Source organism: Virgisporangium aurantiacum, assembly GCF_016863635.1.
In the GTDB taxonomy this organism is placed as follows: domain Bacteria; phylum Actinomycetota; class Actinomycetes; order Mycobacteriales; family Micromonosporaceae; genus Virgisporangium; species Virgisporangium aurantiacum.
On sequence record NZ_BOPG01000058.1, the window covers coordinates 1 to 56,024 of the forward strand.

The following is a 56,024-nucleotide window of genomic DNA, read 5'->3' on the forward strand; positions in this document are numbered from 1 at the left end:
AGCTGGGCACCGACCCGAGCCCGGAACTGCAGGACGTGTACCGGTCCATCCTGGCCGGCGCCGCGCGCGTCCCCCCGCATCAGCCCGCGGCCGCGACACACGCGGCGGCCGCGGCCGGGCCGGCGCCGCCGCCCGTGCCCGCGCAACTGCCGCTCGACGTGCCCGGCTTCACCGGGCGTGCGGCGCAGCTGACCGCGCTCGACGACCTGGTCGACGCGGCGGCCGGCGCGGTGGTGGTGACCGCACTGAGCGGCACCGCCGGCGTCGGCAAGACGGCGCTCAGCGTGCACTGGGCGCACCGGGCCCGGCACCGGTTCCCGGACGGGCAGCTGTACGTCAACCTGCGCGGCTTCGGCCCGTCCGGGTTCGAGGTGGACCCCGCCGACGCGCTGGAGGGGTTCCTGGCCGCGCTCGGAGTTCCGGCCGAACGGATCCCCCGCGACCCGGCCGCGCGGGCCGCGGAGTTCCGCTCCCTGCTCGCCGACCGGCGCGTGCTGGTGCTCGTCGACAACGCCCGCGACGCCGACCAGGCGCGCCCGCTGCTGCCCGGCACGCCGGGCTCCCTCGCGATCGTGACCAGCCGCAACCAGCTCACCAGCCTGGTCGCGATCGAGGGGGCGCGGCCGGTGCACGTCGGCCTGCTCAGCCCCGACGAGGCGTGGGCGATGCTGGCCCGCCGGCTGGGCGCCGACCGCGTCGCCGCCGAGGCCGGTGCGGTCGAGCGGATCAGCACCGCCTGCGCCCGGCTGCCGATCGCGCTGGCGATCGTCGCCGCGCTGGCCGCCGGCCGGCCCGACCTGCCCCTGGACGGGCTCGCCGATCAGCTCGCCGGCGGCGCCGGGCTCGACGTCCTCGACGGCGGGGATCCCAGCAGCAACGTCCGCACGGTCTTCTCGTGGTCGCTGCGCGCGGTCGACCCGGCTGCCGCGCGGCTGCTCCGCCTGCTCGGTCTGCATCCCGGGCCGGCGACGACCGTCGCGGCCGCCGCCAGTCTCGCCGGCCTGGGGACGCGCGAAGCGGCCGGCCTCCTGGCCGATCTGGCCCGGGCGAACCTCGTGACGGAGCAGTCCCCCGGCCGGTTCGCCCTGCACGACCTCCTCCACGCCTACGCCGCCGACCTGGTCGGGCAGGTCCACGACGACGAGGAGCGGCGGGTCGCCAAGCACCGGCTCCTCGACCACTACCTGCACAGCGCCGCCCATGCCGCGCGGATGCTGCATCCCCACATGGCACCCATCGCGCTGGTGCCGCCACAACCGGGCACCGTTGTCGTTCCGCCGGCCGACGGGGCGGCCGCGCTCGCCTGGTTCGCCGCGGAGGATCCCGTGCTCCTCGAACTCATCCGCGACGCGGGCCGGGTCGTCTTCGACGCCCACGTGTGGCAGCTGGCCCGCAGCCGGGAACTGTTCGCGATCCGGCAGGGCAAGTGGACCGGCATGATCGCGGCCCAGCACCTGGCGCTCGACGCGGCCCGCCGGGCCGGCGACCGGGAGGCGGCGGCCCAGGTGCACTGCGGCCTCGCCCGCGCGCACATCTGGATCGGGGACCTCGACGAGGCGAACCGGAACCTGACGCTGGCGCTGGCGATCTTCGGCGACCTGGGTGACCTGCTCGGCCAGGCGCGCACCCAGCACGCCCTCACCGAACTCTTCGACCGGCGCGACGACCACCGGACCGCGATCGGCCACGCCTACCGGGCCCTGGCCCTGTACGAGGAGGCCGGCGACGTGCCGGGAACCGCCCGGGCGCTGAACGCGGTCGGCTGGTGCCACACCCGTCTCGACGAGCACGGGAAGGCCGTCGAACGGTGCGAGCGGGCGCTCGGCATCCTGCGGGACATCGGCGACGTCGACGGCGAGGCGGCGACCCGCGGCAGCCTCGGCCACGCCTACCAGCGGCTGGGCCGGTTCACCGAGGCGATCGGGCACTACCGCCGGGCGATCGAGCTGTGCCGGGACCTCGGCGAGCGGTTCTACGAGGCCGACACGCTCACCCACCTGGGCGACACCCACCGGGCGGCGGGCGACGACGCGGCGGCCGTCGCGGCGTGGCGGCAGGCGCTGGACGTGTTCACCGACCTGGAGCACCCGCGTGTCTCGGAGATCCGGGACCGGCTCGCGATCATATGCTGATTGCCACATTCGCAAACCGAATTGCCGGGCCGCAGCGTCGAGGAGCGTATGGAGAACCGCACCCTTGCCCGGGTGACGGGCGGGTTGCTCGCCGTCGTGCTGCTCGCCTCGATCGGACCGGCCGACCGGTCCCTCGACCGGGTGTTGGGGCGGCTCGGCGGCCAGCCGCCGGCCGTCGCGGTGCGGCCGACGGATCCGTTCGCCGATCCGCCGCGGAATCCGGGCCTGCCCGCCGAGATCATGTCGCGGGTGCCGGCGTTCGAGCCCCGGCCGCAGGCGGTGCCGGTCACGCTGCCGCAGGGCCCGAAGGCGGCCTGGTTCGACCGGATTCCGACCGACCAGCCCGTCGCGTTCATCACCATCGACGACGGCTGGACGAAGCTGCCCGAGGCGGTCGCCCTGGTGCGGGCCGCGCGCGTGCCGGTGACGCTGTTCCTCACGATGGACGCGATCCACGACAACCCCGCGTACTTCAACGCGTTTCGTGACGCGGGTGTCGCCATCGAGGCGCACACCGTGAGCCATCCGCACCTCCGCGGCAAGCCCTACGCGGCGCAGCAGCGCGAGGTGTGCGGCTCGGCCGACCGGTTGGGCGCGTTGTACGGCCGGCGTCCGACGCTGTTCCGCGCCCCGTTCGGCGAGCACGACGCGACGACGCTGAAGGTCATGCACGACTGCGGCCTGCACGCGGCCCTGTTCTGGAAGCAGACGGTGAACGAGGGGATCGTCCGCTACCAGCAGGGCTCCACGGTGCAGCGCGGCGACATCATCCTGATGCACTTCCGCCCGCGCTTCGTCGACGACTTCATCGCGGCGCTGCAGGCCATCAAGGCCGCCGGCCTGACGCCCGCGCTGCTGGAGGACTATCTCCCCGCGACCGCCTGAGTGCGACGGTTGTCGATACGATCGGTCGATGGATCGGATCACGGCCCGGCGGGCGCTCGTCATCGGAATCGTCGCCGGATTCCTGATCACCGGCGTCATCGCGCTGAGCGACCGGTGGTTGCCGCGGCCCGACTTCCTCCCCGACACGGGTTCGTCGTGGTACCGGTGGCAGCGTCCGGAGCGGTCCGCCGCCGTGATGTTCGGTGCGTGGACGCTCTACGCGCTGCACCAGGTGGGTTTCTGGGCCCTGATCTGGTACGGGCAGCGGCGCGTCGGCCGGTACACCGGCACGCTGCACCGGGTGAACGTGGCGGCGCTGGCGTGGAACGGGTTCTTCGTCGCCGTCCACTTCGTACAGACGCAGGCGGGGTACGACGGGCTGGCCCAGGACGTCTCGATCTGGACCTCGCAGTGGTCGGTGATCGTGCTGCTGGTGTGGGTGCTGCTGATGGAGGAGGACCGGCGCGGCCTGTTCTTCGGCCGCCCGGTACCCACCCCCGGCGGGCGGACCGCGCGCGACTGGGCCCGCCGGTACCACGGGTACTACTTCGCCTGGGCCGCCGTCTACACGTTCTGGTTCCACCCGATGGAGACGACGAGCGGCCACCTGATCGGCTTCCTCTACATGTTCCTGATCCTGTTGCAGGGCAGCCTGTTCCTGACCCGCGCGCACGTCGACCGCCGCTGGACCGTCGTGCTGGAGGTGCTGGTGCTGTTCCACGGTTTCCTGGTGGCGCTGAACAGCCCCAAGCAACTGTGGTTCCAGTTCGGCTGGGGCTTCGCGACCGTCTTCGTGGTGACGCAGATGCACGGCCTCGGCTGGCCCCGGTGGGCGCAGTGGGCCACCGGCATCGGGTACGTGGTGTCGGTGGCCGCGGTGGTCGCCTGGTACGGCACCGAGCGGCTGGCGCAACTGCCGCGGGTGCCGGTCGCCGAGTACGCGCTGGTGTTCGTGCTCGCGGGCCTGATCGCGGGCGGCCTCGCCGTCACCCGCCGCGTCAGAAAGCCCCAGCGTGACGACGTGCGCGTCTGATCAGACGCGGGTGGCGGTTCGGCGTTTGAGGACGGACTCGACGAGCGCGATCAGGACGTCGCGGGCCGAGGTGCGTTCGCGGGCGTCGCACAGGACGACCGGGACGTTGCCGTCGAGGTCGAGGGCGCGCCGCACCGCGTCGGGCTGGTGGAGCTGGCGCCCGTCGAAGCAGTTGACGGCGACCAGGAACGGCAGCCCGAGGTCCTCGAAGTAGTCGAGCGACGGGAAGCAGTCGGCCAGCCGCCTCGTGTCGGCGAGCACCACCGCCCCGAGCGCACCGACCGCGAGGTCCTCCCACAGGTACCAGAACCGCTTCTGGCCGGGCGTGCCGAACAGGTACAGCACCACCTGGTCGCTGATCGTGATGCGACCGAAGTCGAGCGCGACGGTGGTGGTGGTCTTCCCCTCCACGCCGGCCAGATCGTCGACGCCCACCCCGGCGTCGGTGAGGTGCTCCTCGGTGCGCAGCGGCATGATCTCGCTGACGGCGCCGACCAGGGTGGTCTTTCCGACGCCGAAACCGCCCGCCACCAGGATCTTCAGGGCGTGCGGAGCCCGCCGGGGCTCAGAGCGCGCGTAGGACATGGATCACCGCCTCGAGCGTCGCGGTGTCGGGCTGGTCGCCGGCGTCGGCCGGTTCGTGGACACTGATGAGCCCTTCCTCGATCAGATCACCGAGCATGATGCGCACGACGCTCAACGCCAGGTCGAGCCGCGACGCCACCTCCGCCACCGACGTCGGCACGGCGACCACGCCGAGGATGCGCCGGTGCTCGGGCGTCAGGTAGCGGGCCGCGTCCGGTTCGGTGCCGGTCGCGACCACGTAGGCGACGAGGTTGAGCCCGGCCGACGGCCGCACCCGGCCACCGGTCAGGGTGTAGGGCCGCACCACCGGGCCGGCGTCGCCGTCCAGCCAGTCGTGGGGATGCATGCGGTCAGATGCCATGGGCGCCCGCCCGGGGCGGCGTCGCGAGGTACGGGCCGACCCGCGTCACCAGCATCGCCATCTCGTAGGCGATGACGCCGATGTCGGCCTCGGCACCGGCGATGACGGCGAGGCAGGCGCCATGGCCGGCCGCCGTGACGAACATGAAGCCCGACTCCATCTCCACGATGGTCTGGCGCACCGCCTTCCCGCCCCCGAACCGGCGCGCCGAACCGCGCCCGAGGCTCTGGTACCCGGCCGCGATGGCCGCCAGGTGCTCGGCGTCCTCCCGCCCGAGCCCGGCCGACGCGCCGGTGAGCAGCCCGTCGGCCGACATGACCGCGGCGTGGCGGGTGGACGGAACCCGGCTGAGCAGGTCGTCGAGCAGCCAGTCGAGGGTCGCGCCGCGGCTGGTCGTGTCTGGCATCAGTTCTCCTGCTCGGGCTCGGCCGCGGTGCTGTCCATGGCGCCGGCGTCGCGCCGGCCCCGGGTGACGGCGCTCTGGAAGGCCGACATCATGGCGCGGGTCTGCTCCGGCGGCCGCATCGAGGGCGCTCCGTCGGTGTCGTCGGTGGGTGGCGGTTCGGGTGTGGCGGACCGTCGGACGCGCCGGGGTAGGCCGTCCTCGGTGAGGTCGATCGGCACCGTATCGAGCGCCGTCTCGGTGTGCGGCGCGGCGGGCGGCGCGGCATCGAGCGTCGTATATGCGGACGGGGACGGGGACGCATCGAGCGGCGTAACTTCACGGGACGGTGCGGACGGTGGCGGCTCGGACGGCACCACCGGAGGCTCTAGACGTGGAGCGGGCGCCGGCCCCGAAACGCGTCTCGAAGAAGCCGGAGCCGGAGCCGGTAGCGCCGGTGCGGCACCGACCACGACGGGCGCCGGCGCCTCCGCCGGCGCGGCCGTTTCGTCGACGACGAGGTCGGGGGGAACCAGGACCACGGCGGTGATCCCGCCGAACGGCGACGACCGCAGCGTCACCTGCGCGCCCAGCCGGGCGGCCAGCAGCGCCACCACGAACAGGCCGAGGCGGGCGCTGTTGGCGGGGTCGAAGTCCGGCGGGCGGCGGAGACGGGCGTTGGCCTCGGCGAGTTCCTCGTCGGTCATGCCGAGGCCGCGGTCCTCGATCTCCAGCGCGAAGCCGTTCGGGACGAGCTGCCCGACGACGTTGACCTTCGTGTGCGGCGGCGAGAACGAGGTGGCGTTCTCGATGAGCTCGGCCAGCAGGTGGAGGAGATCGGTGACGGCGCGGCCGGCGAGCGCGGCGTCGGGGACGGTGAGCACCTGGACGCGGGTGTAGTCCTCCACTTCGGACACCGCGCCGCGGACGACGTCGATCAGCGGGACGGGCTCGCGCCAGCCGCGGCCGGGTGCCGAACCGGCGAGGATCACCAGGTCTTCGGCGTGGCGGCGCATGCGGGTGGCGAGGTGGTCGACGCGGAACAGGTCCTCGAGCTCCTGCGGATCGGTGGTGCGGCGCTCCATCCGGTCGAGCACGGTGAGCTGCCGGTGCAGCAGGGTCTGGCTGCGGCGGGCGATGTTGAGGAAGACCTCGTTGAGGCCGGCGCGCACCCGCGCCTCCTGGATCGCCGACTCGACCGCGGTGCGTTGCGCCGCGCTGAACGCGTGCCCGACCTGGCCGATCTCGTCGTTGCCGAACTCGAGGTCGGGTGCTTCCGTTGCCACGTCGACCGTCTCGCCGCGGCGCAACCGCATGACGACGCCGGGCAGCCGGTCGTCGGCGAGGTCGAGCGCGGCGCGTCGCAGCCCGCGCAGCCGCCGGATCAGCGAGCTGCCCACCCGGATCGTGACGGCGATCGTGAGGACGACGGCGAGCAGACCGATCACAGCGGTGAGGCCGAACCGCCAGTACCACAACGTGGCGACCGTGCTCGTGCGGTCGTCGAAGGCCTCGTCGAGCGCGCGTTCGGCGGCGAGCAGCCGGCGGTCGGCGCTCTCGCGCACGGCGGTCCACTCGACGAGCGGCACTCCCGACTGCGACCCGGACGCGAGGCTGTTCTCCAGTGTTTCCAGGCCGATCAGCTCGGTCGCGGTGTCGAGTTCGACGTACCGGGCGCGCGTCGCGCCGTCGAGTTCGGCCGCCGCCTCGACGAGCAGGTGCCGCCGGATGCCCATGATGCGGGCGAACTCGGCCTGTTCGGCGGCGGCGAGCCGGCCCAGCGTGAGGACGGTGTCCTGCCGGGCGAGCTGCTCGCGCGACTGCGCGGTGAGCATGGCCGCGCGCAGCAGCCGGGTGGCCTCGGGGTCGTCGAGCTCCATCAGCGGCTGGTACACGCGGAACATCGCGTCGACCATCCCGTCGTAGCCGGCGAGTGCGGCGACCCGTTGCGGCTGGCCCGAGTCGACGGCGGACCGCGTCGCGCGGAGCCCGTCGAACGCGGTGGCGCTCTCCGCGATCCGTTGCGCGGCATGGTCGGAGAGCGAGCCGATCGCGGTGGCCTTGCGGCGGTAGGTGGTGACGGCCGCGTCGGTGCGGACCCGTTGCTCGATCAGGCCCGCGAGCGCGTCGGGCCGGCCGGCGATGGTCGCGGCCGTGAGGTGACGCTCGCGCTGCAGTTCGGTGACGACGACGCCGCCCGGGTCGAGGACGCCGCTGTGTGCCTCACCGGAGTTGAGCAGGTTCAGCGACGCGACGCCGCTGGCGGTGGTGCCGATGAGCCAGTAGATGACGAACATGATGGTGGGCGGCAGCACCAGTGCCAGAATCCGCGATCGGATCGACCAGTTCCGACGCCTCATGCCCGCCCTCTCGCCGTCAGCATCGACCAGCGTCTGTCCCCGGTCGACGCTGCTCCGGGCATGATAGGCGACCCGTCGGCGCGGCGGTGCCCGCCATCCGCATTTCGAGCGGAGTGTTGTATCGACGAGTATGCAAGTGCGCTGCGCGACGGATCTCCGCTGAAAGCCGGGAAACCGCTTTCTAGCGGGCTTCCGGTCATCAAGTTATCGATCAACAACTATTGACCGTGATACGAGAGCAACCGTACGCTGCTGCCAAGATACGGAAAGTGGTGGATTGCCTTTACCACGGGGGGTATCTCAGATGGACGTGTCCGACCCTGTCCTGATCGCGCTGAATTCACTCGCCGCCGGTGGGCTGATGGTCGCCGGCGCCACCAAACTCGTCGCACCGCAACCGGTTCGCCGCGCCCTGCGCGAGCTGGTAACCGGCCATGAGATTCCCGTCGCGGCCGTCAAGGCGTTCGCCGTGGCCGAGATCGTGGTGGCGTTCGCGGTGCTGCTGCCGTCGACGCGGGTTGTCGCGGGGTACGGGCTCGCCGCCCTCGGGTTAACGTTCACAATCGCCGGTGCGGCCGGTCGCCTGCGCCGCAGCACGGTCGCGTGCGGCTGCCTCGGCGGCGGCGACCGGGCGCTGGGCCTGCGCAACGTGCTGGCCGGCGTGGCGTTCCTGTGCGTCGCCGGGCTCAACGTCGCGACGGGTTCGTCCGATCCGGACGGATGGACCGCGGCCCCGCTCGCGGGCGCGGCGGCCACCCTGCTGCTCTGCGCGTTGACCCACCGCGCCCTCATGTGGCGGCTGCTGGGGCCTTCCCCATCCAGATAGACCGGCCGATTTTCGCCGAGTGTCGCTGCCGACAAAGGGAGTGCCTTGATGGACCTGTTCTTTGGATTTGTCCTGCTGTTGCTCGCCGCCGGCATGGTGGCGCTGTTCGCGATGGTCGGCGAGCTGGCCTCGCGCGTCGGCGACCCCGCGAACCCCGCCCCACCGTCCGCGGCGGTCGAACCGGTCGAGGACGCGCGCACCGGTCACTCGCCGGCCGCCTGGCCGGCCGGGCTGGAGCCGATCGGCGGGGCCGACACGGCGGTGCTCCTGGTGCTCAGCACGGTGTGCTCCAGCTGCCAGACCGTCGCGCGGCAGTTGGCCGAGCGGCCCGACATCGCCCTCGACCGGCCGTGGGGCGTCGTGGTGACGTGCGGCGACGTCGTCCGCGGCGAGGAATTCGTCGCGCAGTCCGGGCTCGGGCGGCTGCCCCATTTCGTGGACGTGAACGGCGACTGGGTCCGCGCCGAGTTCAACGTACAGACCAGCCCGGTGGCGGTGCTCGTCGCGCACTCCACCGTGGAGGCGACGCTGCTGTTCAACGACGTCGCCGCGCTTACCGCCGCCAGCGCCCGGTCGTTCGACGGGCACCGACACGAGGAGGTCGCACCGTGAAGAACAGAGAAGTGGGTCGAAGACGCCTGCTCGGTGGGCTCGGCGCCACCGGTCTGGCCGCCGCTGTCGCCGTGTTCGGACGCAGCGGCGCCGCGTCGGCCAAGTACAACGTGGCCTGCTGTCACCTCGAGTTCGCTCCGACGCGGTCGATCTCGTCGTGCCTCTCCGGGTCGCACTACGTGTGGCACTGCTGGCACGCGGGTTACGTGCGCTGCCAGTGCTGTGAGGTCAAGGACCCGTACGGCGCCACGATCGCCTCGGCGTACAGCTGCCAGTAGCGATGGAAACCTGGGTGATCCTGGCCGTGGGGCTGCTGGGTGCGGTCCTGCAGGCGTTCAGCCCTTGAGGCCTGTCGATGGCTGGGGTCGCCAGCCCGATGATGCGGCATTCGCGTGCTGACGGGACCCGCTTCCTCGCTGGCCTGCTTGCCGGTGGCGTCGCGGGCGCCGGTGTGCTCGCCCTGCCCGTCTACCTGCTCGGCCGGTTGCTGGGTCCGTTGCCCGACCGGGCCGCTCTTGCCGCCGTGGTGCTCGTGCTCGTGCTGCTCGGGGTCGCCGACCTCCGGCAGCGGACGCCACACGTCTGGCGTCAGGTTCCCCAGAACCTCTGGCACAAGCTGACCCCCGGTTGGCTCGGCGTGGTGTGGGGCTTCGACCTCGCGCTGCTGTTCACCACCCAGAAGACCACGTCGCTCATCTGGGCGTCGCTGGCCGGGCTGGTGCTCCTCCAACCGACCCTCGCGGCGGTGGCCCTGATCTCGATCTCCGTCACGTCGACGGTGCTCGTCATCGTGTCCACGATCCGCGCGGGAGCGACCGAACGGACCGAAGCGGGCTGGAGCGGAAAGGTCGTGTGGCGGATCCGGCAGGCATCGGGTCTGGTCATCCTCGCGACGGCGGTCGGCGCCGCGGTGTTCGGCCTGGCGGCATAGCAACGGCAACCAGTGCCCGGACCCGTGCCGGGCACCCGACATGAGGAGGGTCGCGAATGAGCGACGACAGAATCGAGAAGAAGGTGGGACAGGTGCGCCGGCGCCGCCTGCTCGGGGGTGTCGGAGCCTCCGGCATCGCCGCCGCGATCGCTGTGTTCGGCCGCAGCGGTCCGGCGGCGGCCGCGTACCAGTACGCCTGCTGCCACCTGCAGTTCCATCCGACCAAGTCGATTTCGTACTGCCTCGGCACGTACCACTACGTGTGGCACTGCTGGCACGCGGGCTACGTGCGCTGCCAGTGCTGCGAGGTCAAGAACTACGCCGGTGGTCCGAACGTCGCGTCGGCCTACAGCTGCCAGTAAGGCGTACCGACAAGGGACGGAGCGGAAATGGGTGTCGAGAACCAGGCCGGGTCCGGAACCGGCCGCCGCAGTCCCCGGCCCGACGGCATGGAGCCGCTGTTCGAACTCCATCCGGAGGGCGGGCAGGTGATGGTCACCCGGTTCGAGTGCGGCACCGTCGCCAAGCTCCTGTACATGATCCTGCTCCATCTCCGGATCAAGCGGGACGTGCACCGCGCCGGCGGCGGGCTCATCGGCAGTCGCGTCGTCATCGACTGGCGTCGTCGCGTCATGCTGAGCATCTCGCTGTGGCCGGACATCGACAGCGTCTACTCGATGGGCAGCGTGCCGCGGCACGTCACCGCGGCGCGGATACCCGGCCGGCTCGGCGTCCGGACGACGTGCGGGGTGTTCTGCTTCGCCGGCGACTGGCGCCGCGTCATGTTCGGCAGCCCGACGGAGCCGCGAACGCCGTTCCTCCCGGTAGACCAGTGAACCCACAAGGGAAGAGGAGGCCTCCATGGCCCAGACAGACCGCGGCATCGTGACCGTGCAGAAAGTGGTCGACGGCACCGCCGTCGTGGAGATCGGCTCCGGCGTCAAGCACGGACGGGCGGTCGGCGTTTTCGCCCGGCACACCGGTGTCGCGTTGAACAAACTCGAGGTCGGCGTGGCGCTGAAGACCGACGGGAACATCTCGTACAGCGAGGGGATCGTCGAGGTCTTCCCGGACGAGAAGGGGACGGTCTACATCCGTCCGCTGCCGGACGTCACCAGTTTGTGAACGATAACTCCCGTGGGCTCCGGCCCACGGGGGTTACCCCCCGATCGCGCGGATGACGGCCTCCCGGTCCAGCGGAAGGTCGCGGACCCGTACGCCGATCGCGTTCGCCAGCGCGTTGCCGATCGCGGCCGCCGTGGGCCCCTGCGCCGCCTCGCCCGCGCCCGTCGACGGCGTGTCCGGGTCGCCGACGAGTTCGACCACGATCTCGGGTGCCTCGGAGAACCGCAGGATCGGGTAGGTCTCCCAGTCGACGCTCGTCACGCGGCGCCGGTCGAACCGCACCCGCTCCTTGAGCGTCCAACTCGTCGCCTGCGTGGCACCGCCCTCGATCTGGTTGCGGACACCGTCCGGGTTCACCACCCGCCCGACGTCGACCGCGATCACCAGCCGCCGCACGCGCACGTCGTCCTCCGCCTCGACGTCGGCGACCACCGCGCAGTACGCCCCGCGCTCCTTGTACCGGGCGTATCCGAGGCCGCGCCCGGTGCCGTCGGGCAGCGGCGTGCCCCAGCCGGCGGCGTCCGCGGCCGCGCGCAGGACGCGACGCCCGCGCTCGTCGGCGAGCTGGGCGAGCCGGAAGTCGAGCGGGTCCCGCCCCGCGACGAGAGCCGCTTCGTCCACAAAGGACTCGATCGCGAACACGTTGAGATGCGCGCCGAGCGCGCGCAGCGCGGAACTGCGCACGCGCGGGGCGAGCAGGCGGTGGCCGGTGATCCGCCGCACGCCCACGTCGTAGCCGGGGATCGCGTTGCGCAGCGAGCCGGCGCCGCCGGCGACCGGTGGATCGGCGGGCGGCGGGTAGACAGCCGGTTCGGCGAGCATCGTCGCCGACAGCAGGCCGGGCACCCCGCCGGCGTAGCCGGGCCGCGCGGTGTGGCCCTGGCTGTAGAGGTCGTACGTCCACGAGGTCAGGCGGCCGTTCGGACCGAGCGTCGCCGTGACGTCGGCGGTCATCGCGGACCCGAACGGCGCCCACGACAGCTCGTCCTGCCGCGTCCACATCACCTGCACGGGAACGCCGGGCACCGCGCGGGCGAGCAGCACGGCGTCGAACGCGGCGTCGTCGGCGGCGTTGTGTCCGTAGCACCCGGCGCCCTCGACGTGTTGCACCGTCACGGTTTCCGGGTCGAGGTGCAGGGTGGTGGCGATCGCGTCGCGCAGCGGGGTGATGCCCTGGCTGTGCGTCCACACCTCGACGCCGCCGGCCGACCACCGGGCCACGCCGCAGCTCGGCGCCATCGACGCGTGCGCGAGGAACGGCCGGCTGTAGGTCGCGCTCAGCACCGTCCCCTCGTGCGGCCCGGCGCCGTCGTCGACGGCGACCACGGTCTCGTGCGGCCCGGCGCGGAGATAGCCGTCGAGGTCGTCATCGTCGGGAAGGGTGTCGCGTTCGTCCCAGGTCGCGGCCGCGCGGACCGTCTCGGCCGCGCGTACCGCGGCGGCCTCGTCGGGCGCGATCACACCGAGAAACGCGCCGTCGCGGACAAAAACGATGTGAGACGCGCGCAGCGCCGTCGCCTCGACCGCATTTAAACGGGCACCGGGCGACGGCGGGCGCACCACCCGTCCGTAATGCTGGCCGGGGAGGCGGAGGTCGTGGATGAACCGGGGCCGCCCGGCGACCTTGTCGGGCAGGTCCAGGCGGGGCACACTGGTGCCGGCGATCCGTTGCGCCGCAGTACTTTTCACCGCGATGCCGGGATCGGCCGCGATGTTCAGGTCCACCGCGTGGGCGAGCTCGGCGTAGGTGGTCGCACCGGTCGGCGCGGTGAACCGTCCACTGTCGACGGTGATCGCGGCCGGGTCGACGTTCAGCTTCTCCGCCGCCGCGCCGACGAACAGCGCCCGCACGTTCGCCGCGGCGAGCCGCAGCGCCGGCCCGGAGTCCACGATGGACATGCTGCCGGCGGTGTACCCCTCGTCGGGCCCGGTGGCGGTGTTGGCGGGAAGCATCCGGATCTGGGCGAGGGTGACGTCGAGCTCGTCGGCGGCGAGCTGGGCGAGCGCCGTGAGGATGCCCTGCCCCAGTTCGACCTTGCCGACCCGCACGCCGATCGTCCCGTCGGGGTGGACCGTGATCCAGCGGGCCAGCACGGGATTCTTCGCGAGGTCGCGGGGGAGCGCGGTCATCGCTTCTCCGCTGCCTTGTCCTCTGCCGCTTGCAGGACGGCCCGGATCATCCGTCGCTGCACGCCGCAGCGGCACAGGTTCCGGTCGAGCGCGGCGGCGACCGTCTGCTCGTCGGGGTGCGGGTCGCGCTCCAGCAGTGCCGCCGCGCTGACGACGATGCCGGAGACGCAGTACCCGCACTGCGCCGCCTGCGTGTCCAGGATGGCCCGTTGAACGGGGTGCGGCGCGTCGCCGTCACCGAGCCCTTCGACCGTGACCACCGACCGCCCGGCCGCCGACCAGACCGGCACGTCGCACGACGCGACGACGGCGCCGTCGATGCGCACGAAGCAGGCGCCGCACAGCCCGAGCCCGCACCCGAACCGGGCGCCGGTGAGCCCGAGATCGTTGCGCAACACGGTGAGGAGCGGAGTGTCGGGGTGCGCGTCGACCGACCGCTCGACGCCGTTGACCGTGAGCCGGAACGCCGCCCCCACCCCCTTCCGCCCGCCGAAGTTGATCTCACCCTATCGAATGACGGTACGTGGCGACTCCGTCGCCCTCCGGGCCGGGGGCACCCGTCAGTGCCGGGACAGCATGGCGTCGGCCGCGGGTGGGTAACGTGGCTGATCGTGCGCGACGCTGGGCCGGAACGGTGACCGTCGCGGTCGGGGTGCTGGCGCTCGCCGGGGTGCTCGGGTTCGCGGTGGCGCGCCCGTGGGGCCTGCCGGAGGCGGTCGCGGCGGTGCCGGCCGCCGCGGTGGTCGTCCTCTGTGGACTGGTGTCGTGGCGCGAGGCCCGTAGCGAGATTGCCACACTTGGGCCGACCGTCGGGTTCCTCGCGGCCGTGCTCGTGCTCGCCCACCTGGCCGACGGGCACCGCGTGTTCGACTACGCCGGCGCGCTCGTCGGCACGGCGAGCCGGGGATCGCCGGTCCGGTTGCTGCGCCTCGTGTTCGTGCTCGCCGCGGTCGTCACCGCTGCCCTGAGCCTCGACGCGACCGTGGTCCTGCTGACCCCGGTGGTGCTGGCGACCGCCATCCGCAACGGGATGCGCCCCGGGCCGCACGTGTACGCGAGCGGGCACCTGGCCAACTCGGCGTCGCTGCTGCTGCCCGTCTCGAACCTGACGAACCTGTTGGCGTTCCACGCGAGCGGGTTGAGCTTCCCGCGGTTCGCCGCCGTGATGGCGCCGCCGTGGCTCGCCGTGATCGCCGTCGAGTACGTGGTGCTGCGCCGGGTGTTCGCGGCCGACCTGGCCGCGTCGGCCCCCCGCCCGGCGTCCCGGGTCGACGCGCGTCCCGCGCCGCCGTACTTCGCGCTCGCGGTGCTGGCGGTGACGCTGTGCGGACTGGCCGTGGCCGAACCGGTCGGCGTGCCGCCCGCGGCGGTGGCGGCGGCCGGCGCGCTCGTGCTGGCCGCGCCCCGCCTGTGGCGCCCCGAGCCCGGGCGGGAGCTGGTCGGTCTGGTGCGGGCGGCGAACCTGCCGTTCTGCGCGTTCGTGTTCGCGCTGGGGATCGTGGTGCTCGGGGTCCGCACCGGGCCGGTCGGCGACCTGGTCGGCCGGCTCGTGCCGCACGGCACCGGCCTGCTCGCCATGCTCGCCGTGACGGTGCTCGCCGCCGTGCTCGCCAACCTGGTCAACAACCTGCCGGCCACGCTGATGCTGGTGCCGCTCGTGGCCCACTCACCCGGCCTGGTTCTGGCGACGCTGATCGGCGTGAACGTCGGCCCGAACCTCACGTACGTGGGGTCGCTGGCCACGCTGCTGTGGCGGCAGGTGCTGCACACCCGCGACCATCCACCGGGGACCCGGGACTTCCACCGCATCGGCGCGCTGACCGTGCCGGCCTGCCTGCTCGCCGGTGTCGGCGCGCTGTGGGTGGGATTGTGGCTGTTCGGGCGGTAAGAATGAGCCGGTGAGGATCGTCGTGTGGGTGGCCGACACCACCTGGCCGTCCTGTGTGGACACCGCGCGGATGCTGCCGGCCACCGAGATCGTGCTGGTGCACGTCATCGGTCCGGGTGCCCAGCAGGCGATGGCTGGCGCCCGGGCCGGCCTGCTCGGCCGCGGCCTGCCCGCCGACGCGGGCCCGGGAACGGAACTGGAGGACGCCCAGCGGCGGCTGCTCGACGACGCCGAGGAGCGGCTCGGCCGCCCCACCGTGCGGCTGACCCTGCGGGGTCGGCCGGAGCGCGAGGTGGTGGCCGCCTGCGCCGGGGCCGACCTGCTCGTGCTGGCCCGCGACGGCGACCACCGCCGGCTCGGCCCGAAGAGCCTCGGCCCGCACACGAGGTTCGTCGTCGACCACGCTCCGTGCCGCGTCCTCCTCGTGTGGCCCGACGACCCCCCGACGCTGGCGACGATGCCGCCGCCCCCGCCGCACTAAGGTCCCGAACCCCAGAGCGCGCGCACCTTTTCGGGGCGGATCGCCACGAAGGTGCCGGTCGCCTCCACCAGTACCGTGTCGGGGTCCGCCGCCGTCGCGATCGTGCCGTGCGCGATGACCTTCCGGGTCAGCACCTCGGTGACCCGACCGGTCAGCCGCAGCGGCGTCTGCAGCGGCACCGGCGCCCGGTACCGGGTGGTCAGCTCGACGGTCATCCCCGGGTGGCCGGACGCGGTGGTGGCGTACCCGAGCATGTGATCGAGCAGCAGCGCGCTCACGCCACCGTGCGCGTACGTGGGCGGGCCCTCGTACGCCAGCCCGAGCGTGCAGGTCCCGACGACGACGCCGTCCACCACCTCGGCGTCGACGGGTGGCGCGAGGCCGCTGCCGGTGCCGGAGACGGGGTTGTACATGCGGATGCCGCCGAGCAGGTCGTCGGCGCTGGGCTGCTGGGCGCGGGTGCGCACCGACGCCGCGAGCGGGCCGGTGACCCGGCGGAGCTCGGCCGCCGCGAGCCGGATCTCGTCGGCGCCCGCCTCGGTGGACGCCGACACCTGAAGGAGCGTGCGCAGCGCGGCGCCCAGGTCTTCGATCGCGGCGCGGCGCTCGCGGATCGCGTCGCTCGCGGCACCGTTACCGGTGCGACCGTCGGTGGGGTGATAGCTCCGCTTGGTCATCTTCGCCCCCTCCGAGTCCCGCGGCGCAACGGTATCACGTTCTAATTATCGGAGATCAAGCTCCATAAACGAGGGTAGATCGGGGCCGGGGCGTAGGTATAACCTGTTCTAGTCTTGCACCCGGTCTGAGGGGGTCTGATGGCAGCCGCGGTCGAGTTCGATGTGGTGGTGGTCGGTGCCGGCGCGGCCGGGATGGCCGCCGCGCTCACCGCCGCCAAGCGGGGACTGCGCACCGTCGTCATCGAGAAGGCCGCCGTCTTCGGCGGCTCGGCCGCGCGGTCCGGCGCCGGCGTCTGGGTTCCGAACAACGAGGTGATCCTCGCGGCCGGCGTGCCCGACACGCCCGCGAAGGCGAGCACGTACATGTCGGCGGTGGTCGGTGCCGACGTCCCGGCGGCCCGCCTCAACGCCTACCTCACCAACGGGCCGGCGATGATCTCCTTCCTGCTGCGCAACAGCCCGCTGCGGTTCGCCTGGATGGAGGGCTACTCCGACTACTATCCCGAGCTGCCGGGCGGCATGCCCAACGGCCGGTCCGTCGAGCCGCAGGCGCTCGACGCGAACATCCTGGGCGCCGAGTACGCGAACCTCAACCCGTCGTACATCCCGTCGCCGCCGGGCACGGTCGTGTACACCATCGACTACAAGTGGCTCGCGCTGATCGCGCGTCACCCCAAGGGCCTTGCGACCGCCACCGAGATGGTCAGCCGCTACCTGGCGCTGACGCTGCGCGGCCAGAAACCGATCACCATGGGCCAGGCACTCGCGGGCGGCCTGCGGGCCGGCCTGCTCGCCGCCGACGTCCCCGTGTGGCTCAACACCCCGCTCACCGACCTGGTCGTCGAGGGCGGCCGGGTCGTCGGGGTAAAAGCCATACGGGACGGGCAGGAGCAGGTGATCCGGGCGCGCCGCGGTGTCATCGTCGGGTCGGGTGGGTTCGAGCACAACGAGGCGATGCGCAAGCAGTACCAGCAGGCGCCGATCGGGGCCGACTGGACGGTGGGCGCCGCGTCGAACACCGGCGACGGCATCGCCGCGGGCGAGCGGGCCGGTGCCGCGCTCGACCTGATGGACAGCGCGTGGTGGGGTCCGATGATCCCGTTGCCGGAGGGCCCGTACTTCTGCCTCTCGGAGCGGACGTTGCCGGGCAACATCTTCGTCAACGGCGCGGGGCAACGGTTCGTCAACGAGGCGGCGCCGTACGGCGACGTGGTGCACGTGATGTACGAGAAGGACACGCCGTCCGCGCGTCACATCCCGGCCTGGATGATCACCGACCAGCGCTACCGGAACCGCTACCTCTTCAAGGAGACCGCGCCGGCGCTGCCGTACCCGGAGGCCTGGTACGGGAACGGCGCGCTCGTCAAGGACTGGACGCTCGACGGGCTGGCGGCGAAGATCGGCGTTCCGCCGGCCAACCTGCGGGCGACGGTCAGCCGCTTCAACGCGATGGCCCGGGCCGGCCGCGACACCGACTTCCACCGCGGTGACAGCCGCTACGACGCGTACTTCGCCGATCCCACCAACACGCCCAGCCCGTGCCTCGCCGAGCTGGTGCTGCCCCCGTACTACGCGATGAAGATCGTGCCGGGCGACCTCGGCACCAACGGCGGCATGCGCACCGACGCGCGGGCGCGGGTGCTGCGCGCCGACAACACCGTCATCCCCGGCCTGTACGCGGCGGGCAACGCGAGTTCCGCCGTGATGGGGTACGGCTACGCGGGCGCGGGTTCGACCCTCGGCCCCGCGATGACGTTCGGCTACGTCGCGGCCCGCGACATAGCTGAGTCCTAAGTAGACCCAGGAGGTTTGAGATGGCGAAGGTCAGCGTGACCCAGGAAGCCGCCGCTTCGCCCGAGCGCGCGTGGGAACTCGCGAGCAACCTGTCCCGGTACGGCGAGTGGCTCACCATGCACGAGGGGTACACCACCGACGTCCCGTCCGACCCCAAGCCCGGCGACACCTACAAGCAGAAGGTGAAGCTGATGGGCATGCCGGCGGAGATCGCGTGGCGCGTGGTCACCGCCGACGCGCCGGCGAAGCTCGAACTCGCCGGCGACGGCCCGATGAACGTGAAGGCCAACAACCGCACCACGATCGAACCGGCGGGCGACGGCTCCCGCATCACGTTCGAGATGGAGTTCAACGGTCCCGCACTCGCCGGCCCGATGGCCGGAATGGTCGAGAAGCAGGCCGGCGCCGCCGCCAAGGAGTCGCTGTCGAAGTTCGTCGCGCTCCTGGGATGAGGTTCCTGGGGCGAGATTCGGGGGCTGCGTTTGTGCGGCCCCCGAACCTCTGCCGTCAGCGCCGCATCAGGAGGCGGGCGGCCAACTCCAGGTGGTTGAGGACGTCGTTGGCGGAGGCCCTTCTGGTGACCCAGGCGACCAGGTTGGAGAGCCACACGTCGCCGATGACCCGGGCCACGGCGCGGTCGTCGGGGGACGCCTCGTCCTTGTGACCCTCGTGCATGGCGCGGGTGAACATGTCCTCCATCAGGCGGGCGACCGTGTTCACCTCGGCGGCGGCCGACGGGTCGGCGAACATGAAGGCGCGCGTCATCGCCTCGGTGAGCTGGGGCTCGCGCTGCATGGTGCGGGTGACCTTGCCGAGCACGAACAGCGTGCGCTCGTACTGCGTGTCGCCGGGGATGTTCATCCGGTCGAGCTTCTCCAGCGTGCGCTCGAACTCCCGCGCGAGCGCCGACACCAGCAGGTGGATCTTCGAGGGGAAGTACCGGTACAGCGTGCCGAGCGCGACGTCGGCCTTCTCCGCCACGGTGCGCATCTGCACCGCGTCGTAGCCGCCCTTGGACGCGAGGGCCAGCGTGGCGTCGAGGATCCGGCGCCGGCGTTCGCGTTGGGCGGCCGAGCCCTGCTCGGCGTCGGTGGGGTCCTTTAGCTGTTTCAGCCCGCCCGAGTTGGTGGTACGTGTTTTAGGCGCTGCCATCGGATCCTCTCGCGGCGTCGACTCGTGCCGGTCGCGCTCTATCGTTCAGGGTACGTGTTTCGCTTCGGTGAACTGCCTATTCTAACCTCGTGCCGCCAGACGGCCACTCCGGAGCGGGTGTGGTGGGCTGGCGCAAGGCTAGTGAAACGTGTTCTACTTTTCGCGTGCCGGTCGTCATCGCCGCGGACCAGTTGGCCCTCCAGGAGTCGATCGGTTCCTGGGCGGCCCGGGCCGGAACCGTCGCCACCGTGCGGTCGCAGGAGCCGCGGAGCCCCGATGTCGACGTGCAGCCGTGGACGCGGCACTGGGCGGCTCTGGCCGACCTCGGCGTCTTCTCGATCGCGGTGCCGGAGCACGCGGGCGGCGCCGGCGGGTCGTTCCTCGACGTGGCCGCGGCGCTCGAAGCGGTGACCGGTGTGCTGGTGCCCGGTCCCGTGCTGTCCACTGTGCTCGGTGGGCTGCTGCTGGCACCGCACGCCGACGCGCCGGTGGTGAAGGCCCTGCTGCCCGCGATCGCGTCGGGCCAGGCGTCGGTCGCGGTCGCGCCGGGCGCGGGAGGCCGGGCCGAGGTCGTGGAGGGTGGCGGCCACCGGTTGCACGGGCGACTCGGGCCGGTGCTGGACCTCGGGAGCACCACGCACCTGTTGCTGCGGGCCGGGTCCTCGTGGTTCCTGCTCGACGCCGGGCGGCCCGGGGTCCGCGTGGAACCGCGCACACCCGTGGACTTCTCGCGGTCGCTCGCCGACGTGGAGGTCGACGTCGTCGTCGGTGCGGAGCACCTCGTGCCGATCGAGGACGCCGACCGGGTGCGGGACACGGTGGTGGCGCTGTTCGCGGTGGAGGCGGCGGCGGTCGCCGCGTGGTGCCTGCGGACGGCGACGGAGTACGCGAAGGTGCGGCACCAGTTCGGCCGGCCGATCGGGTCGTTCCAGGCGGTCAAGCACCTGTGCGCGGGCATGCTGTGCCGGGCCGAGTCGGCGGCGGCCGTGGCGTGGGACGCGGCGTCGGCGTACGACGAGGCGCCCGCGGAGTTCCCGTTGGCGGCGGCGGCCGCGGCGGCGATCGCGCTGGACGCCGCGGTCGACAACGCGAAGGACTGCGTCCAGGTGCTCGGCGGGATCGGGTTCACGTGGGAGCACGACGCGCACCTGTACCTGCGCCGGGCGTTGGCGATCCGGCAACTCGCCGGCGGCAGCGCCGGGTGGCGGGACCGTACCGCTCTTCTCGCGCTGGGCGGGCACCGCCGTACCGTCGGGGACGCCCATGGCGTCACCGAAAAATCCACCGATGAGGCCGAGCGGCCGAATCGTGCGATCGCCGGATGGGCCGTGCCGACGATCGAGCGGTTCGGGACCGACGCGCAGCGCGAGCGGTTCGTCGGGCCGTCGCGGCGCGGCGAGATCGTGTGGTGCCAGCTGTTCAGCGAACCCGAGGCGGGGTCGGACCTCGCCGGGCTGCGGACGCGGGCGGTGCGCGTGGGTGGCGGGTGGCGGCTCACCGGGCAGAAGGTGTGGACGTCACTGGCCGCGCAGGCCGACTTCGCGATCTGCCTCGCCCGCACCGACTTCGCGGCGCCGAAGCACCGCGGGCTCACCTACTTCCTCGTGTCCATGCGGGATCCGGGCATCGACATCCGGCCGCTGCGCGAGATCACCGGGCGGTCGTTCTTCAACGAGGTGTTCCTCGACGACGTGCTCGTCCCGGACGACTGCGTGGTCGGTGAACCGGGCGACGGATGGCGGCTGGCGCGCTCGACGCTCGCGCACGAGCGGGTGGCGATGGGCCGCGGCTCGGCGCTCGGCGAGGACGTGGAGAGCCTCATCGACCTCGTGGACGACCCCGATCCCGGTGCGCGGGAACGGATCGGCGCGTGTGTCGCGAGTGGACTGTCGGTGTCGCGGCTGGGCCTGCGCTCGGCGTTGCGGCACCGCGACGGTGCGGCGGACGCGACGGGAGCGGCAGCGGCGGCGGTGGCGAAGCTCGTCGGTGTCGCGCACCGGCAGGCGGTGGCCGAGGCCGCGCTGGTGCTGCTCGGCGACGACGGCGCGACCACCGACGGCCGCTCGGCCGGGCCGGTGCACGAGTTCCTGCTGACCCGGTGCCTGAGCATCGCCGGTGGCACCACCCAGATCCTGCTGTCCGTCGCGGCGGAACGGGTGCTGGGCCTGCCACGGGAGGAGCGCTGAATGCGGTTCACGCTCGACGAGAAGCAACAGGCGATCGCCGACCTCGCCGCCGAGGTGCTCGACGACACGGGTCCGGAGCAGGCGTGGAAGGCGCTGGCCGGCGCGGGTCTGCTGGCGCTCGCGGTGCCGGAGCGGCTCGGCGGCGACGGGCTCGGCGCGGTCGAGGTGGCCGTGCTGCTGGGCGAGATCGGCCGGCGGGCGCTCGCCGTACCGGCGTTGGCGACGCTGGCGTTCGGGGTGCTGCCGGTGGTGCGGTGGGGGAGCGCGGAACAGCAGGACGAGGTGCTGTCGGGCGTCGCGTCGGGAACGGTGCTGACGGCGGCGGTGCGGGAGCCGGTGTCGGCGGTGAGCGACGGGACGGTCGTCCGCGGGACGGCGGTCGGGGTGCCGTACGCGGAGCGGGCGCACCGGATCCTGGTGCCGGTCGACCTCGCCGGTGGCGGCAGCGGGGTGGCGCTCGTCGACCCGCGCCGGGCATCGGTGACGCGGACGCCGGCGGCCGGCGCGATGCCGGAGTACACGGTGTCCTTCGTGGACACTCCGGTGGCGGGAATGCTGTCGCCCGGCGCGGACGTGTTCCGGTACGCGGTCGCCGGGACGTGCGCGCTCGGCGCGGGCGCGCTGGCCGGGGCGCTGGCGCTGACCGCCGCGCACGTCGGCGGCCGCGAGCAGTTCGGCCGGCCGCTGGCGACGTTCCAGGCGGTGGCGCAACAGATCGCCGACGTGTACGTGGCGGCCCGGACGGTCCGGCTGGCGGCGCTCGCCGCGTGCTGGGGGTTGTCTGACGACGATCTCGCCGTGGCCGCCTACTGGTTCGCCACCGAGGCGCCGGTGGCGGTGCGGACGTGTCACCACCTGCACGGCGGGCTGGGGCTCGACGTCACCTATCCGCTGCACCGGTACTCGTCGCTGATCCGCGACCTGGTGCGGTCGCTGGGCGGTGCGGAGTACCGGTTGGAGAAGCTGTGTTCATCGACCTGACCGACGCGCAGCGCGCCCTGCGCACCGAACTGCGCGCCTACTTCGCCGGGCTGCTCTCGGCCGACGAGCGCCACGCGATGCTGCGCGAGCGGCACGGAACCGTCTACCGCGACGTGGTGCGCCGGATGGGTCGCGACGGCTGGCTCGGCGTCGGCTGGCCGGTCGAGCACGGCGGGCGCGGTCTCGGCCAGGTGGAGCAGCAGATCTTCGTCAACGAGGCGGCCCGCGCCGACGTGCCGTTGCCGGCCGTGACGCTGCAGACCGTCGGCCCGACGCTGCAGGCGCACGGGACGCCCGAGCAGAAGGCGCTCTTCCTGCCGCGTATCCTCGCCGGCGAGGTGCACTTCGCGATCGGCTACACCGAACCGGGCGCGGGCACCGACCTGGCGTCGTTGCGCACCGCGGCGGTGCGAACGGGTGACGAGTACATAGTGGACGGTCACAAGACGTTCACCACCGGCGCGCACGACGCCGACTACGTGTGGCTGGCGTGCCGCACCGACCCGGCGGCCCCGAAGCACAAGGGGATCTCGATCCTCATCGTCGACACCACCGATCCCGGCTACTCGTGGACGCCGATCATCACGTGCGACGGCGCGCACCACGTCAACGCGACGTACTACAGCGGAGTGCGGGTGCCGGTCGGCATGCGCGTCGGCGCCGAGAACGCCGGCTGGCGGCTGATCACCACGCAACTGAACCACGAGCGGGTGATGCTCGGCCCGGCCGGTCGCGTGGCGGTGCTGTACGACCGGGTGTGCGGGTGGGCGTCCGCGCGGGGACTTCTCGACCGGCCGGACGTGCGGCGCGCGCTGGCGCGCACCCACGCCGTGCTGCGGGTGAACGAGTTGCTGAACTGGCAGGTGGCGTCCGCCGATGTCCTGGAGATCGCGGACGCGTCGGCGACCAAGGTGTTCGGCTCGGAACGGTTGCAGGAACTGGGCCAGGCGCTCTCCGACGTGGTCGGGCGGCACGGCGATCCGGCCGATCCGGCCACCGCCGACCTGCTGACGTGGCTCGACGTCCAGGTGAAGCGGAACCTGGTGCTGACGTTCGGCGGCGGCGTCAACGAGATCCAGCGCGAGCTGATCGCGACGGCGGGGCTGGGGCTGCCGAGGGTTCCCCGATGACGGAGGTGTCTGCTGTGGACGTTGCGGATGCCGCGCGGCGGATCGCCGCGACCGGGGAGAGCGCACCGAGAGTGGCACGCGACCCGGTGAACCTGCCGATGATCCACCACTGGGTGGACGCCATGGGCGACACCAACCCGGTCTACGAGGCCGACGGGGTGGCGCCGCCGGCGATGATCCAGGTGTGGACGATGCCGGGGCTGCACCGGCCCACCGGCGTCACCGACCCGTTCGCGGAGATGCTGGCGGTGCTCGACGAGGCGGGCTACACGTCGATCGTCGCGACCAACAGCGAGCAGACGTACCACCGGTACCTGCGCCACGGTGAGGTGATCGAGGTCCGCACGCGGTTGCGCGACGTCGTCGGTCCGAAGAAGACCGCGCTGGGCGAGGGCTACTTCGTCACCACGGACAGCACGTGGTACTCGGGCACCGAACCGGTGGGGACGATGGTGTTCCGGGTCCTCAAATTCCGCCCGCAATCGGCGGCGCCGGTGCCTGTCGCGGAGCCGAAGCCCGACGTGATCCGGCCGGTCGTCAGCCGCGACACCGCGTTCTTCTGGGCCGGCACGGCCGTCGGCGAACTGCGGATCCAGCGCTGCGGGCACTGCGGCCGGCTGCGCCATCCACCGGGGCCGGCGTGCCCCGCGTGCGGCGCGCTGGAACCCGACTTCGTGATCGCCGCCGGAACGGGGGAGATCTACAGCTACGTGGTGCACCGGCACCCGCCGGTTCCGGGGCGGGAACTGCCGATCGTCGTCGCGCTCGTGGCGTTGACCGAAGGGGTGCGCATGGTCGGCGAGGTCCGCGGCGCGGAGCCCGACGAGGTCCGCGTCGGCGCGCCGGTGCGGGTGGAGTTCGTGCGGGTCGACGACGACCTGACGCTGCCCGCGTGGCGGTTGGCATGAAGACCCTGCCACCGCTGACCCTGGAGATCAGCCCGACGTTCATCATCAGCACGGCGTTGGCGACCCGCGATTTCCAGGACGTGCATCACGACCGCGACAAGGCGGTGCGCCGCGGGTCGAAGGACATCTTCCTGAACATCCTCACCACCACCGGCCTCGTGCAGCGCTACGTCACCGACTGGGCCGGGCCGGAGGCGGTGGTGCTGGGCATCGCGATCCGGCTCGGCGTCCCCTGCTACGCGTACGAGACCCTGACGCTCACCGGAACCGTGGTGTCCGACGACGACGGTGTGTGCGTGGTCGAGGTGGTCGGCAGCAACAGCCTCGGCAACCATGTGACCGGAACGGTGCGCGTCGCCAAAATCATGGGGAGCGTCTCGTGATCTCCGGACGGGCCGCGATCGTCGGCATCGGCGCCACCGAGTTCTCCAAGGACTCCGGCCGCAGCGAACTCCGCCTGGCCGTCGAGGCGGTGCGGGCGGCCCTCGCCGACGCCGGGCTGCGACCGCGTGATGTGGACGGCATGGTGACGTTCACGATGGACAGCAACGCGCAGGTCGCCGTGGCCCGCGAACTCGGCGTCGGCGAACTGCGGTTCTTCAGCCACATCGGGTACGGCGGCGGCGCCGCGTGCGCGACGGTGCAGCAGGCGGTGCTGGCGGTCGCCGGTGGCGTGGCCGACGTGGTGGTCTGCTACCGGGCGCTCAACGAGCGCTCCGGACACCGGTTCGGACAGGTGTCGCGCGCCGCCGCGAGCATGCCGACGTCGTCGGGGGTGGACAACAGCTGGCACTACCCGATGGGGCTGGGCACCCCGGCCGCGACGGTGGCGATGGTCGCCCGGCGGTACCAGCACGAGTACGGCGCGACGAGCGCCGACTTCGGCCTGGTCTCCGTGACGGCCCGCAAGTACGCCGCGACGAACCCGCACGCCTGGTTCCACGGGCGGCCGATCACGATCGAGGACCACCAGGCGTCGCGCTGGATCGCGGAACCGTTGCGGTTGCTCGACTGCTGCCAGGAGAGCGACGGCGCGGTGGCCGTGGTGGTGACGGGCGTCGAGCGGGCCGCCGACCTTCCGGTGACGCCGGCGGTGGTGCGCGCGGCGGCCCAGGGCAGCGGCGCCGACCAGTTCATCATGAACAGCTACTACCGCGACGACCTCGCCGGGCTGCCGGAGATGGGTGTGGTCGGCCGGGAACTGTGGCACCAGTCCGGGTTCGGGCCCGGCGACGTCCGGACGGCGGTGCTCTACGACCACTTCACCCCGTACGTGCTGATGCAGCTGGAGGAGCTCGGGTTCTGCGGCCGGGGCGAGGCGCGGCACTTCCTGGCCGCGGACCGGTTGCCGTTCAACACGCACGGCGGGCAGCTCGGCGAGGCCTACATCCACGGGATGAACGGCATCGCCGAGGCGGTGCGTCAGGTGCGCGGCACGGCGGTGAACCAGATCGAGGGTGACGGGCCGGTGCTGGTGACCGCCGGCACCGGCGTACCGACGAGCGGGTTGATTCTCAGCTCGTGACCGGCACGTTCGCGAGGTCGAGCGCGGCGATGTAGCCGAACGTCATCGCGGGTCCGATCGTGGCGCCGGCGCCCGCGTAGCTGTGCCCCATGACGGCCGCGCTCGTGTTGCCGGCCGCGTACAGCCCGGGGATCGGCGTGTCGTCGGCGCGCAGCACCCGCGAGCGCTCGTCGGTGCGCAGCCCGCCCTTCGTGCCGAGGTCGCCGGGCACCATCTGGATCGCGTGGAACGGCGGCTTCACGAGCGGGCCGAGGCACGGGTTGGGACGGTTGCGCGGGTCGCCGTAGTAGCGGTCGTACGCCGAGTCGCCCTTCCCGAAGTCCTCGTCGTGCCCGCCGGCGGCGAACGTGTTGAACCGGGCCACCGTGTCCGGCAGGGCCGGCAGGCCGACCTTCGCCGCGAGACCGTCCAGAGTGGACGACCGGTGGATGATCCCGGCGTCGTACCAGCGCCGGGGCAGCGGCCGGCGCGGCGGCTTGCCGGCGAACAGGTACCGGTCGCGGTACTGCTGGTCGAAGACCAACCACGACGGGATGTGCGACACCTCGTCGGAGTGGTTGTCGTACATGGCGTGCACGACGTCGACGTACGGCGCGGCCTCGTTCACGTAGCGCCGGCCGGCGGCGTTCACGAGCAGGCACCCCGGGAGGCTGCGCTCGGCGAGGCAGAAGAACGGGCCGCTCGGCAACGGGAGCGACGGCCCCCACCACGCGTCGTCCATCAGGTCCAGCGCGGCGCCGAGGTCTCCGGCGGCGGTGATGCCGTCGCCGACGTTGCCGGGTGCGCCGACCGTCCACGTCGTACCGATGGGCTCGCGCTGGTACTTCCGGCGCATCGCCTCGTTGTGCTCGAACCCGCCGGTGGCGAGCAGCACGCCGCGGCGGGCGCGGATCACGCGGTCGGCCACGCGGATCCCGACGACGCGTTCGCCGTCGTACTCCAGGCCCGTCATCGCGGTGCCCAACCACACCGGGACGCCGGCCTCGGCGAGCCCCACGCGCAGCCCCGCCGCGAGCGCCTGCCCCAGGCCGAGGCTGCGCCGCCGCAACGCCTTCGACACGAGCCAGCGGCCGGCGACCCGGGCACCGGCCAGCGCGGCGCGCGGGTGCCGCGTGCCCAGGCTCAGCCAGCGGTAGTCGCGGGCGGTGACGGTGACGTTGTCGGTCGCGGCGATGTACGGGGGCGCGAGGTGGCGCAGTTCCGCGCCGAGCGCGCGTCCGTCGAACGGCCGGGGCTCGATGGTGCGGCCGGCCGGGCGTCCGCCGGGCGCCTCGGGATAGTAGTCGGCGTAGCCGGGCACCCACGCGAAGCGCGCCGGTGAGTGGGCGAGCACGAACGAGAGCATCGCCGGCCCGTGCTCCAGGAACGCGTTCCTCTTCGCGGCGGGGACGTCGGGGCCGACGACGTGCGCCAGGTACGTCTCGGCGTCCTCGGCGTTGTCGGTGACGCCGGCCCGGCGCAGCACCTCGTTGCCGGGTATCCACAGCCCACCGCCCGAGCGTGCGGTGGAACCACCGAACGATTCGGCCTTCTCGACCACCACCACGCTGAGCCCGTGGTGCCTGGCGGCGAGCGCCGCCGTCATGCCCGCGGCTCCGCTGCCTACGACGACGACGTCGAACTCGTGCTCGTTCTCGGCCACTAGAACAGGTTATAGTTTTTCCGCGCGTGCCGCTATCGATGGAGGGCACCTCATGAAGGACCTGCAAGCGGATGTCGTTGTCGTGGGATTCGGCGCCGCCGGCGCCTGCACCGCCATGGAGGCCCGCGAGGCGGGTGCCGAGGTGCTGGTGATCGACCGGTTCGGCGGCGGCGGCGCGACCGCGATGTCGGGCGGGGTCGTCTACGCCGGCGGCGGAACGACGGTGCAACGGGCGGCCGGGGTCGAGGACACCGTCGACGCGATGGTCGACTACCTCCGGCAGGAGACCGGTGGCGCGATCTCGGAGGAGACGCTGCGCCGGTTCTGCGCCGGCAGCGCCGACCAGATAGCGTGGCTCGCCGAGCGGGGCGTGCCGTTCGAGCCGAGCCTGTGCCCGTACAAGACGTCGTACCCCACGAACCGGCACTACCTCTACTACTCCGGCAGCGAACTGGCCAACCGTGACATCGCGCCGCCGGCGCCGCGCGGGCACCGCACCCGGGGGCGGGGGACGTCGGGAAAGCTGTTCTACGCCCGGCTCGCGGCCGCCGCCCGGTCGCGCGGCGTGCGGGTGCTCGCGCAGACGCGCGCGGTGCGGCTGGTCACCGACGAGAGCGGCCGGGTCACCGGGGTGGAGGCGAGCACGCTGGCGGGGGCGCCGGCCTGGGCGCGGCTGACCCACCGGGTGCTGCACCGGTTCTCGGTCAAGCCGGGCCTCTACGTGCCCGCGCTCGGGCGCTCGCTGCACCGGCCGGTCGCGTGGATCGAGCGCCGCTTCGGGCGTCCCGTCAGCATTTCCGCCACCCGGGGCGTCGTCCTCGCCGCGGGCGGGTTCGTGTTCAACCGGCCGATGCTGCGCGAGCACGCACCCCTGTACCGGGGCGGGCTGCCGCTGGGCACGCCCGGCGACGACGGCAGCGGCATCCGGCTGGGCGTCGAGGCCGGCGCCGCGACCGACCGGCTCGACCGGCTCACGATCTGGCGGTTCATCACGCCGCCGGCGGCGTTGCAGCACGGCGTGCTCGTCGACAGCGCCGGCCACCGGATCTGCGACGAGTCCCGCTACGGCGCCGCGATCGGCGACGCCATCATGCGCAGCGACAAGCGGAAGGCGTGGCTGCTCGTCGACCGCGAGATCCTGGCCGAGGCGCGCGGCCAGCTCCGTAGCCAGACGCTGTGGTTCCAGCGGGTGCAGGCGTCGTGGCTGCTGCGGAAGGACCGCGTCGCCGGGCCGACGCTCGCGGCGGTCGCACAGCGTGCCGGGGTCGACGCCGACGCGCTCGCGGTGACGGTCAAGGACCACAACGCCGCCGCCGCGGCCGGTGCGCCGGACCCGGCCGGGAAGGCGCCGGACCTGGTCCGGCCGCTGGAGCACCCGCCGTACTCGCTGATCGACTGCTCGATCCGGCCCCGCATGGCGCAACCGGCACCGATGCTCACGCTCGGCGGGCTGGTCGTCGACGAGAACACCGGGCAGGTGCGCCGCGCCGACGGGTCCCCGGTTCCCGGCCTGTACGCCGCCGGCCGCACGGCGGTGGGCGTGTGCTCGAACTCCTACGTCAGCGGGCTCTCGCTCGCCGACTGCGTCTTCTCCGGCCGGCGGGCCGGGCGCCAGATGGGAGGTCCGGATGCTGACCGAGGCTGAACGGTCCACAGTGGCCGATCGGCTCCGCGCCGCCGAATGCGACCGCGCGCCGATCCCACCGCTGACCGGGGAGTACCCGAAGCTCGACGCGGCCGACGCGTACCGGATCCAGTTGCACAACATCGCGCGGCGCAGTGCTCCGGTCGTGGGCCACAAGGTCGGCCTGTCGTCGCTCGCGATGCAGCAGATGATGGGCGTCGACGAGCCCGACTACGGGCACCTGCTCGCCGACATGCGGCTGCTTGAGGACGAGCCGGTCGACGCCGGCCGGTACTGCTACCCGCGGGTGGAGATCGAGGTCGGGTTCGTGCTCGGCCGCGACCTGCCCGGCGAGGGCTGCACCGAGGCCGACGTGCTCGCCGCCACCGAGGCGTTCGCGCCGTCGATCGAGCTGATCGACAGCCGCATCGTCGACTGGCGGATCAGCCTCGCCGACACCATCGCCGACAACGCCTCCTCGGCCGGGTTCGTGCTCGGCGCGGCGCGGGTCGCCCCGTCCACTGTGGACGTCCGGGCGATCGACGCGGTGCTGCGCCGCAACGGCGAGGAGGTGGCCCGGGGCCGCTCCGACGCCGTGCTCGGCGACCCGACGACCGCGGTGGCGTGGCTGGCCCGCACGGTGGCCGGGTTCGGCGTGCGGCTGCGCGCCGGTCACATCATCCTGCCCGGCGCGTGCGCCCGGGCCATCGACGCGCGGCCCGGCGACGCGTTCACCGCGTCGTTCACCGGGCTGGGCGACGTGTCGCTGATGTTCACATAGGGGAGGCAGCATGGTCACGGCGGCGATCGTCGGGTCGGGGAACATCGGTACCGACCTCATGCACAAGCTGCTGCGGTCGGAGCTGATCGATCCACTGTGGATGGTCGGCGTCGACCCGGAGAGTCCCGGGCTGCGCCGGGCCGCCGACCACGGGCTCGCGACCACGGTGGACGGTGTGGACTGGCTGCTGGCGCAGGACCCGTTGCCCGACCTCGTGTTCGAGGCGACCTCCGCGTACGTCCACCGGGCCAACGCGCCCCGCTACGCCGGGGCCGGCATCCGGGCGGTCGACCTGACCCCGGCCGCCGTCGGACCGGCCGTGGTGCCGTTCGTCAACCTCGACGCGCACCTCGGCGCGCCGAACCTCAACCTCATCACCTGCGGGGGGCAGGCCACGATCCCCATGGTGCACGCGGTCTCCCGGGTGACCCCGGTGAGCTACGCCGAGATCGTGGCGTCGGTCGCGTCCCGCTCGGCCGGGCCGGGCACGCGGGCGAACATCGACGAGTTCACCCGGACCACCGCCCGCGGCCTGGAGACGATCGGCGGCGCGGGCCGGGGCAAGGCGATCATCGTGCTGAACCCGGCCGAGCCGCCGACGGCCATGCGGGACACCGTCTTCTGCGCCGTCGACCCGGACGCCGACACCGACGCGATCACCGCGTCGGTGGTGGCGATGGCCGCCGACGTCGCCCGGTACGTGCCCGGGTACCGGCTGACGAGCGAACCGCAGTTCGACCCCGCCGCCGACGGGCGGGTCCGGGTCGGCATCTTCGTGGAGGTGACCGGCGCCGGTGACTTCCTGCCGGCCTTCGCCGGCAACCTCGACATCATGACCGCGGCCGCCACCCGGGTCGGCGAGGAGATCGCCCGCACGTTCGTGTCCACTTAGGAGTGTCGTCATGTTCTCGGAAGACCTCGACGTGCGGATCACCGACTCCTCGTTGCGCGACGGCTCGCACGCCAAGCGCCACCAGTTCACGGCCGCGGAGGTCGAGGCGGTCGTCACGGCGCTCGACGCCGCCGGGGTTCCGGTGATCGAGGTGACGCACGGGGACGGGCTCGGTGGCTCGTCGTTCACGTACGGCTTCAGCCACACGCCCGAGCAGGAGCTCATCAAGGTCGCCGTGGCGAGCGCACGCGCGTCCAAAATCGCTTTCCTCATGTTGCCGGGCGTGGGCCTCAAGGACGACATCCTCGCTGCCGCCGACAACGGCGCCTCGATCTGCCGGATCGCCACCCACTGCACCGAGGCCGACATCTCGGTGCAGCACTTCGGGTTGGCGCGGGAACGCGGCCTGGAGACCGTGGGATTCCTCATGATGGCGCACTCGTCGCCGCCGGAGGCGTTGGCGAAGCAGGGCCGCATCATGGCCGACGCCGGCTGCCAGTGCGTGTACGTGGTCGACTCGGCCGGCGCGCTCGTGCTCGACCAGGTCGGTGATCGGGTGGCCGCGCTCGTCGCGGAACTCGGCGACGACGCGCAGGTCGGCTTCCACGGCCACGAGAACCTGGGGCTGGGCGTCGCGAACTCGGTGCTGGCGGCGCGGGCCGGCGCGACCCAGATCGACGGCAGCACAAGGCGGTTCGGCGCGGGCGCGGGCAACACGCCGGTGGAGGCGTTCGTCGGCGTCTGCGACAAGCTCGGCATCCGCACCGGCGTGGACTTCTTCGCGATCGTCGACGCCGCGGAGGACGTGGTGCGCCCGACCATGCCCGACGAGTGCCTCCTCGACCGGATGGCGCTCATCATGGGCTACGCCGGGGTGTACTCGAGCTTCCTCAAGCACGCGTACACGATCGCCTCGCGGTACGGGGTTTCCGGCGCCGAGATCCTGGTGAAGGCGGGGGAGCGGCGGCTCGTCGGTGGTCAGGAGGACCAGCTGATCGACATAGCGCTCTCACTCGTAAGTGACCGTGACCGTGTCGGTGACCGGTAGCGCCTGGCACGCGAGCGTGTAGCCGTCGGCGAAGTCCTCTTCTTCCAGCACTTCGTTGTTCACCAACTCGACCTCGCCGTCGAGCAGGCGGGTGGCGCAGGCGCCGCAGATCCCCTGCCGGCACGAGAACGGCGGGTTGAGGCCGGCGTCCATGATGACGTCGAGCAGTCGCTTGTTCGGCGCCCACGGCAGCGTGTGGGTCTGCCCGTCGATCGTCACCACGGCGGTGTGCTTCGGTTCCCCGCTGTCGGCCTGTGGTTCGGCCGGCTCGAAGGGGTTCTCCAGCAACGACGAGAACTTCTCCACGTGGATCCTCCTCGTCGGGACCGACAACTCGGCCAGGGCCTCGCGGGCCACCGCGAGAAACGCCTCCGGTCCGCAGATGAACACGTCGCGGTCGGCGTACAGGCGCAGCAACGGATTCAGGCCGGCGACGGTGGGCGGGCCCTGTGCGGCGTCGAACCGGTGCAGCACCCGCAGCCGGTCGGGGTGGCGGGATTCGAGCCGTTGCAGCTCGTCACCGAAAATGACCGACGCGGCGTCGCGGTTGGCGTAGACGAGGGCGAGGTGACCGGTTCCCCGCGCCAGGGCCGCCTTCAGGATCGAGATGACCGGTGTGATGCCGCTGCCGCCGGCGAGCAGCAGCAGGTCACCGTCCACCGTGGACGGAGTGAAGAGACCGGCCGGCGGCAGCACCTCCAGCACGGCTCCCGCCTCGACGGTGTCGCAGATCCAGTTGGACGCGTGCCCGTCGACGACGCGCTTGACCGTGATCTTCAGGTGTTCGTCGATCCCGGGTGTGCTCGACAGCGAGTAGCACCGGGCGACGGACCCGTCCTCGTGCGGCACCCGGACCGTGAGGAACTGTCCGCACTTGTAGGCGAACGCATCCGTGAGTTCCGGCGGAATCTTGAGCACCAGTGACACCGCGTCGGCCGTCTCCGCGATCACCTCCACGATCGGCAGGCGGTGGTATGGCTGCCGCGCCGTCATGCCTGGCTCGTGGCGGCCCGGGCCTCCAGCCGTCCGTCGCGGGCCGCCCGCTCGATGGTGTCGCGCAGCGTGGCGCAGCCGTCGACGAGTGCGGTCGTCTCGCCGAGCGCGACCCGGGCGGAGAACTCGGCGCACTCCCGCACCGCGCGGGTGGTCCACTGGATGCTCGTGTGCTGCGGGCTGTTCTTCTTGACCCGCACCCGCGCGCCGCAGCCCGCGCAGGACAGCGTGCGCAGCCCGTCCTCCAGATACAGCCGTTGATCGGCGAGCGTTTCCGGCCGGTTCACTGCGCGGCCTGTTTCCGGGCCAGGTTCTCGGCGACCTCGACCTCCCAGGCCTCGATGGCGCGGCTGGTGTCGACCTCGAACTCGTAGCGGGCGACCATGTCGTCGGTGACGTCCTCGATGTCGAGGTAGAACTGTTCGTACCACCGGCGCAACTGGTACACGGGGCCGTCCTCCGCGCACAGCAACGGGTTGTCGATGCGGCTCTTGTGCTTCCAGATCTCCACGTCCTGCAGGAAGCCGACGCCGATGAACTTGGCCATCTTGCGGGCGACCTTGTCGGCCGTCTCGGCGTCGAGGCCCGGCATCCGCTTGACGATCGTGCCCCACTGCAGCACGAACGACGTCGGGGTCACCGGGTAGTGGCAGTTGATGAGCACCGACTCGACCGGCATGCCGTGGTAGTCGTACCGCAGATTGTCGATCATGTACGACGGCCCGAAGTAGGAGGCGTCGGACTGCAGCGTGATGTTGGTGTTCGCGGTGTACGCCGAGTTGCCGGAGACGTCGGGCCGGGCGCGGGTCTCCAGGTACTGCGAGGCGATGTGGCCCTCGAGGACGTTCTTGAACCGGGTCGGGAACGCGAAGTGGATGTAGAAGAAGTGCGCCATGTCGACCACGTTGTCGATCACCTCGCGGCAGTTGGCGCCCTCGATGGTCACCGAGTCCCATGTCCACCGGCTCCACTCGTCGGAGAAGGCGGCCTCGATGCGCGGGATGACGATGTCGGCCGGCGGCGGTGCGCCCTGCGGGTCGTTCCACACGAACAGTTGCCGGTTCTCCTCCATCGCGAGCCAGGCCCGGGTGCGGGCGCGCGGCGGGATCCGGTGGGCGTACGGGACCTTGGCGCACCGCCCGTCGCCGCCCCAGCGCCAGTCGTGGAACGGGCAGGCGACCTCGTCACCCTTGATCGTGCCCATCGTGAGGTCGCCGCCCATGTGGCGGCAGAACGCGTCGAGCACCTTCAGGTCGCCGTGCGAGTCGGCGAACACGACCAGCTTGGTGCCGAACGCCTCGACAGCGTGCGGGCCGCCGGTGCGGAAGGTGTCGGCGAGCCCGAGGCAGTGCCAGCCACGCGCGAACCTGGTGGGTGGCGTGCCAGGATCGATGGTCCGCACGGTCTCCCGGTCGTTCATGAGAGCCCTCCGCTGCAACAGGTTATCGGCCGACCGGGAAATTCGTCCCGGTCCCAAAGCTCCACCGAAGTAGAACGTGTTCTACTATAGTCGCCGACGGAGGCGTCGTGGAAGGACATCCGATGAACTCACCAGATGCGGTGATCGAGGCGGTGCGCGAGCTGCTTCCGGTGCTGCGGGACCGCGCGCAGGAGACCGAGGACCGTCGCGCGCTGTCGGCGGAGACCGTGAAGTCGTTGGCGGAGACGGGATTCTTCCGGCTGCTGCAGCCGGCCCGGTTCGGCGGGTTCGAGGCCGATCCGATGCACTTCTACACGGCCGTGCGCCTGATCGCCGGCGCCTGCGGGTCCACCGGCTGGGTCGCGTCGGTGATCGGCGTGCACGCCTGGCAGATGGGGCTCTTCCCCGATCAGGCGCAGCAGGACGTGTGGGCGGAGGACGGCGGAACGCGGATGTCGTCCTCGTACGCGCCGACCGGCAAGGTGCGGGCCGTCGAGGGCGGCTATCAGATCAGTGGACGCTGGAGCTTCTCCTCCGGCTGCGACCACGCGACCTGGGTGCTGCTGGGCGGGATCGTGCCCGGCGAGGACGGCCAGCCGCCCGACTTCCGCACGTTCCTGTTGCCGCTCGGCGACTACGCGATCGAGGACGTCTGGAACACGATCGGGCTGCGGGGGACCGGCAGCAACGACATCGTCGTCGACGACGTGTTCGTGCCGGCGTACCGGTCACTGAGCTTCAACGACACCGCCAGGTGCGTGTGCCCGGGGCAGGAGCAGAACACCGCGCCGCTGTACCGCATCCCGTACGGCTCGATCTTCTCGTATGCGATCACCACCCCGATCATCGGCATGGCCTTCGGTGCGTACGACGCGCACGTGGCGTACCAGCGCCAGCGGGTCCGCGCGGCGTACGCCGGGTCGAAGGCCGTGGAGGACCCGTTCGCCCAGCTGAAGGTCGCCGAGGCGTCGATCGAACTGGACGCGGCGTGGCGCGCGCTGGAGGGCGACATCCGCGAGCTGATGGGCCACGTGAACGCCGGCGAGAAGATCCCGATGCGGCTGCGGCTGCGGATCCGCCGCGACCAGGTGCACGGCACCGCACAGGCGATCGACGCCGTCGACCGGCTGTTCGAGAACTCCGGCGGGCGCGCGCTCGCGGTCGGCACGCCGATCCAGCGGTTCTGGCGCGACGCGCACGCCGGCCGGGTACACGCGATCAACGACGCCGAACGGGCGCTGGTGATGTTCGGCCGCGGCGAGTTCGGGCTGTCGGTCGCCGACGCGATGGTGTGAGGGGATTCGGTGATGACGACCGTCTTCGAGGCGACGAGCCGCACGGTGCCCTTCGGTTCCGCCGGCACTGCAGGCTCCTCCGGTGAGGTGCACTACCACGACGCGGGCTCCCCTGATGGGACGCCGCTGGTGCTGCTGCACGGCGGCGGGCCGGGCGCGTCGGCGTGGAGCAACTTCGGCCGCAACGTGCCGGTGTTCGCCGAGCGCTTCCACACGCTGGCGATCGACCAGCCCGGCTACGGCCGGTCGGCCGTCGGCCCGGTGACGGGCCACTACTTCACGTTCGCCGCCGACGCCGTGGTCGCGGTGCTCGACGCGCTCGGCATCGAGAAGGCGCACCTGATCGGGAACTCGCTCGGCGGCGGCACGGCGGTGCGGTTCGCGCTGAAGTACCCCGAGCGCGCCGGTCGGCTCGTGCTGATGGGGCCGGGCGGCCTCAGTCTCAACGTGTTCTCGGCCGACCCGACCGAGGGGACCAAGCGGCTCATGGAGTTCGGCGCGCCGCCCGGACCGAGCCGCGAGAAGCTCGCCGCGTTCCTGAAGACGTTGGTGTTCGACCAGAAGCTCGTCACCGACGAGCTGATCGAGGAACGCTACGCGGTCGCGAGCGACCCTGCGGCGCTGAAGGCCATGGCGGCGATGGGCGCCACGTTCCGCGACCCGAAGACGTTCGAGGACGGCATGCTCTGGCGCGAGGCGCACCGGCTGCGCAATGAGGTGCTGCTGATCTGGGGACGCGAGGACCGCGTCAACCCGCTCGACGGCGCGCTGATCGCGCTCAAGCTCATCCGCAAGGCGCAGTTGCACGTGTTCGGCGGCTGCGGGCACTGGGCGCAGCTGGAGAAGTTCGACGAGTTCAACCGCCTGGCGACTGCCTTCCTGGAGGGGGACGGGGAATGATCCGTTCGTTGGGGTACCTGCGCATCGAGGCGACCGACGTCGAGGCGTGGCGGTCGTTCGGTGTCAAGGTGCTCGGGATGGTCCTGGGCAAGGGGCCCGATCCGGAGACGCTGTACCTGCGCATGGACGACTTCCCGGCCCGGCTGGTGATCGTGCCGGGAGACAAGGACCGGCTGCTCGTCTGCGGGTACGAGGTCACCGATTCGGCGTCGCTGGCGCGGATCGGGCGCACCCTGGAGGACGCGGGCGTGGCCACCAAGCAGGCGACCGCCGACGAGTTGGCCGAGCGCCGGGTGGCCGAGCTCATCCGCGTCGACGATCCGTTCGGCAACACGGTTGAGCTGTTCACCGGTGCCGCCCTCGACGACCGTCCGGCGATCAGCCACTACGGCAACCGGTTCGTGACGGGTGACGGCGGTCTCGGTCACGTGGTGCTGTCTGCGAACGACGACGCGGCCGGGCTGAACTTCTACGGCGGGCTGCTCGGGTTCCAGCTCCGTGACACGATGCGCCTGCCCGCCGAGCTCATCGGGCTGCCGCCCGAGGCCGGTCCGGTGTTCATGCGGTTCATGGGTCCCGGCCCGCGTCATCACAGCGTCGCGTTCGCGCCGATCCCCGCGCCCACCGGCATCGTGCACGTCATGCTCGAGGTCGACACGCTCGACGACGTGGGTCGCGCGCTCGACCGGTGCCAGCGGAACAAGGCACCCCTGGTGTCGACGCTCGGCCGGCACGCCAACGACAACATGGTCTCGTTCTACCTGCGCACGCCGAGCGGATTCGACATCGAGTACGGCACCGGCGGCCTGCTGGTCGACTCCGCCACCTGGGTGTCGCGCGAGACCACCGCGCACACCGTGTGGGGACACCGGTTCCTGCGCGGTCCGGCGCATTGACCGCTATGGTCATGCCCATGGTGGTCGACCCGCTGCGGTTCCGCCGCGTGTTCGGTCACTTCTGCACCGGCGTCACGGTGGTGACCACCCTCGACGCCGGTGCGCCGGCGGGCTTCGCGTGCCAGGCGTTCGCGGCGCTGTCGCTCGACCCGCCACTCGTCCTGTTCTGCCCCGGCAGCGGGTCGGCCACCGGGCGCAGCGTCGAACGGGCCGGCCACTTCTGCGTCAACGTTCTCGCCGAAGACCAGCGCGACGTGTCGCGCACGTTCGGCACCCGCGGCGGCGACAAGTTCGCCGGGGTCGCGTGGACGCCGTGCCCGTCGGGCGCCCCGGTGCTCGACGGCGTGCTGGCATGGGCCGACTGCCGCGTCGAGGCCGTGCACGAGGCGGGCGACCACCGCGTGGTCATCGGCCTGGTCACCGAACTGGGCCCGGTGCGCGACGCCCGCCCCCTGCTCTTCTATAAAGGCAGGTACACCGGCACCGCCCTCACGTCCCCCCACGACGAACCCGAGCTGGCCGACACTCTGCTGTCCTGGCCCCGTCACACCGACTGGATCTGACCCCGCCCGGTCCCCCCGAGTCGATCTTGCAGTTGTGCTCGCCTTTTCGTCCGAGTTCGCCCCGCTTCATCGCGTGCACAACTGCAAGATCGTCCTGGTGACGTGGTGCACGCCGGCTCACGCGGGTGGGGTCGGAGGGTCCGGGGGTGGGGTTCGGCGGCCGGCGTGGGTCGGGTCGGGGGGTGGGTCGAGCGGCGGGGGTTCGAGGCCCCCTTCGAGCGCGGTCGGTGGTGGTGGGGGCCGGCGGCGGATTCGGGACGGGAGTCTGCGGAGGACGGGGAACAGCGGGGTGAGGGGCTCGACCGGGATGCGGCTCGCGGGGCCGTACCAGCCGGCCAGGTAGACGAACGCGACGAACATCGCGAACACGAAGTACCACAGAACGTAGCCGCCAGTATCGGGCGTCTCGCGGACGGCGGGGAGCAGTAGTGGCGCGTCACCGAGATGCAGGCGTTCGGCGAGGCGGTTCAGCACCGGGTCGGTGCCGGGCTTGGCGCTCTCGGTGAACCGCTCCACGGTGTAGTAGTCGCCGCTGACCGACACGAGAAAGCCGGCCAGCGCGGCGATCGCGGCCACCACGGTCGCGACCCACACGTGCAGCCGTTGCAGCACCACGGCCACGTAGTAGGCGAGCAGCGGGGTGAGGACGGCGAGCAGGCGGCCGGGCGGGCTCCAGCCGGCCCACCACGTCTTGAACGTGCCCACCGCGAGGACGTAGGCGACGATCGTCCCCAGGATCACGACGTGGCTGGGCAGGACGCGGCGTTTCAACGCCAGCAGCATGCCCGGCACGGCGATCGCCAGGAGCGGGAAGTGGCTCAGCAGGCCGAACTGGCGGTCGAAGAGCAGGCCCGCGAGTCCCGTCTGCAACGGGATCTGGAACAGGCCGTCGCCCAGGGCCTCGTTGCCGGGCGCGGGATTCAGGCTGCCGTACCGGGTGAGGTTGAAGATCTCCAGCGCGAGCAGGATCACCGCCATCGGCGCCACGGCCGGGATGTAGGCGAGTTTGCCGAAGCGCCAGGTGCGGTGGTCGACCCGCAGGATCAGCAGCGCGCCGAGGATCACGGCGAAGATGGTGAACCGCCCGTGGATCCACGGCAGGTAGCCGATTCCCGCCGACGCCACCGCAACCCGGATCCACGACGGGCGTCGCCGCAGCACCGTTCGCACGGCGAAGACGACCGGCAGCGCCCCGAGAGGCTCGATGAACTGCATCGACGCGTACATGTACAGCGGGGTGCCGACGATGAACAGCCCGGTGACGATGCCCGCGTACGCCTTGATGATCCCGAGTTCGCGCAGCAACCAGTAGACGTTGATGACGGTCAGCACCGACGCCACGACGATGACGGCGGCCGCGCCCGCGCGTCCCCACCACTGGAACGGCAACATCCACAGCAGCGGGCCGCCGAAGTTGTGCAGCGGCACCATGACGCCGTCGGAGTTGGGGAACACGTGCATGTCGATCGGGTCGGGGTAGAAGGCGCGGTAGTCGTCGTTCTTGTATGCCCGCGTGAGGTCGAACGTGTGGTACTTGCCGAGAGCGATGCTCATGATGAGGTAGTGCGGCTCGTCGCCCCACGGCTTCTCGTTGAGCCGCAACCGCGTCGCGAACGTGAACAGCGCGGTCGCCAGCGTCGCCAGCACCGCGATCACGTGCCGGTCGCCGAACGTGAAGGTCAGCTTCGGCTCGGTGACGTCGGCTGCCACATCCCACCCTTCGTCCGGTTACCCAGCGTCGAAGTCTGCCACGGCGCGGTCCCGGTGCCGCGCATTGACCATGCATTGATCATCAACCTATAGTCCTCCGTGTGAAGGGGATGCGTGAGCCGACGTTCCTGATCCTCACCGCGCTGGCCGGTGCGAGCCGCCACGGGTACGGCATCGCGCGGGAGGTGCGGGAACTCTCCGACGGGCGGGTCAGCCTGCTGACCGGCACGCTGTACACGGCGCTCGACCGGCTCGTCGCCGAAGGGCTGATCGAGCCCGACCGCGAGGAGGAGGTCGACGGGCGGTTACGGCGCTACTACCGGCTCACCGTCGACGGGCTCGCGGCGGTCACCGACGAAACGGCGCGGCTGCGTCACCTCGCCACGGCTGCCGAGGCGCGGCTGCGGTCGGTCCGTCCGAGGCCTGCCTCATGAGCGTGATCGATCCGCTGGCCCGCCGGTACCGGCGGCTCCTCGTCGCCTATCCGCGCGCCTACCGGCGTGAGCGCGGCGCCGAGCTGCTCGGCGCCCTCCTCGACGCCGCACCTCCCGGGCGCACCCGGCCGACCCCGCGCGAGGCGGTCGACCTGATCCGCGCCGGCCTGCGGGCGCGGCTCGGCCGCCCGGCCAGCCGCACCGTCGTCACCTGGGCTCTGCTCGTCGCGACGATCAGCGGCACGTTCGGTGCCGCCTTCGCCACCCGCGCCGCCTGGGAGACCGCGCCGCCGCTGCCCGACGGCGCCGAGGCCCGGGCCATGGCGGCGGAGATCCTGCCCGGACAGGAGTTCAGCGGCTTCGAGGCGCCGGCCGCACAGTTCACGATGTACGGGTCACCGCTGAGCTGGGACCGGGTCGGCGAGTTGCTGTGGCCGGACGGCGGCGAGTACGCGCTGTCGGGGATAGGCGGCTCGATCGTCGGCGATCCCGGGCTGCCGGTGGCGGAACTGGCCGGGCTGGCCCGGCGGAACCTGCGGGCGCACGGCTGGACCGTCTACCCGACGACGACCACGAGCCTCGACGGGTGCGACGGACCGGACTGCCCGCCGGCGCCGTACTCCGTCGTCGTCGCGGCCCGGCGCGGTCACACGACGTTCCGGCTGGAGATGTACTCGCCGGACGCGTTGGTCTCGCCGTCGACCTCGGTGGCGTTCCAGCAGGCGACGCCGGCCGCCGTCTACCCGTTCGGGATCGGCGCCGGCCTGCTCGGCGCGGTGGTCGCGTTCCTGGTGTTCGGCTGGGCCAGCCGGCGGACGCAGCGGCGCGCGACCGCCGACGCGACGGCGAAGGTGATGCTGGGCGTCACGCTGTTCCTCTGGTGGGTGCCGACCGCGTTCGCGCTGCCGGCGGTCGCGCATCACCACGCCGGGGAGGCGCACCCGTCGTGGCATCCGATGTGGGAATGGCTCGGGCAGCCGTCGTTCTCCGGCGTGTTCGTCGTCGGGTGCGGGTTCGCGCTCGCCGGGTTGGCGGTGGCCGTTCTCGCGGGCCGCGAGCGCGTTCCGGTCGCGGCTATGCGGTGACGCGTTCGAGGATGGTGGCGGTGGCCATCGCCCCGCCGGCACACATGGTGACCAGCGCGGTGGTGCCGTCGACGCGTTCGAGTTCGTGCAGGGCGGTGGTGAGGAGCCGGGCGCCGGTGCTGCCGACCGGGTGACCGAGCGCGATCGCGCCGCCGTTCACGTTCACCTTCTCCGGATCGGCCCGGTGCTCGCCCAGCCACGACAGCACCACCGACGCGAACGCCTCGTTGACCTCGAACCGGTCGACGTCGTCGATCTTCATGCCGCTCATTTTCAGGACGCGCGCGGTCGCCGCGACCGGACCGTCGAGGTGGTAGTAGGGCTCGGCGCCGACGAGGCACTGCGAGACGATGCGCGCCCGTGGCGTCAGGCCGAGGTCGCGGGCGCGGTCGGCGTCCATGATGAGGATCGCCGCGGCGCCGTCGGAGATCTGGGACGCCGTGCCGGCGGTGTGCACGCCGCCCTCGACGACCGGCCGCAGCCGCGCGAGGCCCTCCGCCGTGGTGTCGCGCAGCCCCTGGTCGCGGTCGACGGTGCGGGTCTCGCCGGTCGGCCGGCTGTCGGCGTCGAGGACCGGCGCGGACACCGGCACGACCTCGCGGTCGAAACGCTTTTCGGACCACGCCCGCGCGGCGTTCGCCTGCGAGCGGACGCCGAACGCGTCCACATCGGACCGCGACAGCCCGCGCCGGGTGGCGATGCGTTCGGCGGCGACGTACTGGTTGGGCAGGTCGATGCTCCAGGACGCCGGGCGCGGCGTGCCGACATCGACGCCGAGGTTCGACCGCAGCGGCACCCGGCTCATCGCCTCGACGCCGCACGCCACGCCGACCGTGATGGCGTCGGCCGCGATGAGACCGGCGATCAGGTGCGCGGCCTGCTGCGCCGACCCGCACTGCGCGTCGAGCGTGAGACACCCCGCCTCCGGCGGCAGGCCGGCGTGCAGCCACGCGGTGCGCGTCACGTTGGACGACTGCTCGCCGGCCTGCGTCACGCACCCGCCGTGGACCTGTTCCACCGCACCGGGATCGATGCCGGCGCGCTCGACGAGCGCCCGCTGGGCCGCGCCGAGCAGTTCGGCCGCGTGCAGACCCGCGAGCCAGCCGCCCCGCTTGCCGATCGGTGTCCGCACCGCCTCGACGATCACCGGCGTACCCACGTAGCGACCCCCTCGCGTCTTTCGCAAAAAGTAGAACGTGTTCCTATATGGAAGCACGCGCGATAGCCTGATGGCGAGCACCGATGTGGTCGTAGCGTGAGAACGTGTTGCGTCAGGAGGAGCCGTGGCCGAGCCCCGTTTTCCGGAAGGATTCGACTTCACCGATCCCGATGTCAATTTCCACGGACTGCCGCACGAGAAGTACGCGGAGCTGCGTCGCGTGGCACCCGTCTGGTGGAACGCGCAACCGCAGGGCGCGGCCGGCTTCGAGGACGACGGCTACTGGGTGGTGACCCGGCACGCCGACGTGATGACCGTGTCGCGCGACTCCGACACGTACTCGTCGTGGGAGAACACGGCGATCGTCCGGTTCCGGTCCGACATGACCCGCGACAACATCGAGATGCAGCGCCTCGTGATGCTGAACATCGACCCGCCGCACCACACCAAGCTGCGGGCGATCGTCTCGCGCGGCTTCACCCCGCGCGCCATCAACGCGTTGCGCACGGCGCTCACGGCGCGGGCCGAGAGCATCGTGAGCGAGGCGCTCGACTCGGGCACGGGCAACTTCGTCACCGACGTGGCGTGCGAGCTTCCGCTGCAGGCGATCGCCGAACTGCTCGGCATCCCGCAGACCGACCGCAAGAAGATCTTCGACTGGTCGAACCAGATGATCGGCTACGACGACCCGGAGTACGACGTCGAGCCGCTGTCGGCGGCGATGGAACTGCTGGCCTACGCGATGACCATGGCGGAGGAGCGGCAGAGCGCGCCGGCCGACGACATCGTCACCAAGCTGGCGAACGCCGAGGTCGACGGCGAACACCTGTCGTCGGACGAGTTCGGCTTCTTCGTGCTGCTGCTCGCGGTCGCCGGCAACGAGACCACGCGCAACGCCATCTCGCACGGGATGCTCGCGTTCCTCGACCACCCCGACCAGTGGGAGCTGTTCAAGGAGAAGCGGCCGAAGAGCGCGGTGGAGGAGATCATCCGCTGGGCCACGCCGGTGAACGTGTTCCAGCGCACCGCGAAGAACGACACGGTGCTCGCCGGGCAGGAGATCAAGGCCGGGCAACGGGTGGCCATCTTCTACGGTTCGGCGAACTTCGACGAGACCGTGTTCGCCGACCCGCACCGGTTCGACATCATGCGCACGCCCAACCCGCACCTGGGATTCGGCGGCAGCGGCGCGCACTTCTGCCTGGGCGCCAACCTCGCGCGGTTGGAGATCGAGCTCATCTTCAACGCGATCGCCGACCGGATGCCGGACATCCGCAAGGCCGACGAGGCCCAGCGCCTCCGCTCCGGCTGGCTCAACGGCATCAAGGACCTGCCGGTCCAGTACCGTTGACGGGGTGGGGCCGCGGCTGCGGCCCCACCTCCATTCACGAGTGGTTGGCGATGAAGCGGTCCATGCAGCGTTCGGCGTTCGCCGTGATGGTCAGGGCGGGGTTGGACAGGCACGCGGAACCGGGCAGCAGCGAGCCGTCGATGCAGTACAGGTTCGGGTAGTCGACGGACTTGCCACCGAAGTCGGTCGCCTTGCCCATCACCATTCCGCCCAGCGGGTGCCACGTGTTCGCCGAACCCAGACCGGAACCGGTGCCGCGGTCGTAGTCCGGCAGGCCGTTGAACAGGTAGCCCTTGCTGCCCTCGGTCTTCCACCAGAGCCGGGTCACGAGGTCGCGGGCGGCCTTCTCCGACGTCGTCTCCATGACCCCGTACGGCCAGTAGACCTTGCCCGCCCCGGTCGCCGCGTCGTAGCGGATCTCGCCGCGTTCCGGCGCCACGCTGGTGACGAGGTGCGCGGTGGTCCCCGGCAACCACGACGGCACCGGCGCCGACTCCCAGGCCATCGACGCCACCGCGTACGGGTTCTGGCTGTCGATGAACTTCACGTTGCCCGGTCCACCCTGCGCCGTGCCCACGTCCTTGCGCAGGTTCAGCCGGGCGACCAGGAAGTCGCCGTTGTTGCCCCAGCCCTTGCCCACGTTGGCGTTCACGAGCCGGGGCAGCCCGCCGCGGGCGCGCGAGGTGAGCAGCAACGAGGTGGTGTAGACCGATCCGGCGGCCATGAACAGGAAATCGCAGACGAACGTCTTCGTCGACAGGACCGTGCCGTACTCGTCGATCTGCCGGCACGTCACCTCGAACTTGTCCTGTCCGGACACCTCACGGATCTCGGTGACGTCGTGCAGCGCGAGCGTGGTGACGTTGCCGGTGGCGGCCGCCCACTGGAGGTAGTTGCGGTCGACGCTGTTCTTCGCGCCGGAGTTGCTGCCGTAGGGGCCTTCGCCGATCGAGTGGCAGGGCGGCGCCTGGCCGGTCATCTCCTTGCGGATCGTGTCCCAGTTGACGGCGAACGGGATCGGAATGGGCGTCTGGCCGAACTCCGCGAGGTACTGGAGCCACGCGCGGGCGCCCTTGAACTGCGGCGTGTTCTGGACGTCGGCGGGAATCGTCGCGGCGCTGAGGTTCTGCCGCGCCCGGGGCCAGTAGACGGAGTCGAACTCGTCGTAGCTCAGGTCCGCCGGGTACACCTGGGTCCACTCGCTGCGCCGCGGCTGGGGGAGGAACATCCCGATGACGAGCGACCCGCCGCCGACGCCGCACCCGCTGAGCACCTTGATGCCGTCACCGGCGTGGGTGGCGATGAGTCCGGCCCGGCGCTGGATCGTCTTGCTCACGTCGAGGCCGAGCGGCGGGTGGTCGGCGAACCAGGCGCACCGCCAGTCGGGGTTGCCGATCGTGCAGAACGTGGTGCCCGCGGCGTTCACGTCCCAGCGTCGTCCGCGTTCCAGCACGGTGGTCCGGACGCCGGCCTGGCCGAGGCGGTACGCGGCGACGGCGCCGCCGAAGCCGCTGCCGATCACCACGGCGGTCTTTCCGGCGAGGCCGGGGACGGCCGCGGAGGCTGCGCGACCACCGATACCGGCAACGGCCGCGCCCGCGGCGGTGGCCCGGAGCACAGTGCGTCGGGTTGTCATCGTGAAGACCCCCTCAGGCCTGCGGGGTGGTTCCGACCACCCACATCGAGAAGAACTGGGACCCGCCGCCGTACGCGTGTCCCAGGGCCGTTCTGACGTCCGCGACCTGGTGCTCGCCCGCGCGTCCCATCACCTGCATCGCCGCCTCGGCGAAGCGCAGCAGTCCGGACGCGCCGATCGGGTTCGAACAGAGCACCCCGCCGGACGGGTTGACCGGCAGCGCGCCGCCGATGCGCGTCTCGCCGGACTCGGTGAGCTTCCAGCCCTCGCCCGGTGCCGCGAAGCCGAGGTTCTCCAACCACATCGGCTCGAACCACGAGAACGGCACGTAGATCTCGGCGGCGTCGATCTGGTCGAGCGGGTCGGTGATCCCGGCGTCGCGCCACAGCGCCTCGGCCGCCTCGCGTCCGGCGCGCGGGCTCACGTGATCCTTGCCGGCGAACATCGTCGGCTCGGTACGCATCGCGGTCGCCCGGATCCAGGCCACCTGGCGGTCGCTCGCCTCGGCCGCCTCCTGGTCGCCGATGACGACCGCGCAGGCGCCGTCGGACGACGGGCACGTCTCGTCGTAGCGGACCGGGTCCCAGAGCATCGTGGACGCGCGGACCGACTCCAGCGTGATCTCCGGCTGGCGCAGGTGCGCGTGCGGGTTCAGCGCGCCGTTGCGGCGGTCCTTGACGGCGACCATCGCGCCCACGTGCGACGGTGCGCCGGACCGGCGGATGTAGGAGCGGATGTGCGGCGCGAAGTAGCCGCCCGCGCCGGCGTTGACCGGCATCGTGAACGGGGGAGCGATGGACAGCGCCCACATCGCGTTCGACTCCGACTGCTTCTCGAACGCGACCGCCAGCACCCGCTTGTGGACACCGGCGCGCACCAGGCTGCTCGCCACGACCGCGGTCGAGCCGCCGACGGAGCCCGCGGTGTGCACCCGCAGCAGCGGCCGGCCGGTGGCGCCGATCGCGTCGGCGAGGAACAGTTCGGGCATCATGACGCCCTCGAACAGGTCCGGTGCCTTGCCGAGCACGACGGCGTCGATCTGCGGCCAGTCGACGCCCGCGTCGGCGAGCGCGCGGTCGATCGCCTCGCGGCAGAGGCCCGCCATCGAGACGTCGAGGCGCTTGCTGCGGTGGTCCGTCTGCCCCGTTCCGAGGACGGCCGCGCGGATGCTCATCGGGCCTCCATGACACACACGAGGTTCTGTTGCAGGGCCGGTCCGCTGGTGGCGTGTCCCAGCGCGCGGTCCGCGCGTCCGGCGGTGACCTCCCGCGCGGCGTGACCGATGCGGCTCAGTCCCGCCGCGAACATCGGGTTGGCGCACAGCGCCCCGCCGGACGGGTTGATCCTGACGTCGTCGCCCAGGCCGAGTGCGCGCGCCAGCAGGATCTCCTGGTGCGTGAACGGCGCGTGCAGTTCGGCGGTGTCGACGTCGGTCGCGCCGGCGGCCTCGCCGGCTGCTTTGGTGGACGCGGACGTGGTCAGGTCGCGCTGGCCGAGGCCGGGCGACTCGACGCGGTGCGCGAACCCGGAGATCCACGCGGGCCGCGGGCTCAGCCGTCGGGCGGTGTCGCCGGCGGCGAGAATCACCGCGGCCGCGCCGTCGCCGACCGGCGCGCAGTCGTGCGCCCGCAGCGGATCGGCGACGTAGGGCTCGTCGAGCAGGTCGTCCACTGTGGACCCGCCGGAGATCTGCGCCGCCGGGTTGGTGCGCGCGGATTCGCGGCTGCGCGCGGCGACCGCGGCCATCTCCCGCTCGCTGTACAGGCCGGCCTCCAGGCCCAGCCGGGCCTGCAGCGCCGCGATGCTCACCGAGTCGGGCCACAGCGGGGCGAGGACGTACGGGTCGAGTTGCAGGGCCAGGACCCGGCGGAGGTGACCGGCCGACGACTTGCCGAACCCGTACACGAGCGCGGTGTCGGCCTCGCCGGTGAGGAGCTTCACGTAGGCCTCGTAGAGCGCGAACGCGCCGTCCATCTCGACGTGCGACTCGACGATCGGCGGGAACGCGCCGATCGCGTCGACCGCGGAGACGAACGAGAACGCCCGCCCGGCCAGGTAGTCCGACGAGCCGGAGCACCAGAACCCGATGTCCTGTTTGGACAGTCCGGTGGCGGCGAGCACCTCCTGGAACACCGGTACGAGCATCTCCACGCCGTTGGTGGTGGTCACGCCGTGCCGCAGGCACGGCGCCTCCGCGAAACCGACGACGGCAACGTCAATCACGTGAACCTCACAGGTGGTGCGCGTACGACTCGTACGACGCGTCGGGCTCGCCGCTGGGCCGGAAGTGGTCGATGTTCTCGGGCGTGGTGCCCCACTCCGCACGGGGTTTCCAGACCGCCTCGACCCGCATCCCCATCCGCACCTCGTCGGCCGGGCAGCCGAGGATCAGGTGCTGCAGCGGGATGTCGGCGCCGTCGATCAGCACCTGCGCCGCCACGTACGGCGGCTTCACGCGCTGTCCGGCGAACGGGACGTTGACGACACAGAACGTGGTCACCGTGCCCGTGCTCGGCAGTTCGACCTCGTCGGTGGTGGGCACGCCGTCGGCCGGGCAGGCGCCGCGCGGGGGGATGTAGACCTTGCCGCAGACCGGGCAGCGCTGCCCGAGCAGCCGGCCCTCGGCGAGGCCGCGCAGGTACCGCGTCTCCTCGGGCGACACCATGTGCGTGTAGCTCAGGTGGATCGGCGTCGTCACACTCGTCACGTCGGAAACGGCCGCATTGCCGGGATCCACGGCCGTGTCCCCGGGCTCGAAGCACTCGATGTCGCGGATGTGGCCGACCGGTTCGGCCGCCCACCGCACCCGCACCCGCATCCCGGTGCGCATCCGGTCCTTGTCGCCGGCGTCGACCGCGTGCAGCATCGCGGTGTCGGCGCCGTCGAGCCGGATGAGGGCCCAGGCGAACGGATGCGTGAGCGGCTGGCCGTCGACCGGGTGCGCGAGCCACGTCCAGGTGACCACGGTGCCGACGGGGGAGACCTCGACCAGTTCGGTCAACGGCGCGTGGGTGACCGGGTCGTACTCCAGCGGCGGCGCGTGCACGCGTCCGTCGGAACCGCGCGAGCCGAGGATCCGGCGGCCGGCGAGAGCGGTCATGAACCTGCTGAGGACGGGTCCCAGCGACCGGGTGTAGTCGAAGCCGATGTTCAGCGGGGCGCTGAGTGCGGTTGCCACGGGCGGGGCGGTCTCCACGCAGAACAGTGAAACACGTTCTAGAATTTGGAGCAATGACGTGACGGCGACGCCTTGTCACTGAATAGAACGCGTTATACATTCACGGGCGTGACCGCCATCGGACTGTGGGCCATCGCTGGCAGCGATCCGCAGCGGACCGCCGCCGTGGAGCCGGACGGCCGGATCGTGACGTACGCCGAACTCGCCGCCGAGGCCGACCGGATCGGTCGCGGGCTGCGCGCCGCCGGTCTGGGTGTCGGCGACTGCTTCGCCGTCCAGTTGCCCAACAGCGCGGCCATGCTGGCCGCGTTCTTCGCCGCGATCGAGACCGGCCTCTACATCGTGCCGGTCAACTGGCACCTCGTCGGCGCCGAGGTCGCCTACATCCTCAAGGACTGCGCGGCGAAGGCGTTCATCGCGCACGAGCGGTTCGCCGGCACCGCCGTCGAGGCGGCCGACACCGCCGGAATCCCGCCCGCGGCACGGTTCGCGGTCGGGGAGGTCGATGGTTTCCGGCCGTTCGCGGACCTCGGCGCCGGCGGATCGGGCCGGCCCGACGGGCGGACGGCGGGCGCGCCGATGGTCTACACGTCGGGAACGTCGGGACGGCCGAAGGGCGTGCGCCGGCCGCTCACCGGCGCCGATCCCGACCAGCTTCCGCCGAACGCGACGTGGTTCTTCGGAATCTTCGACATGGCGCCGTTCGACGGGCACGTGCACCTGTGCTCGTCGCCGCTGTACCACACGGCGGTGCTCAACTTCGCCACGATCTCCGTCCAGCTGGGACACCCGGTGGTGCTGATGGACCGCTGGGACCCCGAGGAGACGTTGCGCCTCGTCGAGAGGCACCGGGTGACCCACAGCCACATGGTGCCGACCCAGTTCCGGCGGCTGCTCGCATTGCCCGACGATGTCCGCGGCGCGTACGACCTCTCCTCGATGCGCTGCATGATCCACAGTGCGGCGCCGTGCCCGCCCGAGATCAAGCGGCGGATGCTGGAGTGGTGGGGCCCGGTGATCGTCGAGTACTACGCCGCCTCCGAGGGCGGCGGCACCACGATCTTCGCCGAGGAATGGTTGCGGCGCCCCGGATCCGTCGGGCGGCCGTGGCCGGGCTCGCGGGTGCGGGTCCTCGACGACGACGGCAACGACGTACCGACCGGCAGCACCGGCCAGGTCTTCATGCAGATGGGGAGCGCCACGTTCGAGTACCACCGCGACGCCGCGAAGACCAAGGCGTCGCGCGTCGGGGCGATGTTCACGGTCGGCGACATCGGCTACCTGGACGACGAGGGCTACCTGTTCCTGTGCGACCGCCGCAGCGACATGATCATCTCCGGTGGCGTCAACATCTACCCGGCCGAGATCGAGGGCGAACTGCTGTGCCACCCCGACGTCGCGGACGTCGCGGTCTTCGGCATCCCGCACGAGGAGTGGGGCGAGGAGATCAAGGCGGTGGTCCAGCCCGCTGCCGGCGTCGAACCGGGTCCGGCGCTGACCGCGAACCTGCTGGCGTTCCTGGCCGACCGGCTCGCGAAGTTCAAGCTGCCGCGCACCGTCGACTACGTCGACGAGCTTCCGCGCGACCCGAACGGCAAGCTCTACAAGCGACACCTGCGCGACGCCTACTGGAAGGACCGCGAGAGGTCCATCTAGACACCTGCTGAGGTCTGCGACGTTGCGACGTTGTCGCGGACAAATCAGACACCAAACAACGCTAACGTCGCAACGTCCCCGACCCGGATGTCTCCCGAGCCGCAGACGGCTACCCATACCCTGAACCCCCACCATGATCAACTTCACTGGCGGAAACGTGCAGTCGCCCTCTTCGACCACTCGAACCCTGATCCCGAAAGCTGTTTAGCCCCTTCCGCTCCGCGGGCGGGCTCTGGTGGGCGGGCCACGGGGTCGATTCCGGTGGACCCGTCACCTGGACAGGTACCGGACCCGCCACCGGCGTTTGCGCGACACCGCGCCGAGAGCGGGGCGTCAGCGCGCGCTCTTAGGGTTTTCGGCACGGGCACTTCTGCTCCGGATGAATCTGGAGGTATCTCGTGGATGCACAACGTCAGGCGTTTCTGAACGGTACCAAGCGGGCCGTTGCCGCCGCGGTCCTCGCGGGCGGCGCGTTCGTCGGGATGTCGGCCACCGCGGCACACGCGGAACCGTCGCCCGAACCGGCCAGCACGATGATGGACGGCGACTGCTACACCCCGGACTTCGTGCCCTGGGACCACGAAAAGACCTGCAACAACTGGGTGACGTTCATGTTCTACGACTACCAGTACACGTACTCGCCGAACGGGTCGAACGTCCACTGCCACGTCTTCGACGCCAGTTGGTTCGGCTGCGGGGGCTACACCCACGTCGGGCCGAAGACCCGCTGCGGCTTCGTCTGAGATGCCGGGTGCAGCAGGCGTTGACCTGTCCACCGTGATTGTTCTGGCCAGGGACGAGGAACGCTGCATCGCGCGGTGCCTCGACAGCGTCTGCGGTCGCGGGTTCGATGACATCCTGGTGGTGGACACCGGGTCGACGGATGCGACCCCCGGCATCGTCGACGGTTATCGGACCCGCGGCGTCCGGATGCTCCGGCATCCGTGGTCGAACTCCTTCGCCGCGGCGCGGAACGCCGCCGTCGACTGCGTGGCCACCGGTTGGATCGTCTTTCTCGACGCCGACGAGTGGCTCACCGGAGGGTCGGTCCCGGCCCGTCTCGCGGAGCTGTCGCGGTTCGATGACGTGTCCCGCCTCGTGTTCGCGCCGCGGATCGCCGACCGGAACGGATACTCCGGCGACGTCGGGCGCATCTTCCGGGCCGACAGCGCGATCCGTTACAAGGGTGCGGTGCACGAGTACCCGGTGATCGCCGGGGAGCCGGACGAGCCGGTCGGCATCGTCGGCGTCGACATCCGGTTCGACCATGACGGCTACGAGCGGTCCGTCGTCGTCGGGAAGGACAAGCGGCGGCGGAACCTGGACCTGCTCGACATCGCCCGCGCCCGGGATCCGGACAACCCGCGATGGTGGTACTTCACGATCCGCGACGGTCTTCCCGTGCTCGGCCACGCGCAGCTCGTCCGCTCGTGCACGGTCCTGAAGCGGCTGGCGGACACGCCGGTCGCGACCGGTGACGGCCGCAGCGGTCGCGAGTACTACCGCCTCGCCCTAGGGCAGGCGTGCCAGGCGTTCGCCGCCTTCGGCGACTGGACCTCCGTCCACCGGTACCGCGCCGACCTGCCGGACGCGGACGCCCACTACTTCGGCGCGATCGCCGCCCTGGCCCGTGACGTGGTGACCCCGCACGATCTCGTCGGTGCGATCGAGCTGCGCGGCCGCGACGAGCTGGTGGCGGACAGCGTGCTCGATCCGGCCGGCCGGCACCTCGACGCGCTCATCGTCGCGTTGCTGGACCGCGTTCGCGGCGAAGCCGACGCCGAGCGGTACCGGGACATGTGCGACCCGTGGACGGACACGTTCTTCGACGGGTCGCGGCTGCGCCGCCGGCAACCGTTGTGACTCAGCGGTTGCGGAAGTCGGGCCGGCGCTTCTCGAGGAAGGCGCGCGGGCCCTCCTTCGCGTCGTCGCTGCGGAAGACCTCCATGCCGATGCGCGCCTCGATCTTGAACGCGTCGTTCTCGTGCATGCCCTCGGTCTCGCGGATCGTGCGCAGGATCGCCCGCACGGCGACGGGGCCGTTGGCCGCGATCAGCTCGGCCAACTCCAGCGCCTTCGGCAGTGCCTGACCGTCGGGGACGACGTGACCGATGAGGCCGATCTCCTTCGCCTCGGCGGCGCTCAGGTGCCGGCCGGTGAGGAGGATGTCGGCCGCGATCGTGTACGGGATCTGGCGGGGGAGGCGTACGGCCGAGCCGCCCAGCGGGAACAGGCCCCACCGCGCCTCGGACACCCCGAACCGCGCGCTCGCGCCCGCCACCCGAATGTCGGTCGCCTGCAGGATCTCGGTGCCGCCGGCGATCGCCGGCCCCTCCACGGCCGCGATCAACGGCTTGGTGAGGCGGCGGCCCTTCAGCAGCGGCTCGATCGTCGACAGGTCGAACCCGTTGGCGTTGTCGCCGGGGTGCGACCGGGTCATCGCCTTGAGGTCGGCGCCGGCGCAGAACGCGCCGCCCGCGCCGGTGAGGACGCACGCCCGGATGTCGTCGTCGGCATCGACCCGGTTCCAGGCGTCGCGCATGATGGCCATCATCGGACCGGAGAGCGCGTTGCGGGCCTGGGGTCGATTCATGGTGACGATCAGGACCGGCCCGCGTTGCTCGACGAGGGCGTGCGGGGGCTCCGGAACGTCGTCCACAGTCTCTCCTCGGGAAGGGCTTGTCCGAGACGATAACACGTTCTAGTTTCTAGCCATGGTGGCCAACATTGCCGATCTGTTCGAGCATGCGGCTGACCTATTTCCACAGCGTCTGGCGGTCGCCTGCGACGACACCGAAGCGACCTTCGGACAGCTGGAGGAGCGGGCCAACCGCCTAGCGCACCACCTGGCCGGACGCGGTGTCGGCCCGGGAACCCACGTCGGCGTGTACGCACGCAACTCGATCAGCTTCGTCGAGAGCCTGATCGCCGCGTACAAGTGTCGAGCGGTACCGATCAACGTCAACTACCGGTACGTCGAGAACGAGTTACGGTATCTGTTCCGCGACGCGGACATCGCGGCGCTGGTGCACGACCGCCGGTTCGCCGACCGGGTGGCCAACGTGCTGCCCGACGTGCCCGGCCTCGACACCGTCCTCGTCGTCGACGACGGGAGCGACGCCGACTACGAGCGCTACGGCGGGGTGGCGTACGAGGACGCGTTGGCGGCGGCGTCACCCGACCGCGACTTCGCCCCGCGGTCACCCGACGACATCTACATGCTCTACACCGGCGGTACGACCGGCTATCCGAAGGGCGTCATCTGGCGGCACGAGGACGTGTGGCGGGTGCTCGGCGGCGGCATCGACTTCCTCACCGGCCTCCCGATGGAGGACGAGTGGGCGCAGTCCAAGCGCGGGCAGGAGATCGGCGGGCTGGTCCGGCTCTGCCTGGCGCCGCTGATGCACGGCAACGCGCAGTGGGCGGCGCTCGCATCGCTCTTCACCGGTGACTCCGTCGTGCTGATGCCGAAGTTCGACCCGGACGAGATCTGGCGCACCGTCGAGCGCCGGAAGGTCAACGTCGTCGTGCTCATCGGCGACGCGATGGCCCGTCCGCTGATCGAGACCTACCTCAAGGGCGGCTACGACGCGTCGTCGGTGGGCTTCATCTCCAGCAGCGCGGCGCTGTTCTCGCCGACGGTCAAGAGCCAGTACCTGCAGACGTTCCCGAACGTGATGATCACGGACGCGATCGGCTCGTCGGAGACCGGGTTCATGGGCATCGGCCTCGTCTCCGCCGACGACGAGCCGACCGAGGGCGGCCCGCGGGTGATGGCGGGTCCGCAGACGACCGTCATCGACGAGTACGGGCGCGTCGCGGCGCCGGGCGTCGTCGGCCGGCTGGCGCGCGGCGGGCACGTCCCGCTCGGGTACTACAAGGACCCGGCGAAGACCGCCGAGCTTCTGACCGAAGTGGACGGTGTGCGCTACTCGATGCCCGGCGACTTCGCCCGAATCGAGGAGGACGGCACGATCACGTTGCTCGGCCGCGGGAACACGTGCATCAACACCGGTGGCGAGAAGGTGTTTCCGGAAGAGGTCGAGGGTGCGCTGAAGTCGCATCCGGACGTCTTCGACGTCATCGTGGTCGGGCTGCCCGACGAGCTTCTGGGGCAACAGATCGGCGCGCTGGTGCAGCCGCGCGAGGGCAGCGCCCCGGACCGGGCCGGGCTGGAGGCGCACGTGCGGGAGCAGCTGGCCGGGTACAAGGTCCCGCGCACCATCTGGTTGGTGGAGCAGATCACCCGGACCCCCAGCGGCAAGGCCGACTTCCGCTGGGCGAAGCAGTACGCCCAGGAACACGCCGGCGAAGCCATATAAAACGGAGGACATTGTGCGGACCGCGCTGTGCTCGCTGCTCGACATCGAGCACCCGATCGTCGGGTTCACCCCGTCCGAACACGTCGCGGCGGCGATCAGCCGCGCCGGTGGGCTCGGTGTGCTCGGGTGCGTGCGGTTCAACGATCCGGCCGAACTCGACGAGGCGCTGACATGGCTCGACGGGAACACCGACGGGCGGCCGTACGGCGTCGACGTGGTGATGCCCACCCGGGTACCGACCGAGGGCACGGCGGCCGACCTGGACAAGCTGATCCCGGCCGGTCACCGCGACTTCGTCGAGAGCACGCTGACGAAGCTGGGCGTGCCGCCGCTGCCCGACGACGACTCACCGGCCCGTGACGGGGTGCTCGGCTGGCTGCACTCCGTCGCCCGGTCGCACGTCGAGGTCGCGCTGGCGCACCGGCCACGGCTGATCGCCAACGCGCTCGGGCCGCCGCCGCCGGACGTCATCGAACAGGCGCACGCGCACGGCCTGGTCGTGGCGGCGCTCGCGGGCCGGGCGGCGCACGCCCGGGCACAGGTGGCCAGCGGCGTCGATCTCGTGGTGGCGCAGGGCTACGAGGCCGGCGGTCACACCGGCGAGATCGCCAGCATGGTGCTCGTCCCCGAGGTCGTCGACGAGGTCGGCGGGTCCGTGCCCGTCCTCGCGGCCGGCGGGATCGGCTGCGGGCGCCAGATCGCGGCGGCGCTCGCGCTCGGCGCGGCCGGCGTCTGGATGGGCTCCTGCTGGCTCACCACGGAGGAGTACGTCATCGGCACCGCGATGCCGGCGCTGCGGGAGGCGTTGCTGGCGGCCGGATCCAGCGACACGGTGCGGTCGCGGATCTACTCCGGCAAGCCGGCCCGCCTGCTGCGCAACCGGTGGACGGGCGCGTGGGAGGAGTCCGGCGCGCCCGCGCCGCTGCCGATGCCGTTGCAGAACCTGTTGGTGAGCGAGGCGCACCGCCGCCTGATGGAATCCGGCGACCCGTCCGTGGTACCGATGCCGGTCGGGCAGATCGTGGGGCGGATGAACGACGTCCGGCCGGTCGCCGACGTGATGGCGACGCTCGTGGCCGAGGCCGGTGAGACGCTGAAACGGCTCGGGGAGCTTCACCCGTGACGCTCGTGGAGGCCGACGTCGTCATCGACGCGCCGGCCGAGGACGTGTGGCGCGTGATGCTCGACCTCGACAACTATCCACAGTGGAATCCGTTCATCGAGCGCGTCGAGCGGCCGGCCGATCGCGAGGCGCGGGTCGGCGACCTGCTCACGCTGCACGTGCGGTTCAAGAACGGGCGGACCGCGACGAGTCGCGAACGGATCTCCCGGCTGGAACCCCTGACCCTGCTGGA

General features: G+C 71.7%; 56 protein-coding genes (1 of these 56 running past the window's edge). 37 read left to right on the forward strand and 19 right to left on the reverse strand.

Annotation, left to right across the window (positions count from 1 at the left end):
- The 3 genes from Vau01_RS40720 to Vau01_RS40730 form a co-directional block, all read left to right on the forward strand.
- Positions 1–2,132, forward strand: a 2,132-nt coding sequence (locus Vau01_RS40720; RefSeq protein ID WP_204005164.1) for a tetratricopeptide repeat protein, incomplete at its 5' end; no start/stop codon positions are given.
- A gap of 48 nt (positions 2,133–2,180) precedes the next feature.
- Positions 2,181–3,017: a polysaccharide deacetylase family protein gene (locus tag Vau01_RS40725; RefSeq protein ID WP_204005166.1), complete on the forward strand. Its 837-nt coding sequence runs from the start codon at positions 2,181–2,183 to the stop codon at positions 3,015–3,017.
- A gap of 28 nt (positions 3,018–3,045) precedes the next feature.
- Positions 3,046–4,050 (forward strand): hypothetical protein, encoded by a 1,005-nt coding sequence (locus tag Vau01_RS40730; RefSeq protein WP_204005168.1) that lies wholly within the window; start codon positions 3,046–3,048, stop codon positions 4,048–4,050.
- Here the strand turns inward: Vau01_RS40730 and Vau01_RS40735 are convergent, their stop codons facing one another.
- Genes Vau01_RS40735 through Vau01_RS40750 form a run of 4 tightly spaced genes read right to left on the reverse strand, consistent with a single transcriptional unit; the run spans position 4,051 to position 7,738 of the window.
- A complete protein-coding gene (locus tag Vau01_RS40735; protein WP_204005170.1) occupies positions 4,051–4,635 on the reverse strand; it encodes a GTP-binding protein in 585 nt (194 codons plus the stop codon). It lies immediately after the preceding gene.
- Entirely contained in the window at positions 4,616–4,996 is a 381-nt protein-coding gene (locus Vau01_RS40740) for a DUF742 domain-containing protein (protein WP_204005172.1), read from the reverse strand. Before Vau01_RS40740 ends, Vau01_RS40735 begins: the two co-directional genes overlap by 20 nt.
- Positions 4,986–5,405 (reverse strand): roadblock/LC7 domain-containing protein, encoded by a 420-nt coding sequence (locus Vau01_RS40745; RefSeq protein ID WP_373320379.1) that lies wholly within the window; start codon positions 5,403–5,405, stop codon positions 4,986–4,988. The genes Vau01_RS40740 and Vau01_RS40745 overlap by 11 nt, the downstream gene beginning before the upstream one ends.
- A complete protein-coding gene (locus Vau01_RS40750) occupies positions 5,402–7,738 on the reverse strand; it encodes a sensor histidine kinase (protein WP_204005175.1) in 2,337 nt (778 codons plus the stop codon). The genes Vau01_RS40745 and Vau01_RS40750 overlap by 4 nt, the downstream gene beginning before the upstream one ends.
- A 310-nt stretch (positions 7,739–8,048) precedes the next feature.
- Here Vau01_RS40750 and Vau01_RS40755 point away from each other — a divergent pair, with 310 nt between their 5' ends.
- The 7 genes from Vau01_RS40755 (at position 8,049) to Vau01_RS40785 (ending at position 11,232) form a co-directional block, all read left to right on the forward strand.
- Positions 8,049–8,564, forward strand: a complete 516-nt coding sequence (locus Vau01_RS40755; RefSeq protein ID WP_204005176.1) for a MauE/DoxX family redox-associated membrane protein — start codon at positions 8,049–8,051, stop codon at positions 8,562–8,564.
- Between the two features lie 48 nt (positions 8,565–8,612).
- Positions 8,613–9,176: a hypothetical protein gene (locus tag Vau01_RS40760; RefSeq protein ID WP_204005177.1), complete on the forward strand. Its 564-nt coding sequence runs from the start codon at positions 8,613–8,615 to the stop codon at positions 9,174–9,176.
- Positions 9,173–9,454 (forward strand): hypothetical protein, encoded by a 282-nt coding sequence (locus Vau01_RS40765; protein ID WP_204005178.1) that lies wholly within the window; start codon positions 9,173–9,175, stop codon positions 9,452–9,454. Before Vau01_RS40760 ends, Vau01_RS40765 begins: the two co-directional genes overlap by 4 nt.
- Before the next feature lie 77 nt (positions 9,455–9,531).
- Entirely contained in the window at positions 9,532–10,107 is a 576-nt protein-coding gene (locus Vau01_RS40770) for a hypothetical protein (RefSeq protein ID WP_204005179.1), read from the forward strand.
- A 56-nt stretch (positions 10,108–10,163) separates the two neighbouring features.
- Positions 10,164–10,469 (forward strand): hypothetical protein, encoded by a 306-nt coding sequence (locus Vau01_RS40775; RefSeq protein WP_204005180.1) that lies wholly within the window; start codon positions 10,164–10,166, stop codon positions 10,467–10,469.
- 27 nt (positions 10,470–10,496) lie between these two features.
- Complete coding sequence (locus Vau01_RS40780; RefSeq protein ID WP_204005182.1) at positions 10,497–10,943, forward strand: hypothetical protein; 447 nt, start codon at positions 10,497–10,499, stop codon at positions 10,941–10,943.
- A gap of 25 nt (positions 10,944–10,968) precedes the next feature.
- Positions 10,969–11,232, forward strand: a complete 264-nt coding sequence (locus Vau01_RS40785; RefSeq protein ID WP_204005183.1) for a hypothetical protein — start codon at positions 10,969–10,971, stop codon at positions 11,230–11,232.
- Between the two features lie 33 nt (positions 11,233–11,265).
- Here the strand turns inward: Vau01_RS40785 and Vau01_RS40790 are convergent, their stop codons facing one another.
- Together Vau01_RS40790 and Vau01_RS40795 are read right to left on the reverse strand one after the other, a co-directional pair.
- Positions 11,266–13,362, reverse strand: coding sequence for a xanthine dehydrogenase family protein molybdopterin-binding subunit (locus tag Vau01_RS40790; protein WP_204005184.1), 2,097 nt, complete (start codon positions 13,360–13,362; stop codon positions 11,266–11,268).
- Entirely contained in the window at positions 13,359–13,838 is a 480-nt protein-coding gene (locus Vau01_RS40795) for a (2Fe-2S)-binding protein (protein ID WP_204005185.1), read from the reverse strand. The genes Vau01_RS40790 and Vau01_RS40795 overlap by 4 nt, the downstream gene beginning before the upstream one ends.
- A 158-nt stretch (positions 13,839–13,996) precedes the next feature.
- On the opposite strand from Vau01_RS40795, the gene Vau01_RS40800 reads away from it, so the two are divergent.
- Positions 13,997–15,250, forward strand: coding sequence for an SLC13 family permease (locus Vau01_RS40800; protein ID WP_204005313.1), 1,254 nt, complete (start codon positions 13,997–13,999; stop codon positions 15,248–15,250).
- 10 nt (positions 15,251–15,260) lie between these two features.
- On the forward strand, positions 15,261–15,731 hold the full coding sequence (locus Vau01_RS40805; protein WP_204005186.1) for a universal stress protein: 471 nt from the start codon (positions 15,261–15,263) through the stop codon (positions 15,729–15,731).
- On the opposite strand, the gene Vau01_RS40810 is transcribed toward Vau01_RS40805, so the two are convergent.
- The gene (locus tag Vau01_RS40810) at positions 15,728–16,408 is read right to left on the reverse strand and encodes a PaaI family thioesterase (RefSeq protein WP_204005187.1); all 681 of its coding nucleotides are present in this window, start codon (positions 16,406–16,408) and stop codon (positions 15,728–15,730) included. The genes Vau01_RS40805 and Vau01_RS40810 overlap by 4 nt on opposite strands.
- A 138-nt stretch (positions 16,409–16,546) precedes the next feature.
- On the opposite strand from Vau01_RS40810, the gene kstD (Vau01_RS40815) reads away from it, so the two are divergent.
- Together kstD (Vau01_RS40815) and Vau01_RS40820 are read left to right on the forward strand one after the other, a co-directional pair.
- The gene (gene kstD / locus Vau01_RS40815; RefSeq protein ID WP_204005189.1) at positions 16,547–18,202 is read left to right on the forward strand and encodes a 3-oxosteroid 1-dehydrogenase; all 1,656 of its coding nucleotides are present in this window, start codon (positions 16,547–16,549) and stop codon (positions 18,200–18,202) included.
- Positions 18,203–18,222: 20 nt separating this feature from the next.
- Entirely contained in the window at positions 18,223–18,654 is a 432-nt protein-coding gene (locus Vau01_RS40820; RefSeq protein WP_204005190.1) for a type II toxin-antitoxin system Rv0910 family toxin, read from the forward strand.
- 55 nt (positions 18,655–18,709) lie between these two features.
- Here the strand turns inward: Vau01_RS40820 and kstR are convergent, their stop codons facing one another.
- Positions 18,710–19,354 carry a cholesterol catabolism transcriptional regulator KstR gene (gene kstR / locus Vau01_RS40825; protein ID WP_204005191.1) on the reverse strand — a complete coding sequence of 215 codons (645 nt, stop codon included), beginning with the start codon at positions 19,352–19,354 and terminating at the stop codon, positions 18,710–18,712.
- Between the two features lie 164 nt (positions 19,355–19,518).
- Between kstR and Vau01_RS40830 the strand changes: the two genes are divergently transcribed.
- Genes Vau01_RS40830 through Vau01_RS40855 form a run of 6 tightly spaced genes read left to right on the forward strand, consistent with a single transcriptional unit; the run spans position 19,519 to position 26,084 of the window.
- Positions 19,519–21,540 (forward strand): acyl-CoA dehydrogenase family protein, encoded by a 2,022-nt coding sequence (locus Vau01_RS40830; RefSeq protein WP_204005192.1) that lies wholly within the window; start codon positions 19,519–19,521, stop codon positions 21,538–21,540.
- Positions 21,541–22,521, forward strand: coding sequence for an acyl-CoA dehydrogenase family protein (locus Vau01_RS40835; RefSeq protein WP_204005193.1), 981 nt, complete (start codon positions 21,541–21,543; stop codon positions 22,519–22,521).
- Positions 22,506–23,651, forward strand: coding sequence for an acyl-CoA dehydrogenase family protein (locus Vau01_RS40840; protein ID WP_204005195.1), 1,146 nt, complete (start codon positions 22,506–22,508; stop codon positions 23,649–23,651). The genes Vau01_RS40835 and Vau01_RS40840 overlap by 16 nt, the downstream gene beginning before the upstream one ends.
- A gap of 14 nt (positions 23,652–23,665) precedes the next feature.
- Positions 23,666–24,559, forward strand: coding sequence for a bifunctional MaoC family dehydratase N-terminal/OB-fold nucleic acid binding domain-containing protein (locus tag Vau01_RS40845; protein WP_204005197.1), 894 nt, complete (start codon positions 23,666–23,668; stop codon positions 24,557–24,559).
- Positions 24,556–24,942: a MaoC family dehydratase gene (locus Vau01_RS40850; protein WP_239152261.1), complete on the forward strand. Its 387-nt coding sequence runs from the start codon at positions 24,556–24,558 to the stop codon at positions 24,940–24,942. Before Vau01_RS40845 ends, Vau01_RS40850 begins: the two co-directional genes overlap by 4 nt.
- Entirely contained in the window at positions 24,939–26,084 is a 1,146-nt protein-coding gene (locus Vau01_RS40855; protein WP_204005199.1) for a lipid-transfer protein, read from the forward strand. Before Vau01_RS40850 ends, Vau01_RS40855 begins: the two co-directional genes overlap by 4 nt.
- On the opposite strand, the gene kstD (Vau01_RS40860) is transcribed toward Vau01_RS40855, so the two are convergent.
- Positions 26,074–27,726 (reverse strand): 3-oxosteroid 1-dehydrogenase, encoded by a 1,653-nt coding sequence (kstD, locus tag Vau01_RS40860; protein ID WP_204005200.1) that lies wholly within the window; start codon positions 27,724–27,726, stop codon positions 26,074–26,076. The two genes, Vau01_RS40855 and kstD (Vau01_RS40860), sit on opposite strands and share 11 nt — an antisense overlap.
- Before the next feature lie 52 nt (positions 27,727–27,778).
- Here kstD (Vau01_RS40860) and Vau01_RS40865 point away from each other — a divergent pair, with 52 nt between their 5' ends.
- From Vau01_RS40865 to dmpG, 4 genes are read left to right on the forward strand one after another with little or no spacing between them, the layout of a single operon-like run.
- On the forward strand, positions 27,779–29,371 hold the full coding sequence (locus tag Vau01_RS40865; RefSeq protein WP_204005201.1) for an FAD-binding protein: 1,593 nt from the start codon (positions 27,779–27,781) through the stop codon (positions 29,369–29,371).
- Positions 29,355–30,131, forward strand: a complete 777-nt coding sequence (locus tag Vau01_RS40870) for a 2-keto-4-pentenoate hydratase (RefSeq protein WP_204005202.1) — start codon at positions 29,355–29,357, stop codon at positions 30,129–30,131. Before Vau01_RS40865 ends, Vau01_RS40870 begins: the two co-directional genes overlap by 17 nt.
- A gap of 10 nt (positions 30,132–30,141) precedes the next feature.
- The gene (locus tag Vau01_RS40875; RefSeq protein ID WP_204005203.1) at positions 30,142–31,023 is read left to right on the forward strand and encodes an acetaldehyde dehydrogenase (acetylating); all 882 of its coding nucleotides are present in this window, start codon (positions 30,142–30,144) and stop codon (positions 31,021–31,023) included.
- Between the two features lie 10 nt (positions 31,024–31,033).
- Positions 31,034–32,071: a 4-hydroxy-2-oxovalerate aldolase gene (dmpG, locus tag Vau01_RS40880; RefSeq protein WP_204005204.1), complete on the forward strand. Its 1,038-nt coding sequence runs from the start codon at positions 31,034–31,036 to the stop codon at positions 32,069–32,071.
- Here dmpG and Vau01_RS40885 read toward each other — a convergent pair.
- From Vau01_RS40885 to Vau01_RS40895, 3 genes are read right to left on the reverse strand one after another with little or no spacing between them, the layout of a single operon-like run.
- Positions 32,033–33,064 carry a ferredoxin--NADP reductase gene (locus Vau01_RS40885; RefSeq protein WP_204005205.1) on the reverse strand — a complete coding sequence of 344 codons (1,032 nt, stop codon included), beginning with the start codon at positions 33,062–33,064 and terminating at the stop codon, positions 32,033–32,035. The two genes, dmpG and Vau01_RS40885, sit on opposite strands and share 39 nt — an antisense overlap.
- Positions 33,061–33,351, reverse strand: a complete 291-nt coding sequence (locus Vau01_RS40890) for a hypothetical protein (RefSeq protein WP_239152255.1) — start codon at positions 33,349–33,351, stop codon at positions 33,061–33,063. The genes Vau01_RS40885 and Vau01_RS40890 overlap by 4 nt, the downstream gene beginning before the upstream one ends.
- Entirely contained in the window at positions 33,348–34,484 is a 1,137-nt protein-coding gene (locus tag Vau01_RS40895; RefSeq protein WP_204005206.1) for a 3-ketosteroid-9-alpha-monooxygenase, oxygenase component, read from the reverse strand. The genes Vau01_RS40890 and Vau01_RS40895 overlap by 4 nt, the downstream gene beginning before the upstream one ends.
- Positions 34,485–34,606: 122 nt before the next feature.
- Between Vau01_RS40895 and hsaA the strand changes: the two genes are divergently transcribed.
- Genes hsaA through hsaB form a run of 4 tightly spaced genes read left to right on the forward strand, consistent with a single transcriptional unit; the run spans position 34,607 to position 38,138 of the window.
- Entirely contained in the window at positions 34,607–35,779 is a 1,173-nt protein-coding gene (gene hsaA / locus Vau01_RS40900) for a 3-hydroxy-9,10-secoandrosta-1,3,5(10)-triene-9,17-dione monooxygenase oxygenase subunit (RefSeq protein ID WP_204005208.1), read from the forward strand.
- A 12-nt stretch (positions 35,780–35,791) separates the two neighbouring features.
- Positions 35,792–36,679: a 4,5:9,10-diseco-3-hydroxy-5,9,17-trioxoandrosta-1(10),2-diene-4-oate hydrolase gene (gene hsaD / locus Vau01_RS40905; RefSeq protein ID WP_204005210.1), complete on the forward strand. Its 888-nt coding sequence runs from the start codon at positions 35,792–35,794 to the stop codon at positions 36,677–36,679.
- Complete coding sequence (gene hsaC / locus Vau01_RS40910) at positions 36,676–37,575, forward strand: iron-dependent extradiol dioxygenase HsaC (RefSeq protein WP_204005212.1); 900 nt, start codon at positions 36,676–36,678, stop codon at positions 37,573–37,575. Before hsaD ends, hsaC begins: the two co-directional genes overlap by 4 nt.
- Before the next feature lie 5 nt (positions 37,576–37,580).
- Positions 37,581–38,138 carry a 3-hydroxy-9,10-secoandrosta-1,3,5(10)-triene-9,17-dione monooxygenase reductase subunit gene (gene hsaB / locus Vau01_RS40915; RefSeq protein WP_373320376.1) on the forward strand — a complete coding sequence of 186 codons (558 nt, stop codon included), beginning with the start codon at positions 37,581–37,583 and terminating at the stop codon, positions 38,136–38,138.
- A gap of 117 nt (positions 38,139–38,255) precedes the next feature.
- Here hsaB and Vau01_RS40920 read toward each other — a convergent pair whose 3' ends face one another.
- Positions 38,256–39,848 (reverse strand): hypothetical protein, encoded by a 1,593-nt coding sequence (locus Vau01_RS40920; protein WP_204005216.1) that lies wholly within the window; start codon positions 39,846–39,848, stop codon positions 38,256–38,258.
- A 110-nt stretch (positions 39,849–39,958) separates the two neighbouring features.
- Here Vau01_RS40920 and Vau01_RS40925 point away from each other — a divergent pair, with 110 nt between their 5' ends.
- Together Vau01_RS40925 and Vau01_RS40930 are read left to right on the forward strand one after the other, a co-directional pair.
- Complete coding sequence (locus tag Vau01_RS40925) at positions 39,959–40,282, forward strand: PadR family transcriptional regulator (RefSeq protein WP_204005315.1); 324 nt, start codon at positions 39,959–39,961, stop codon at positions 40,280–40,282.
- A complete protein-coding gene (locus Vau01_RS40930) occupies positions 40,279–41,367 on the forward strand; it encodes a hypothetical protein (RefSeq protein ID WP_204005218.1) in 1,089 nt (362 codons plus the stop codon). The genes Vau01_RS40925 and Vau01_RS40930 overlap by 4 nt, the downstream gene beginning before the upstream one ends.
- Here Vau01_RS40930 and Vau01_RS40935 read toward each other — a convergent pair.
- Positions 41,357–42,526 (reverse strand): steroid 3-ketoacyl-CoA thiolase, encoded by a 1,170-nt coding sequence (locus tag Vau01_RS40935; protein WP_204005220.1) that lies wholly within the window; start codon positions 42,524–42,526, stop codon positions 41,357–41,359. The two genes, Vau01_RS40930 and Vau01_RS40935, sit on opposite strands and share 11 nt — an antisense overlap.
- A 124-nt stretch (positions 42,527–42,650) precedes the next feature.
- On the opposite strand from Vau01_RS40935, the gene Vau01_RS40940 reads away from it, so the two are divergent.
- Positions 42,651–43,877, forward strand: a complete 1,227-nt coding sequence (locus Vau01_RS40940; protein ID WP_204005223.1) for a cytochrome P450 — start codon at positions 42,651–42,653, stop codon at positions 43,875–43,877.
- Between the two features lie 34 nt (positions 43,878–43,911).
- Here Vau01_RS40940 and Vau01_RS40945 read toward each other — a convergent pair whose 3' ends face one another.
- From Vau01_RS40945 to Vau01_RS40960, 4 genes are read right to left on the reverse strand one after another with little or no spacing between them, the layout of a single operon-like run.
- Positions 43,912–45,513, reverse strand: coding sequence for a GMC oxidoreductase (locus Vau01_RS40945; RefSeq protein ID WP_204005225.1), 1,602 nt, complete (start codon positions 45,511–45,513; stop codon positions 43,912–43,914).
- Between the two features lie 13 nt (positions 45,514–45,526).
- The gene (locus tag Vau01_RS40950; RefSeq protein ID WP_204005226.1) at positions 45,527–46,687 is read right to left on the reverse strand and encodes a thiolase family protein; all 1,161 of its coding nucleotides are present in this window, start codon (positions 46,685–46,687) and stop codon (positions 45,527–45,529) included.
- A complete protein-coding gene (locus tag Vau01_RS40955; protein ID WP_204005227.1) occupies positions 46,684–47,736 on the reverse strand; it encodes a thiolase family protein in 1,053 nt (350 codons plus the stop codon). Before Vau01_RS40955 ends, Vau01_RS40950 begins: the two co-directional genes overlap by 4 nt.
- A 7-nt stretch (positions 47,737–47,743) precedes the next feature.
- Positions 47,744–48,709, reverse strand: coding sequence for a Zn-ribbon domain-containing OB-fold protein (locus tag Vau01_RS40960; RefSeq protein WP_204005228.1), 966 nt, complete (start codon positions 48,707–48,709; stop codon positions 47,744–47,746).
- Between the two features lie 90 nt (positions 48,710–48,799).
- Here Vau01_RS40960 and Vau01_RS40965 point away from each other — a divergent pair, with 90 nt between their 5' ends.
- From Vau01_RS40965 to Vau01_RS40975, 3 genes are all read left to right on the forward strand, one after another.
- Positions 48,800–50,347: an acyl-CoA synthetase gene (locus tag Vau01_RS40965; RefSeq protein WP_204005229.1), complete on the forward strand. Its 1,548-nt coding sequence runs from the start codon at positions 48,800–48,802 to the stop codon at positions 50,345–50,347.
- 398 nt (positions 50,348–50,745) lie between these two features.
- On the forward strand, positions 50,746–51,090 hold the full coding sequence (locus Vau01_RS40970) for a hypothetical protein (protein WP_204005230.1): 345 nt from the start codon (positions 50,746–50,748) through the stop codon (positions 51,088–51,090).
- 34 nt (positions 51,091–51,124) lie between these two features.
- Positions 51,125–52,210 carry a glycosyltransferase gene (locus tag Vau01_RS40975; RefSeq protein WP_204005231.1) on the forward strand — a complete coding sequence of 362 codons (1,086 nt, stop codon included), beginning with the start codon at positions 51,125–51,127 and terminating at the stop codon, positions 52,208–52,210.
- 1 nt (position 52,211) lies between these two features.
- Here Vau01_RS40975 and Vau01_RS40980 read toward each other — a convergent pair whose 3' ends face one another.
- Positions 52,212–53,006 (reverse strand): crotonase/enoyl-CoA hydratase family protein, encoded by a 795-nt coding sequence (locus Vau01_RS40980; protein WP_204005232.1) that lies wholly within the window; start codon positions 53,004–53,006, stop codon positions 52,212–52,214.
- 55 nt (positions 53,007–53,061) lie between these two features.
- On the opposite strand from Vau01_RS40980, the gene Vau01_RS40985 reads away from it, so the two are divergent.
- The 3 genes in view from Vau01_RS40985 to Vau01_RS40995 are tightly spaced (at most 13 nt apart) and all read left to right on the forward strand, a layout consistent with a single transcriptional unit that may run on beyond the window.
- Positions 53,062–54,669: an acyl-CoA synthetase gene (locus Vau01_RS40985; RefSeq protein WP_204005234.1), complete on the forward strand. Its 1,608-nt coding sequence runs from the start codon at positions 53,062–53,064 to the stop codon at positions 54,667–54,669.
- 13 nt (positions 54,670–54,682) lie between these two features.
- On the forward strand, positions 54,683–55,792 hold the full coding sequence (locus tag Vau01_RS40990; protein ID WP_204005236.1) for an NAD(P)H-dependent flavin oxidoreductase: 1,110 nt from the start codon (positions 54,683–54,685) through the stop codon (positions 55,790–55,792).
- Positions 55,789–56,024: the 5' portion of an SRPBCC domain-containing protein gene (locus Vau01_RS40995; RefSeq protein ID WP_204005238.1), read on the forward strand. Its footprint extends 205 nt past the window's final position; 236 of the gene's 441 nt are visible here — the first part of the coding sequence; its start codon is at positions 55,789–55,791; the stop codon falls past the right edge of the window. Before Vau01_RS40990 ends, Vau01_RS40995 begins: the two co-directional genes overlap by 4 nt.

What these genes read in the sequence shown, in the direction of transcription:
- Vau01_RS40725 (WP_204005166.1), top strand. Translation starts at nt 2,181, where the DNA reads ATGGAGAACCGCACCCTTGCCCGGGTGACGGGCGGGTTGCTCGCCGTC.
- Vau01_RS40730 (WP_204005168.1), top strand. Translation starts at nt 3,046, where the DNA reads ATGGATCGGATCACGGCCCGGCGGGCGCTCGTCATCGGAATCGTCGCC.
- Vau01_RS40735 (WP_204005170.1), bottom strand. Translation starts at nt 4,635, where the DNA reads ATGTCCTACGCGCGCTCTGAGCCCCGGCGGGCTCCGCACGCCCTGAAG.
- Vau01_RS40740 (WP_204005172.1), bottom strand. Translation starts at nt 4,996, where the DNA reads ATGGCATCTGACCGCATGCATCCCCACGACTGGCTGGACGGCGACGCC.
- Vau01_RS40750 (WP_204005175.1), bottom strand. Translation starts at nt 7,738, where the DNA reads ATGAGGCGTCGGAACTGGTCGATCCGATCGCGGATTCTGGCACTGGTG.
- Vau01_RS40760 (WP_204005177.1), top strand. Translation starts at nt 8,613, where the DNA reads ATGGACCTGTTCTTTGGATTTGTCCTGCTGTTGCTCGCCGCCGGCATG.
- Vau01_RS40770 (WP_204005179.1), top strand. Translation starts at nt 9,532, where the DNA reads ATGGCTGGGGTCGCCAGCCCGATGATGCGGCATTCGCGTGCTGACGGG.
- Vau01_RS40775 (WP_204005180.1), top strand. Translation starts at nt 10,164, where the DNA reads ATGAGCGACGACAGAATCGAGAAGAAGGTGGGACAGGTGCGCCGGCGC.
- Vau01_RS40780 (WP_204005182.1), top strand. Translation starts at nt 10,497, where the DNA reads ATGGGTGTCGAGAACCAGGCCGGGTCCGGAACCGGCCGCCGCAGTCCC.
- Vau01_RS40785 (WP_204005183.1), top strand. Translation starts at nt 10,969, where the DNA reads ATGGCCCAGACAGACCGCGGCATCGTGACCGTGCAGAAAGTGGTCGAC.
- Vau01_RS40790 (WP_204005184.1), bottom strand. Translation starts at nt 13,362, where the DNA reads ATGACCGCGCTCCCCCGCGACCTCGCGAAGAATCCCGTGCTGGCCCGC.
- Vau01_RS40810 (WP_204005187.1), bottom strand. Translation starts at nt 16,408, where the DNA reads ATGACCAAGCGGAGCTATCACCCCACCGACGGTCGCACCGGTAACGGT.
- kstD (WP_204005189.1), top strand. Translation starts at nt 16,547, where the DNA reads ATGGCAGCCGCGGTCGAGTTCGATGTGGTGGTGGTCGGTGCCGGCGCG.
- Vau01_RS40820 (WP_204005190.1), top strand. Translation starts at nt 18,223, where the DNA reads ATGGCGAAGGTCAGCGTGACCCAGGAAGCCGCCGCTTCGCCCGAGCGC.
- kstR (WP_204005191.1), bottom strand. Translation starts at nt 19,354, where the DNA reads ATGGCAGCGCCTAAAACACGTACCACCAACTCGGGCGGGCTGAAACAG.
- Vau01_RS40835 (WP_204005193.1), top strand. Translation starts at nt 21,541, where the DNA reads ATGCGGTTCACGCTCGACGAGAAGCAACAGGCGATCGCCGACCTCGCC.
- Vau01_RS40850 (WP_239152261.1), top strand. Translation starts at nt 24,556, where the DNA reads ATGAAGACCCTGCCACCGCTGACCCTGGAGATCAGCCCGACGTTCATC.
- Vau01_RS40865 (WP_204005201.1), top strand. Translation starts at nt 27,779, where the DNA reads ATGAAGGACCTGCAAGCGGATGTCGTTGTCGTGGGATTCGGCGCCGCC.
- Vau01_RS40870 (WP_204005202.1), top strand. Translation starts at nt 29,355, where the DNA reads ATGCTGACCGAGGCTGAACGGTCCACAGTGGCCGATCGGCTCCGCGCC.
- Vau01_RS40875 (WP_204005203.1), top strand. Translation starts at nt 30,142, where the DNA reads ATGGTCACGGCGGCGATCGTCGGGTCGGGGAACATCGGTACCGACCTC.
- dmpG (WP_204005204.1), top strand. Translation starts at nt 31,034, where the DNA reads ATGTTCTCGGAAGACCTCGACGTGCGGATCACCGACTCCTCGTTGCGC.
- Vau01_RS40885 (WP_204005205.1), bottom strand. Translation starts at nt 33,064, where the DNA reads ATGACGGCGCGGCAGCCATACCACCGCCTGCCGATCGTGGAGGTGATC.
- Vau01_RS40895 (WP_204005206.1), bottom strand. Translation starts at nt 34,484, where the DNA reads ATGAACGACCGGGAGACCGTGCGGACCATCGATCCTGGCACGCCACCC.
- hsaA (WP_204005208.1), top strand. Translation starts at nt 34,607, where the DNA reads ATGAACTCACCAGATGCGGTGATCGAGGCGGTGCGCGAGCTGCTTCCG.
- hsaD (WP_204005210.1), top strand. Translation starts at nt 35,792, where the DNA reads ATGACGACCGTCTTCGAGGCGACGAGCCGCACGGTGCCCTTCGGTTCC.
- hsaC (WP_204005212.1), top strand. Translation starts at nt 36,676, where the DNA reads ATGATCCGTTCGTTGGGGTACCTGCGCATCGAGGCGACCGACGTCGAG.
- hsaB (WP_373320376.1), top strand. Translation starts at nt 37,581, where the DNA reads ATGGTCATGCCCATGGTGGTCGACCCGCTGCGGTTCCGCCGCGTGTTC.
- Vau01_RS40925 (WP_204005315.1), top strand. Translation starts at nt 39,959, where the DNA reads ATGCGTGAGCCGACGTTCCTGATCCTCACCGCGCTGGCCGGTGCGAGC.
- Vau01_RS40930 (WP_204005218.1), top strand. Translation starts at nt 40,279, where the DNA reads ATGAGCGTGATCGATCCGCTGGCCCGCCGGTACCGGCGGCTCCTCGTC.
- Vau01_RS40945 (WP_204005225.1), bottom strand. Translation starts at nt 45,513, where the DNA reads ATGACAACCCGACGCACTGTGCTCCGGGCCACCGCCGCGGGCGCGGCC.
- Vau01_RS40950 (WP_204005226.1), bottom strand. Translation starts at nt 46,687, where the DNA reads ATGAGCATCCGCGCGGCCGTCCTCGGAACGGGGCAGACGGACCACCGC.
- Vau01_RS40985 (WP_204005234.1), top strand. Translation starts at nt 53,062, where the DNA reads ATGGTGGCCAACATTGCCGATCTGTTCGAGCATGCGGCTGACCTATTT.